Annotated in this window: 49 protein-coding genes, 1 pseudogene and 1 riboswitch (2 of these 51 only partly in view); of the genes and pseudogenes, 34 read left to right on the forward strand and 16 right to left on the reverse strand. The window is 68.4% G+C overall.

The window, feature by feature from the left end; genetic code table 11:
• Positions 1-45: the final stretch of an enoyl-CoA hydratase-related protein gene (locus tag QGN31_RS13115; protein ID WP_201358672.1), read on the forward strand. It extends 804 nt beyond the left edge of the window; 45 of the gene's 849 nt are visible here — the last part of the coding sequence; its start codon lies off the left edge, out of view; the stop codon is at positions 43-45.
• Between the two features lie 80 nt (positions 46-125).
• On the opposite strand, the gene QGN31_RS13120 is transcribed toward QGN31_RS13115, so the two are convergent.
• From QGN31_RS13120 to QGN31_RS13155, 8 genes are read right to left on the reverse strand one after another with little or no spacing between them, the layout of a single operon-like run.
• Positions 126-1,802: an FAD-binding protein gene (locus tag QGN31_RS13120; protein ID WP_201358671.1), complete on the reverse strand. Its 1,677-nt coding sequence runs from the start codon at positions 1,800-1,802 to the stop codon at positions 126-128.
• Positions 1,799-3,151 (reverse strand): aromatic ring-hydroxylating oxygenase subunit alpha, encoded by a 1,353-nt coding sequence (locus QGN31_RS13125; RefSeq protein WP_201358670.1) that lies wholly within the window; start codon positions 3,149-3,151, stop codon positions 1,799-1,801. The genes QGN31_RS13120 and QGN31_RS13125 overlap by 4 nt, the downstream gene beginning before the upstream one ends.
• Before the next feature lie 12 nt (positions 3,152-3,163).
• Positions 3,164-4,699, reverse strand: coding sequence for an acyl-CoA synthetase (locus QGN31_RS13130; RefSeq protein ID WP_201358669.1), 1,536 nt, complete (start codon positions 4,697-4,699; stop codon positions 3,164-3,166).
• A 9-nt stretch (positions 4,700-4,708) separates the two neighbouring features.
• Positions 4,709-5,581: an enoyl-CoA hydratase-related protein gene (locus QGN31_RS13135; RefSeq protein WP_008257091.1), complete on the reverse strand. Its 873-nt coding sequence runs from the start codon at positions 5,579-5,581 to the stop codon at positions 4,709-4,711.
• A gap of 16 nt (positions 5,582-5,597) precedes the next feature.
• Positions 5,598-5,834, reverse strand: a complete 237-nt coding sequence (locus QGN31_RS13140) for a biotin/lipoyl-containing protein (protein WP_008257090.1) — start codon at positions 5,832-5,834, stop codon at positions 5,598-5,600.
• Entirely contained in the window at positions 5,827-6,825 is a 999-nt protein-coding gene (locus tag QGN31_RS13145; protein ID WP_009952446.1) for an alpha-ketoacid dehydrogenase subunit beta, read from the reverse strand. The genes QGN31_RS13140 and QGN31_RS13145 overlap by 8 nt, the downstream gene beginning before the upstream one ends.
• A gap of 4 nt (positions 6,826-6,829) precedes the next feature.
• A complete protein-coding gene (locus QGN31_RS13150) occupies positions 6,830-7,834 on the reverse strand; it encodes a thiamine pyrophosphate-dependent dehydrogenase E1 component subunit alpha (RefSeq protein ID WP_201407085.1) in 1,005 nt (334 codons plus the stop codon).
• Positions 7,834-8,697 (reverse strand): mycofactocin-coupled SDR family oxidoreductase, encoded by an 864-nt coding sequence (locus tag QGN31_RS13155; protein ID WP_020188627.1) that lies wholly within the window; start codon positions 8,695-8,697, stop codon positions 7,834-7,836. The genes QGN31_RS13150 and QGN31_RS13155 overlap by 1 nt, the downstream gene beginning before the upstream one ends.
• A gap of 285 nt (positions 8,698-8,982) precedes the next feature.
• Here QGN31_RS13155 and QGN31_RS13160 point away from each other — a divergent pair, with 285 nt between their 5' ends.
• The 4 genes from QGN31_RS13160 to QGN31_RS13175 all read left to right on the forward strand — a co-directional run bounded on the left by QGN31_RS13160 (position 8,983) and on the right by QGN31_RS13175 (position 12,782).
• Positions 8,983-10,206, forward strand: coding sequence for a CaiB/BaiF CoA transferase family protein (locus QGN31_RS13160; protein WP_009952449.1), 1,224 nt, complete (start codon positions 8,983-8,985; stop codon positions 10,204-10,206).
• A 269-nt stretch (positions 10,207-10,475) separates the two neighbouring features.
• A complete protein-coding gene (locus QGN31_RS13165) occupies positions 10,476-10,763 on the forward strand; it encodes an ANTAR domain-containing protein (protein WP_008257079.1) in 288 nt (95 codons plus the stop codon).
• A 335-nt stretch (positions 10,764-11,098) separates the two neighbouring features.
• A complete protein-coding gene (locus QGN31_RS13170) occupies positions 11,099-11,950 on the forward strand; it encodes a helix-turn-helix domain-containing protein (protein ID WP_201358664.1) in 852 nt (283 codons plus the stop codon).
• Positions 11,951-11,957: 7 nt separating this feature from the next.
• On the forward strand, positions 11,958-12,782 hold the full coding sequence (locus tag QGN31_RS13175) for an SAM-dependent methyltransferase (RefSeq protein WP_201358663.1): 825 nt from the start codon (positions 11,958-11,960) through the stop codon (positions 12,780-12,782).
• A gap of 23 nt (positions 12,783-12,805) precedes the next feature.
• On the opposite strand, the gene QGN31_RS13180 is transcribed toward QGN31_RS13175, so the two are convergent.
• Positions 12,806-14,494 (reverse strand): DUF4407 domain-containing protein, encoded by a 1,689-nt coding sequence (locus QGN31_RS13180; protein ID WP_201407084.1) that lies wholly within the window; start codon positions 14,492-14,494, stop codon positions 12,806-12,808.
• 227 nt (positions 14,495-14,721) lie between these two features.
• Between QGN31_RS13180 and QGN31_RS13185 the strand changes: the two genes are divergently transcribed.
• Together QGN31_RS13185 and QGN31_RS13190 are read left to right on the forward strand one after the other, a co-directional pair.
• The gene (locus QGN31_RS13185) at positions 14,722-15,279 is read left to right on the forward strand and encodes a hypothetical protein (RefSeq protein WP_009954143.1); all 558 of its coding nucleotides are present in this window, start codon (positions 14,722-14,724) and stop codon (positions 15,277-15,279) included.
• Between the two features lie 106 nt (positions 15,280-15,385).
• A complete protein-coding gene (locus QGN31_RS13190; protein WP_014382645.1) occupies positions 15,386-15,814 on the forward strand; it encodes a type II toxin-antitoxin system Rv0910 family toxin in 429 nt (142 codons plus the stop codon).
• Positions 15,815-15,818: 4 nt separating this feature from the next.
• Here QGN31_RS13190 and QGN31_RS13195 read toward each other — a convergent pair whose 3' ends face one another.
• The 5 genes from QGN31_RS13195 to malQ form a co-directional block, all read right to left on the reverse strand.
• Entirely contained in the window at positions 15,819-16,100 is a 282-nt protein-coding gene (locus QGN31_RS13195) for a LapA family protein (protein ID WP_008257067.1), read from the reverse strand.
• A 93-nt stretch (positions 16,101-16,193) separates the two neighbouring features.
• Positions 16,194-17,969 (reverse strand): molybdopterin-dependent oxidoreductase, encoded by a 1,776-nt coding sequence (locus tag QGN31_RS13200; protein WP_008257065.1) that lies wholly within the window; start codon positions 17,967-17,969, stop codon positions 16,194-16,196.
• A gap of 266 nt (positions 17,970-18,235) precedes the next feature.
• On the reverse strand, positions 18,236-18,706 hold the full coding sequence (locus QGN31_RS13205; RefSeq protein ID WP_008257062.1) for a nuclear transport factor 2 family protein: 471 nt from the start codon (positions 18,704-18,706) through the stop codon (positions 18,236-18,238).
• A gap of 4 nt (positions 18,707-18,710) precedes the next feature.
• Complete coding sequence (locus QGN31_RS13210; RefSeq protein WP_201407083.1) at positions 18,711-19,592, reverse strand: LLM class F420-dependent oxidoreductase; 882 nt, start codon at positions 19,590-19,592, stop codon at positions 18,711-18,713.
• A 35-nt stretch (positions 19,593-19,627) separates the two neighbouring features.
• Positions 19,628-21,811 (reverse strand): 4-alpha-glucanotransferase, encoded by a 2,184-nt coding sequence (gene malQ / locus QGN31_RS13215; protein WP_201407082.1) that lies wholly within the window; start codon positions 21,809-21,811, stop codon positions 19,628-19,630.
• A gap of 414 nt (positions 21,812-22,225) precedes the next feature.
• Here malQ and eccB point away from each other — a divergent pair, with 414 nt between their 5' ends.
• Together eccB and QGN31_RS13225 are read left to right on the forward strand one after the other, a co-directional pair.
• Positions 22,226-23,743 (forward strand): type VII secretion protein EccB, encoded by a 1,518-nt coding sequence (gene eccB, locus QGN31_RS13220; protein ID WP_009954151.1) that lies wholly within the window; start codon positions 22,226-22,228, stop codon positions 23,741-23,743.
• The gene (locus tag QGN31_RS13225) at positions 23,740-27,903 is read left to right on the forward strand and encodes a type VII secretion protein EccC (RefSeq protein WP_009954152.1); all 4,164 of its coding nucleotides are present in this window, start codon (positions 23,740-23,742) and stop codon (positions 27,901-27,903) included. Before eccB ends, QGN31_RS13225 begins: the two co-directional genes overlap by 4 nt.
• 42 nt (positions 27,904-27,945) lie before the next feature.
• Here QGN31_RS13225 and QGN31_RS13230 read toward each other — a convergent pair whose 3' ends face one another.
• Entirely contained in the window at positions 27,946-29,109 is a 1,164-nt protein-coding gene (locus QGN31_RS13230; RefSeq protein WP_009954153.1) for a cytochrome P450, read from the reverse strand.
• A gap of 190 nt (positions 29,110-29,299) precedes the next feature.
• Between QGN31_RS13230 and QGN31_RS13235 the strand changes: the two genes are divergently transcribed.
• The 25 genes and pseudogenes from QGN31_RS13235 to QGN31_RS13355 all read left to right on the forward strand — a co-directional run bounded on the left by QGN31_RS13235 (position 29,300) and on the right by QGN31_RS13355 (position 57,265).
• Positions 29,300-29,494 carry a ferredoxin gene (locus tag QGN31_RS13235; RefSeq protein WP_009954154.1) on the forward strand — a complete coding sequence of 65 codons (195 nt, stop codon included), beginning with the start codon at positions 29,300-29,302 and terminating at the stop codon, positions 29,492-29,494.
• Positions 29,495-29,983: 489 nt separating this feature from the next.
• Complete coding sequence (locus QGN31_RS13240; RefSeq protein WP_014384782.1) at positions 29,984-31,195, forward strand: PPE family protein; 1,212 nt, start codon at positions 29,984-29,986, stop codon at positions 31,193-31,195.
• A 49-nt stretch (positions 31,196-31,244) separates the two neighbouring features.
• Positions 31,245-31,406 (forward strand): annotated as a pseudogene (locus QGN31_RS13245) (PE domain-containing protein); the annotation flags it as partial.
• A 7-nt stretch (positions 31,407-31,413) separates the two neighbouring features.
• Positions 31,414-32,607 carry a PPE family protein gene (locus QGN31_RS13250; protein WP_014384781.1) on the forward strand — a complete coding sequence of 398 codons (1,194 nt, stop codon included), beginning with the start codon at positions 31,414-31,416 and terminating at the stop codon, positions 32,605-32,607.
• 497 nt (positions 32,608-33,104) lie between these two features.
• Complete coding sequence (locus tag QGN31_RS13255; RefSeq protein WP_201407081.1) at positions 33,105-34,358, forward strand: PPE family protein; 1,254 nt, start codon at positions 33,105-33,107, stop codon at positions 34,356-34,358.
• A 331-nt stretch (positions 34,359-34,689) separates the two neighbouring features.
• Positions 34,690-35,901: a PPE family protein gene (locus QGN31_RS13260; protein WP_272930281.1), complete on the forward strand. Its 1,212-nt coding sequence runs from the start codon at positions 34,690-34,692 to the stop codon at positions 35,899-35,901.
• 332 nt (positions 35,902-36,233) lie between these two features.
• A complete protein-coding gene (locus tag QGN31_RS13265; protein WP_008257045.1) occupies positions 36,234-36,533 on the forward strand; it encodes a PE family protein in 300 nt (99 codons plus the stop codon).
• A gap of 318 nt (positions 36,534-36,851) precedes the next feature.
• On the forward strand, positions 36,852-37,148 hold the full coding sequence (locus QGN31_RS13270) for a WXG100 family type VII secretion target (RefSeq protein WP_003874404.1): 297 nt from the start codon (positions 36,852-36,854) through the stop codon (positions 37,146-37,148).
• Between the two features lie 41 nt (positions 37,149-37,189).
• A complete protein-coding gene (locus QGN31_RS13275) occupies positions 37,190-37,474 on the forward strand; it encodes a WXG100 family type VII secretion target (RefSeq protein WP_008254256.1) in 285 nt (94 codons plus the stop codon).
• Between the two features lie 107 nt (positions 37,475-37,581).
• Positions 37,582-38,484 (forward strand): ESX secretion-associated protein EspG, encoded by a 903-nt coding sequence (locus tag QGN31_RS13280; protein WP_008257042.1) that lies wholly within the window; start codon positions 37,582-37,584, stop codon positions 38,482-38,484.
• Between the two features lie 267 nt (positions 38,485-38,751).
• Positions 38,752-40,263, forward strand: coding sequence for a type VII secretion integral membrane protein EccD (gene eccD, locus QGN31_RS13285; protein ID WP_020822616.1), 1,512 nt, complete (start codon positions 38,752-38,754; stop codon positions 40,261-40,263).
• Positions 40,241-42,064 carry a type VII secretion-associated serine protease mycosin gene (locus QGN31_RS13290; RefSeq protein ID WP_201407369.1) on the forward strand — a complete coding sequence of 608 codons (1,824 nt, stop codon included), beginning with the start codon at positions 40,241-40,243 and terminating at the stop codon, positions 42,062-42,064. Before eccD ends, QGN31_RS13290 begins: the two co-directional genes overlap by 23 nt.
• Before the next feature lie 19 nt (positions 42,065-42,083).
• Positions 42,084-43,283: a type VII secretion protein EccE gene (gene eccE / locus QGN31_RS13295; protein ID WP_201407370.1), complete on the forward strand. Its 1,200-nt coding sequence runs from the start codon at positions 42,084-42,086 to the stop codon at positions 43,281-43,283.
• On the forward strand, positions 43,280-45,109 hold the full coding sequence (eccA5, locus tag QGN31_RS13300; RefSeq protein WP_008257033.1) for a type VII secretion system ESX-5 AAA family ATPase EccA5: 1,830 nt from the start codon (positions 43,280-43,282) through the stop codon (positions 45,107-45,109). The genes eccE and eccA5 overlap by 4 nt, the downstream gene beginning before the upstream one ends.
• 84 nt (positions 45,110-45,193) lie before the next feature.
• Positions 45,194-45,368, forward strand: a riboswitch (M-box (ykoK) riboswitch).
• A 438-nt stretch (positions 45,369-45,806) separates the two neighbouring features.
• Entirely contained in the window at positions 45,807-46,976 is a 1,170-nt protein-coding gene (locus QGN31_RS13305) for a PPE family protein (protein WP_136245311.1), read from the forward strand.
• Between the two features lie 798 nt (positions 46,977-47,774).
• The gene (locus QGN31_RS13310) at positions 47,775-49,031 is read left to right on the forward strand and encodes a PPE family protein (protein WP_407937427.1); all 1,257 of its coding nucleotides are present in this window, start codon (positions 47,775-47,777) and stop codon (positions 49,029-49,031) included.
• Positions 49,032-49,098: 67 nt separating this feature from the next.
• Complete coding sequence (locus QGN31_RS13315) at positions 49,099-50,502, forward strand: PPE family protein (protein ID WP_014380189.1); 1,404 nt, start codon at positions 49,099-49,101, stop codon at positions 50,500-50,502.
• Between the two features lie 56 nt (positions 50,503-50,558).
• Entirely contained in the window at positions 50,559-50,885 is a 327-nt protein-coding gene (locus QGN31_RS13320) for a DUF732 domain-containing protein (protein WP_014380188.1), read from the forward strand.
• Positions 50,886-50,946: 61 nt separating this feature from the next.
• Positions 50,947-51,270, forward strand: coding sequence for a DUF732 domain-containing protein (locus tag QGN31_RS13325; RefSeq protein WP_201359135.1), 324 nt, complete (start codon positions 50,947-50,949; stop codon positions 51,268-51,270).
• 288 nt (positions 51,271-51,558) lie between these two features.
• Entirely contained in the window at positions 51,559-52,803 is a 1,245-nt protein-coding gene (locus QGN31_RS13330; RefSeq protein WP_201409361.1) for a PPE family protein, read from the forward strand.
• A 165-nt stretch (positions 52,804-52,968) separates the two neighbouring features.
• Positions 52,969-54,372, forward strand: coding sequence for a PPE family protein (locus QGN31_RS13335; protein WP_201409372.1), 1,404 nt, complete (start codon positions 52,969-52,971; stop codon positions 54,370-54,372).
• Positions 54,369-54,686: a DUF732 domain-containing protein gene (locus QGN31_RS13340; RefSeq protein WP_201408288.1), complete on the forward strand. Its 318-nt coding sequence runs from the start codon at positions 54,369-54,371 to the stop codon at positions 54,684-54,686. Before QGN31_RS13335 ends, QGN31_RS13340 begins: the two co-directional genes overlap by 4 nt.
• A 123-nt stretch (positions 54,687-54,809) precedes the next feature.
• Positions 54,810-55,526 carry an MgtC/SapB family protein gene (locus tag QGN31_RS13345; protein ID WP_201408287.1) on the forward strand — a complete coding sequence of 239 codons (717 nt, stop codon included), beginning with the start codon at positions 54,810-54,812 and terminating at the stop codon, positions 55,524-55,526.
• Between the two features lie 31 nt (positions 55,527-55,557).
• Positions 55,558-56,493 (forward strand): sterol desaturase family protein, encoded by a 936-nt coding sequence (locus QGN31_RS13350; RefSeq protein WP_014384765.1) that lies wholly within the window; start codon positions 55,558-55,560, stop codon positions 56,491-56,493.
• 94 nt (positions 56,494-56,587) lie between these two features.
• Complete coding sequence (locus QGN31_RS13355; protein WP_014384764.1) at positions 56,588-57,265, forward strand: Rv1815 family serine proteinase; 678 nt, start codon at positions 56,588-56,590, stop codon at positions 57,263-57,265.
• A gap of 18 nt (positions 57,266-57,283) precedes the next feature.
• Here QGN31_RS13355 and QGN31_RS13360 read toward each other — a convergent pair whose 3' ends face one another.
• Positions 57,284-57,671, reverse strand: partial view of a nitroreductase/quinone reductase family protein gene (locus QGN31_RS13360; RefSeq protein ID WP_014384763.1) — the 3' portion only. The gene runs 59 nt beyond the window's last position; only the last 388 of its 447 coding nucleotides appear in the window; its start codon lies off the right edge, out of view — the gene reads right to left on this strand; the stop codon is at positions 57,284-57,286.

The following is a 57,671-nucleotide window of genomic DNA, read 5'->3' on the forward strand; positions in this document are numbered from 1 at the left end:
CGGGAATTCATCGACCGCGGCGAAAACGAGTCCCCGCCAACGTGACGGCAGCGTCACGTTCGGCGTCGAGCGTGGCAACAGTGTCACGTTCGGCGGGAATGCCCGCCTGACGGGTCCTTTCGCCGTTACTTGCCGGCGGCGTGGCGGGCGGCGACGTACCCGAACACCATCGAGCTGGCGATGCTCGCCCCGGCACCCGGATAGGTCCGCCCCATCACCGTGGCCGTGGTGTTGCCGGTGGCATACAAGCCCTCGATCACCCGATCCCGTTGGTCGAGGACCTGCGCGTGCTCGTTGGTGATCACGCCCCCGCACGTCCCGACGTCGGACGGGAGTACGCGGGTCGCGTAGTACGGCGCGGTGTCGAGCGGCCCGATCGCGGCGTTCGGCCGATACCCCGGATCGCCGAGGCAGTCGTTGTAGGCCGATTGGCCGCGGCCGAAGTCCGGGTCCAGCCCCTTGGTCGCGTACCGGTTGAACCGCTGGATCGTGCGGGCCAATTCGTCGGCGGGAAGGCCGATTTCGCCGGCCAGCTCCGCGATGGTCGGCGCGCGCTTCACGGCGCCGGACTCGATCAGTTCCGGCGGCAACGGCTGGTTGCGCTTGAGCGGGTTGGCGCTGGTGACGTATCTGCGGACGTATCCCTCGTCGAAGATCATCCAGCAGGGCACGGCCTTATTGGCGTACATCGCTTTGCCGACCTCGACGTAGGAGTTCGACTCGTTGCAGAACCTGCGGCCGCTCGGGTCGACGTAGATGGCGCCGGGTCGTTGGCGGCCCGAGCCCAGCGAGGCGGCGACCGCGCCGCCGTTGGCGATGAAAACCGAAGGCAGCCACCATGCTTCGTCGAGCAGATCGGTCTTGGCGCCCAAACGCATCGCCGCCTCGAGCGCCTCACCGGTGTCCCCGGCGTTGGCGATCGACCACTGCCCCTCGTTGGGCTGGTCGCCGCTGTAGCGGCGGCGCATCTCCTTGTTGTGGCCGAATCCGCCCGCGGCCAGCAGGACTCCTTTGCGCGCCTCGACGTGCAACGGCGTGCCGTCGCGCACGATGCGCGCGCCCACCACACGGCCGTCCTCGACGACGAGGTCGGCCATCGCGGCGTTGGTCCACAACGGGGGGTGCCCGTCGCTGAGATCCGTCAGCGCCTTGAGCATTTGACCGATCAGCGATGCGCCGTTGGTGAGGATCTGGCGCCGGCGGGCACGCGCGGCCGCGGTGCGCAGGAACACCTGGGCCGCCACGGCGAAGGCGCGCGGTGAGCGGTTGAAGTATTGAACCGACCGCAATTCGTTGGTCAGCACCACGTATCCGTAATTCTTCGCCAGCGGCGGCTGCACCTTGTCGCGCCAATCACCCAACTGCGCGGCGTCGAAAGGGATGCCCTCGACCGCGCGGCCGGACGCGTTGCCGCCCTTGTGATTCGGGTAGTAGTCGCTCCAGCCCGCACATCGGATCAGTCGCACACCCTTGCGGGTGAGGAAGTTGATCATCTCGTGGCCGGCCCGCAGGAACGTCTCGCGCCGCTCGGGCGAGGACGCCGCACCGATGTCGCCGACGACGTCGGCCAGGTAGGCCAGCCCGTCCTCGTGCGAGTCGGCGATGCCGTCGGCCCGCATCAACGGGTTGTTCGGCAGCCAGACGATGCCGCCGGACAGCCCCGTCGAACCGCCGACCAGTGACTGCTTTTCGATGATGAGGGGTTCGAGCCCGCAGTCCAGGGCGGCCAGGCCGGCGACCATGCCGCCCCCGCCGCTGCCCGCGATGAGCAGGTCCACGGAGCGGTCCCACTGCGGGCTCATCGCGCCTCCACGGGGCTCGTCGTGAAGCCGAGATCGGCGATCGGCACGTCGATGGTCGTGTTGGTCTTCTGGATCGCGGGCACCAGCGCGTCGTACGGCAGCCCGGCCAGGAAGCCGTCGATGACACGCTCGAAGTTGGAGATCAATCCTTCGATCTGGTTGGACAGCCGCATGAAGTCAAAGCCCTTGGAATGCAGCCCCTTTTGTTGCCTCGGCAGGTTGGAGAAGTCCTGGGCGGGAATCGGCGGCCAGCGCGGGTCGTCGGGCGCCATCGGTACCGGGGGCGTCGGTTTACCCGCCGATGCGTCGTTGGGAAACCGGGTGAGGGACCAGATCTCGAACAAGGTGTCCTCGGGTCCCAGCGGCCGGATCCGGTACGACGACGCGCTGCTGTAGGTCGGCAGGATGAAGTAGTGCGGGAAGGCGAACCCGATCGCGTCGGTGATGCCGCGGCGGACCAGCTCGTTGAGGTCGGGCATGCTGCTGCCGCGCGCGCGATGCCAGGCGACGACGGCGTCGTTGAGGGCGCTGCGCCACGCGGCCATTGCCGCCGCCGGGTCGGGCGGCAGCTCGATGTTCTGCAGGCCCTCGGCGATCCGGATGTCGTTTTCGTGCGTCATCCCGCCCATGCCGTCGCCGAGGGTGCGCATGAAATACAGGCTGCTCGCGACGACCGGGTGCACCGTCGCGGCGACTTCACCCGGCTGCGCGGACGGCAGCAACTGAGGGTGGGTTTGCGGGACGTGATAGCCCTCCATGAACGCCGCCGCGGCCAGCTTCCAGTTCACCGGCAGCCGGCACGACTGCCACCACTCGACGCGCAGCGAGTCGACCTGCCAGGCGTCGTAGACCGACGCGAACGGCTCCATCCAGTCCCGCAGCGCCGGCGCGTCGTCGTCGAGGTTGATCCACGCGCAACCGCCCCAGAGCTCGCATCGCACCGGCACGAGCCGAAGGTCGTCGGCGCTCAGGTTTTCCTCGGCGAACGCTTCGGGACGCAGCACGAACGTGTTGTGGCCGTCGAGGCCCCAGCACCAGCCGTGGAACGGGCACACGAAGGTGCGCCGATTCCCGTTGCCCTCCACCAGCTTCACGCCGCGATGCCGGCAGGCGTTGTGATACGCGCGCACGGTGTGGTTGTCCACCCTTGCCACGATGACGGACTGGTCGAGGATTTCGTATTCGACGAAGTCGCCGGGCTTGGGGATCTCCTCGAGCCGGCACGCCATTTGCCACATGCGGGGCCACAACATCTCGGCTTCCAGCGCGTAGAACTCGGGGTCGTAGTAGCGCTGTTTGGGGATCCGATCGGCGGTCCGAACCGCCCACGGTACGTTCCTAGCGTTCATAGCCATCCTCGTTCACACGATCCGCGATACCCGTCCCTGCCAGTACCGTTCGCGGATGCGCCTCTTGTAGAGCTTTCCGTTCGGGTCCCGCGGCAGCTCCGCGTCGAATTCCACGCTGCGCGGGCACTTGTAGCCGGCCAGGTGGGCCCGGCAGTAGTCGATGAGTTCGGCTTCGAGCTCCGACCCCGCGACCACGCCGTCGGCGGGCTGCACGACGGCCTTGACCTCTTCGCCGAATTCCTCGTTGGGGACCCCGAACACGGCCGCGTCGACCAGCTTCGGATGCATGACGAGCAGGTTCTCCGCCTCTTGCGGGTAGATGTTGACCCCGCCGGAGACGATCGTGAACGTCGACCGGTCGGTGAGGTACAGGTAGCCGTCTCGGTCGACGTATCCCATGTCGCCGAGCGAGCGCCAGCCGCGGTCGTTGCACACCGAGGCGGTCTTGGCGGGGTCCTTGAAGTACGCGAAGTCCGGTCCACCTTCGAAATACAGCTCGCCCGATTCGCCGACGGGGAGCTCCCGCCCGTCCTCGTCGAGCACGTGCACCGGGGCCATCGGGATGCCGACCGAGCCGGGGTGGGCGAGCCATTCCCGTGGTCCGATCGTCGTTCCGGCGAATCCTTCGGTCCCTCCGTAGTATTCGTGGATGATCGGTCCGAACCACTCCATCATGCGGCGTTTGACGTCGACGGGGCAGGGCGCGGCGGCGTGGATGACGCACCGCAGGCTCGAAACGTCGTACCTGTCCCGGACTTTCGCGGGCAGCTTGAGCATGCGCACGAACATCGTCGGCACGAACTGGGCGTGGGTCACCCGGTGCTCCTCGATCAGCCGCAGCACGGCCTCGGCGTCGAACCTGCGCAGCAGGATCGATGTGGCGCCGACGCGGTTGGCCGCCATGGTGTAGTTCACTCCGGCCGCGTGATACAGCGGCGCGGGGGACAGGTACACACTCGAGGGGCTCATCCCGTATTTGTGGATCAGCGCCAGCTCCAGCACCGCCTGCGCCCAGGACCCGTTGCCGTCCTCGGGCAGTGGCCGCCGCACCGCCTTGGGGCGCCCCGTGGTGCCCGACGAATACAGCATCTCCGAGCCGTCCGACACCGGCGGCGCTTCGCCAGCCGCGGCCAGCGCGTCCTCATAGGACTGCCAGCCGGCGATCGACCCCCCGACGGCGATGTGGGTGATCGGCGCGGCGTTGGCGGAACGGAGGTGCGCGGCCAGTTCGGGCATCGAGGCGTCGACAAAGACCGCTTTCGCGTCGGAGTCGTCGATGACGTAGGCGACCTCGTCGGGGATGAAATGGGTGTTGACGGGGGTGTAGTAGAGACCGGAAAGCTGAGCGCCCCAGGTGATTTCGAGGAATTCGGCGCTGTTCGGCAGAACCAGCGCGATGCCGTCGCCGCGACGCAGGCCGGCGTCGTGCAGCAGCGCGGCGACCCGCCGGCTGCGGGCATGCAGCTGGGCGTACGAGATCGCGTCACCGTCCGCGACGATGAGTGCCGGCGACTGAGCGGCACTGCGGGCGTGGTCGGCGATGTTCACCGGCAACCCTTAAGTGGTTGCGGCGCCGTCGGTCTGGGCGGCCGCGGCGGCCTGGCGGCGGGCGTGCTCGGAGGGCAACACCTTGTCCTTGAAGACGGTCTGAATCAGCTGCTGCACGTCCTTGCTGATCGAGGCGAGCGCGACGAGGTCATTGGAGCTCTGCCAGTGCACCCGCATGCCCATCAGCTCCCAGGCCCGTTTGAGGTTGGCCTTGGTGAGCATCAGCGTCGTCAGCGGCGCCTGGGCGATGTGGCGGGCGATCGCGTCGACCCGGTCGTCGAGGTCCTCACGCTTGACCACCTCGTTGACGAGGCCGACTTCCAGCGCCTTCCTGGCGTCGATCACCTCGGCGGTGAACAGGTAGTAGGCGGCGCGCCGCCAGTTCATGAAAACCCATGGCTCGATCGAACATTCGCCCGACGGCATGCCGAACCCCTGCAGCGGCGGGTAGGAGAAGTAGGCGTCCTCGGAGGCGATGACGATGTCGGTGGTCAGGCCCATGTGCGTGCCGCCGCCCACGCAGTAGCCGTGCACCTGGGCGATGGTGGGTTTGGAAAATTCCCACAGGTTCAATGTCGGCTTGACGAACAAGTCGCTCTGGGCTTTCCACGGATGGCCGGTGACCATGGCGTTCTCGACGAACGACGGGTAGTCGACGGCGTTGTTGCCGATCGCGTGGCCCGAGCAGAAGCCCTTGCCGTTGGCCTTGAGGATGAGCACCTTGATGTCGTAGTCGCGGTCGGCGTCGGCCAGCGCCGCGTCGACCTCCTCGGCCAGCTTCTGGTCCTGCGCGTTGGCCTTCTCCGGCCAGTTCAGGGTGACGCGGGCGATGGGGCCGTCCTTTTCGTAGATGATTCTCTCGCGGGTCTCGTTGAGATCCATGGGATACCTTTCTTCGTTATGACGAGATGACGCCGATTTCGGCGCCGATGTCGTAGGTGGTCCCGACCTGGCCCGTCCACCGCACGGTCCCCGTCGCCCCCGCTTCGATCTCCTGCTCGACCTTCTCGGTGGCGATGACGTAGATCGGCGTGCCCGCCTCGACGTGTTCGCCGGCGCCGACGAGCAGCCCGGTCAGTTCGGCCTCCGAGACCGCCACCGAGACCCGGGGGATGCGAATGATGAAGTCAGCCATGCACCTTCGCCCTCTCGCAGGTGCGCAGGGCCGCTTCGACGATCCGCGCCGGCGAGGGATACACCTGGGCCTCGAGCGCCGCCGCGGCCGGGTTGGGGACGAATCGCGCGGCGACCCGCTCGACCGGCGCGGCGAGCTCCCCGAAGAGTTGTGCGTGCAGGATCGCGGCGATCTCCGCCCCGGGGCCCGCGAATTGCACGGCGTCATGGACGATCACGGCTCGGCGCGTGCGGCGCACGGACCCCACGATGGTGTCGACGTCGAGCGGCACCAGGGTGCGCAGGTCGATCACCTCGGCGCTGACACCCCGCTCGCCCAGCGTGTCCGCGGCGCTCAGCGCGTCGTGCACGCAGCGGCCGTAGGCGATCACGCTGACGTCGGTGCCCGGCCGCTTGATGTCGGCCTGCCCGAGCGGGATGGAGAACCCGGGCTCGGTGGGGACGGGGCCCTTCTTGCTCTGCAACCGGATCGTTTCGACGAACAGGCACGGATCCGGGTCGAAGATCGCCGCGGTCAGCAGCCCCTTGCCGTCGCGTGGGGTGGAGGGCACGATCACCTTCATCCCGGGGATGTGCATGAACCACGCCTCGAGGCTCTGCGAATGCGTTGCGCCCGTGGCCAATCCGGCATATACCTGGGTGCGGACGGTGATGGGCGCCGACGTGCGCCCGGCGGTCATGAACCTCAGCTTGGCGGCGTTGTTGATCAGCTGATCGGCGGCGATCCCGATGAAATCCATGATCATGATCTCGGCGACGGGCAGCAGCCCGTCGATCGCCGCGCCGATGGCCGCGCCCACGATCGCGGCCTCCGAGATCGGCGTGTCGAGGACGCGGTCGTGGCCGTACTTCGTCGACAAGCCCGCCGTCGGCCCGGAGGCGCCGGGATCGGCGATGTCCTCCCCGAGCAGGAACACCCGTTCGTCGGCCGCGAGCGCCTGGTCCAGCGCGAGGTTGAGCGCCTCGCGCATGGTCATCTCCTTGTCGTCCATGCGCTTACACCGGGAACGCGATCGGGGCGACGTATACGTCGCGGTCGAGTTCGTCGATCGACGGGGAGTCCGCGCCCAGCACGGTCCGCAGGGCCGCCTCCACCGCGGCCGCCGCGTCGCTGTCGATGCGGACGAGATCGTCGTGATCGCAGACGCCGGTCCCTTCCAGGTGGCTGCGGAACCGGGGCACCGGGTCGGCGGCCAGCGCCGCCTCGAGTTGTTCGGCGGGGATGTAGGGCGTCCGGTCGCCGAAGTAATGGCCGCGGAAGCGGAACGTGACGCACTCGATGAAGGTGGGGCCGCCTCCGTCGCGCGCCCGCCGCAGCGCGTCGTCGAGCGCCGCTTTCACCGCGAGCGGGTCGTTGCCGTCGACGCGCACGCCCGGCATGCCGTAGCCGGCGGCCCGGTCGGCGACGTGTTCGAGCTTCATGGTGTCCGATGTCGGTGTCATCTCGGCGTAGAGGTTGTTCTGGCAGACGAAAACGAGCGGCAGGTCCCACAGCGCGGCCATGTTGGCGGCCTCGTGAAACGAGCCGGTGTTCGTGGCGCCGTCGCCGAAGCTGACCACCGTGACGCGGTCGATGCCCTTGCGTTTGGCGGCCATTGCCAGCCCGACGGCCACGGGTGGCCCGGCGCCGACGATGCCCGTCGAAAGCATCACGCCCTTGGCGGGATTGGCGATGTGCATGGTGCCGCCCTTGCCCCGGCCGGCGCCCACCGTGCGGCCCATCATCTCGCCGTAGATCTCCTCGAGCGGGACGCCCTTGCCGATCAGGTCGTGCAGGCCGCGGTAGGTCGTCACCAGCTGGTCGTCGGGCCGCAGCGCCACGCCCATCGCGGCGGCGATCGCCTCCTGGCCCCGCGAGGGCCAGTACACGCACATTAACTCGCCGGTGCCGATGCCCTTGGACAATCGATCGTCGGCCGCCTTCATCAGCACCATCAATTCGTACAGGCGACGCTCGACGCCCTGCGAGACCGATTGCGGTGCATCGTGTTCGGTGGTCATCACGCTCCCGACCAGGGTTTGACCTTGAGGAAGCCCCCGGCGTCGACGCGCAACTGCTGTCCGGTGATGTAGCGCGCCGCGTCCGAGGCGAGGAACAGCACCGCCTCGCTGATGTCTTCGGGCTCGACGTAGGGGACCGGCATCGCCTGCACGAGCGGGAACACCGGCTCGGCATCCTCGCGAGTCGGCTCCGCCAGATCGGGCCGGAAGGCGCGATACATCGGTGGGCTGTGCAGCATGTCGGTGTTGACGTTCGTCGGATGCACAGCGTTCATCCGGATGGAAAACCGGGCCAGCGCCAACGCGAAGTCGTTGACGTAGTGTGCGGCAGCCAGTTTCGCGAAGGCGTACCCGGCCCCGCCGGGGCCACCGTCGATCCCGCTGGTATTCATCGATGACATGAACGCCGCGTTGGAGCCGATGACGATGATCGACGCGCCGGGGCGCAGGTGTTTGAGGCTCGCGTGCACCAGATTCAGCACGCCGATGAGATCCACGTCCACCGCGTCGGCGAAGGCTTGCGGCGGCAGACCCGCGGTCAGGGGGCAGATGCCCGCGTTGGCGACCACGACGTCCAGATGCCCGAACTCGGCGACGCCGGCATCGATGGCGGCGGACAAGGCCACGCGGTCGCGAACGTCCGCGACCGCCGTGTACGCGCGTTGCCCTTCCTTTTCGACCAGCCGCGCCGTCTCGTCGAGGTCCTCCGGACGGGCCAGGGGGTATTCGTTGGTTTCGATGTCGGCACACAAATCCACCGCGATGATGTCCGCGCCCTCGGCGGCCAGCATCCGCGCGTGCGAGCGGCCCTGGCCGCGTGCGGCGCCGCTGATGACGGCCACCTTGCCCGCTACTCTGCCCATCGGCCGCCCTTCGTCCGTCCGGCTACGTCGCGATTCACATTGGGGCCCAACGGTATTCGGTGTGACGGCAGTAAGCCCGGGCGAGGATGAGGGGGCCGGTCACCCGTCTGGGCGGTGGCGGGGCGCGCGATCACCGCGGCGGTTGGCGAAACGAGACCTTCGGCCGGCTCCATCGCATCTCTTCCCGGAAAAACTGCGCTGACCTGCGGATGGGCTATCACTACGCCCAAGACTAGCTAGAATATCTAAAATAGCAAGGAATGGCGGCGAGCGAGGGGATTGGCGATGTCCGACGGGGTACTGCGCGGCGTGCGGGTGGTGGAATTGGCGTCGTGGACGTACGTGCCGTCGGCCGGTGCGGCCCTGTCGGACTGGGGCGCCGACGTCATCAAGGTGGAGGGTGTCACCTCGGGCGACCCGGGCCGCGCGCTGGTCGTCGGAGGTTTCACCCGGCAAGCCGCCCGCCCCGACGCCGACTTCATCCTCGAGTTGGGCAACCGCGGGAAGCGCAGCATCGGGATCGACATCAAATCGGCGACCGGCCGTGAGCTGTTCGGCCGGCTGCTGGCCAGCGCGGACGTCTTCTTGACCAATTGGCTTCCGGGCGCGCTCGAGCGGGCCCGCCTGACCGTCGACGACATCCGCTCGTTCAACCCGAAGATCATCATCGCGCGCGGCACCGGGCTGGGCGTGCGGGGACCGGACCGGGACAGGGGCGGATTCGACGCCGCGACGTACCTCGCGCGGGGCGGGGTCGCGTACACGCTCACACCGTTCGGCACCGAGACCCCGGCGGTTCAGGGGCCGGGTTTCGGTGACCTGCAGGGTGGGGCGACACTGGCCGGCGGTGTCTGCGCCGCCCTGTTCCACCGCGAACGCACCGGCGAGCCCACGATCGTCGACTCCTCGCTGCTGGCCCAGGCGATGTGGTCGATAGCGCCGTCCATTTCGGCCGCCGACTTCTTCGACATCGACGGGATTCCGGGCGCCCCGCCGGGGCTGGCCATCAACCCGCTCGTCAACCGCTACAAGACCAAGGACGGCAGGTGGATCCAACTGGTCTTCCTGCAGCCGGACAAGTTTTGGGTGGGCTTCTGCCGGCGTATGGGCCTGGCCGAGCTGGCCGACGACGAGCGATTTGTCCCGTCGAGCAACCTGATCGCCAACGCGGCCGCGGCGACCGAACTCTTCGCGGATGCGTTCGCCCGCCACGACCTCGCGCACTGGCAACGTGTGCTTGCGGACGAACCCGGCGTGTGGGGCGCCCTGGCGACGCCGCGGGAGACCCTCAACGACCCGCAGGTCGAGCCCAACGGATACGTGGTGACCAACGTGGACGACCACGGCGAGAAGTACCGGATCGTCGCCGCCCCGGTGCAATTCGACGAAACCCCGCCGGCGCCCGCGCGTGCACCCGAACACGGCCAGCACACCGAGGAGATCCTGCTGGAGCTCGACGTCGATTGGGACGACATCGCCAAGGCCAAGGAGCTCGGGGCGATTCTCTAAGGCCGCGGGCGGGGGAGCGACCTAATCGCGGGATTCGCAACCCGTTTCGATACCACGCGTCGCGGATTCCGTGGTTAGCAGCCGATTCCGAAAGGGTCACGGGCGGATATCAATGTCTCCCGCGGTCTGGCAGAACGCAGGCCATCGACAAATCATGGCACAGGGCGCTTTTGAGGTATGCGGCCGCGACGATGCGTAGCACACACGAATTCCTCGTCCGGTACGTGAGTGGCGGATTCATTGACGGCGCCGCAGGAGGTATCCACAGCATGACATCGAACTGGGTTCCCGCCCAGACTTCGTGCGGCCCGCACTCCGGTCGCATCCTCGACACCGCGCGGGGCATCCTCATCGGCCTGCGCCGGTGCCCCTCGGAGGCCGCCCTGGACGAATTGCACAGTGCGGCATTGCGGCACAAGGTTCCGGTGTTCGCGATGGCATGGGCGCTGGTGCACCTGGCCGGCGACGGTCAACAGACACCCAGTTTCGCCGACGCCCAGTCCGCGGCGCGGCACGAATGGGGTCGGTTGTTCGAGTCCGCCGCAGTGCCCTGTTGAGCGGGCACCAAGACGTTGGGACGGCCGAGCTTTCGAGGGGTAACCCGGCCGTCTCCAACTCTCTCGACAACTCTTTCGATAACTCTTTCGATGAAGCACCCGACCGTTCTGCGGGTCGCGCCTTCGGGCTCGAGCTCTATTGGCCGGCTCGCGGGCGCGGCAGCAGGCGCTGGCGGAAAAATCGGGCGGCCCGTCGACCGATGTTTGAAACCGACTACGGCATAAGCCTGTTCCGCTGACGGGCGCACACCGAATCCAAAAGATGTGGGCGTCGAGCGAAGTGCGAGAATGTCATCTGTGGCCGGTGTCCAACGCGATGTGAACCGGGTCCGCTGATGGGCTCGGGGCCCCGGCTGTACCGCCCGCGCTCTGAGCTGGCGGACCATATCGAATTCTTCGGGCATTGGCTCCATCGCGGGGCCACCTACCGAAGCCGGGCGCTGCCGCGCGGCGCGGTGACGATCGTCTTCGACGTCGGCCACCGCCAGCAACTGGACCTCTATGCCGCCGACGGCACCACCAAGATGAGCGTTCCGCCTGCCTTCATCACGGGATCACAGAACACGCCCTACGTCTCGGACATCGCTGCCGACGAGCCCGTCGTGGCCATCCATTTCCGGCCCGGGGGCGCATTTCCGTTTCTGGGCATACCGTTGGGCGACCTGGCGGATGGACCCGTGGGCGTCGGTGAGATCTGGGGACGGCAAGGACGCGACTTGCACGAGCGCCTGATCGAGGCACCGTCCGTCCCGGCCAGGTTTCGTCTGCTGGAGCAGTTCATGCTCGCGCAGGCGCGCTCGTCGGTGCCTCGGCATCCCGGCGTCGCCGCCGCGATGGCTGCGGTCGAGGCCGATCCCTCGATTCGACTGGCTGACGTCCGCCGCATGACCGGACTGTCCACCAAGCGGCTCATCGCCCTGTTCCGCGACGAAGTTGGCTTGCCCCCAAAGGAATTTGCCCGTGCCCGGCGCTTCCAAGCCGCGCTGAAGCGCCTTGGTGACGGCACGCCCGGCGCCCGCATCGCCGCCGACCTAGGGTATTTCGACCAGTCCCATTTCGTGCGGGAATTCCGGGCTTTCAGCGGGACGACGCCGACCTGCTACCGGCGGCAGCGCATCCTGTTGCCCAGCCACGTCCCGCTCGGGCGGCACAAATATCCAAGACCATTCGTTCGTGTGTGCTCATGATTGCGACATGGAAGACACCAGATTAGCCGTCGCCCACACGGGCCTGTTGGTTGCCGCGATGCGCGCCGAGGAATCCGCGCGCCGGGACCGACTGTTCACCGATCCGTTCGCAGAACGGCTCGCCGGCGACGAGGGGCGCGAATTGCTTGCCCAAGCCGTGGCGAAGACGGGCGCGACGTCACCGCAGATCGCCATCCGGACGCGCTTCTGGGATGAGCGCCTGCTGCGGGCTCAATCGGACGGCATTTCGCAGGTCGTGATCCTCGCCGCAGGCATGGACGCCCGCGCATACCGTCTGCCGTGGCAGCCGGGCACCACCGTTTACGAAGTCGACCAGCCCCGGGTGACCGCCATCAAGGACGAACGGCTCGCCGGCGAGCAACCCCGGTGCCAGCGGGTTGCGGTGGGCATCGATCTGGCCGACGATTGGCCGAAGGCGCTGCGTTCCCAGGGGTTTTCGTCGTCCGCACCGGCGGTGTGGCTAGTCGAGGGTCTGCTGCAGTACCTCGATGCATCGGATGTCGACGCCTTGTTCGCCAGAATCGACGCGTTGTCCGCGCCGGGTTCGCGGGTGCTCTATGACCTGGTCGGGGCGACGTTGCTGGAAGCCGAATTCCTGCAGCCCACCCTGGAATTCATGCGGCGCCTCGGTGCGCCATGGACGTTCGGTACCGACGCACCGGCGTCCCTCGTCGAGCGGCACGGCTGGACGGCCCACGTCACCGATGTCGCCGAGCCTGGAACGAAGTGGAATCGCTGGGACCACCCGGTGGTCCCGCTCGACGTGCCCGGAATACCGCGCGGCTACTTCGTCGAGGCGGTCAAGGCCTAGCTTCGGTCCGCAATAGCGCCAGGCTATTTCGGCGGCGGCAGTTGGCGCGGGCCTTCCGACGCACCCAAATCCCGCGGCGCTCCGCGCGTCGCCAACTCCGGTGCGTGTCCGGCGGCCGGCAGACGACCCTCGCCGGGTGTGTAGCGCGATGAGGTGACGAATTCCGGCTGGCCGGAAGGGGTTTCGGCGCCACCACCGGAGTGCGACAGCGCTGCGCTCGAGGCCTCGGAATTGACCGTCACCGTGCGGGTTCGCTTGAGCGCGAACGTGATCTCTTCGGTCTCTTCGAGCACCCCTTCGAACACGTGGCGCGCGGTGCGTAGCGGCTGGGTCGTGGTGTCGATCACCCGCGCCACGAACGGCGGTACCAGCGGCCTGATCCAGCGGGCGGCCGCCCTGGTCGCCTCGGGGAGCGACGGGATCAACGGCGCGTTTCGCTCATCGGGGCGCGCGATCTCGTCGCCCGCCTCCGGCGCGGGCCGCTGGGCGATCGCCCGGCTGGCCGCCTCCGCTTCGGCGGCGATCGGCAGATACCCGCCGTCCTCGACCGGTTCGACGGCCCGCCGCGACGGCGCGTGCACCGGGCTCTCGAGGGCCTGCAGGACACGGCGACGCTGATGCTCGCGGTCGATCTCGGTCTGCGCCTCGATGGCGAGCCGGGCCTGGGTCAATTGGTGCTCGGCCCACATGATCTCGGCGTCGCGGCGGACCTCGGCCCGCTTGATCGCGATGGCGGTCTCCGCGTCGAGTTCGGCGCGGTCGCGCTCCGCGCGCGCGGCGGCGTGGCGATCATAAGTTGTCTGCCCGCGCCACAACCCCAGGATCAGTGGCGCCAGGTACAGCAGCACGCACGCCCCGACGGTCAGCACACGCAGGGCTTGGGCCCCCGCGGTGTTCCACGCGAGGTCATTCATCGCGACCCACCGTGCGCCCAGGCCCCGGCCGGCGTCGGCGATGACGCCGCGCCGCGCATCCTGCAGGTCTTGCTCCTGTCGCGAGATCGTGGCATCCAACGCCGGCGCGCGGCTGTCCCGCGCGGACAGCGCGGCGTCGAGTTCATGCTGGGCGTCGTTGAGAAGCTCGTTGCCAGTGCGGGTTTCGGGTCCGGGGCCCGGAACGCCGGTGATCCGGGTCTGCGGGCAACCGGGAGTGGGGTGATATTCACAGCGGGCGACGACCAGGGCCCTGTCCTGCCGATCGCGGGCCTGCGTGACGGCGCGCTCGAGCGCGGCGCGCGCCTCCTCGGTGCGCTGTAGCGATGCCGATGCCTGCGCGACCGCGGGCGCCGATTCCGCGGCGCGCGCAGCGCGTTCGTCGAGGCGCCGGTCGATTGAACCGGACAGGATCACCAACGTGGCTAGTTCGCCGACGATGACGCCGACCGCGGCCGCCATCGCGGCGCGTCCCACGAGGCCCGGGCGGCTCCGGTGGGGGCCCGGCACGGTGGCGCGGGTTACCGCGCCGGCCAGCAGGCCGAAGGCGACGGTCAGCGGCACGACGGCAACGCTCGTCGCGCGGGCCGACCCGCCCACTGCCAGCGCCGCGACCAGCCAGGCCAGCGCGGCTCCCAGCATCACGACGGCGCCGGCCACGCCGTGGGCGGACCGCTCGTGGCGTTCGCCGGCCTCGCGGCCGTGTCCGCCGCCGAGCCAGATGAGCGCTTCCGCGACCCTGGCCAGGCCCGGGCGGCGGTCGATTACTTCCTGGGGCATGAGACTGAAAACACCTCCGCGATCAAGCCTCCCAGGCCCGGGGCCGACGCATCGAATCGAAGCCGCCACGTGTGACGGGCCTCACAGGCCGGCGGGATGGACGCAGATCACCAGCCGGGCGTCGGCCGGGCGGGCCCGGTGCGACGGGACGGGAACGGGCGCGTAATTCCTGCGACGCGAGCGGATCAGCGGCCGTTCGGGCAGGTGACGTGAGACGGTATAAGCCTATGTCGAATCACGATTTTGTCACCTACGAGGAATTCGGTCGCAGGTTCTTCGAGGTCGCCGTCACCCCCGAGCGTGTCGCCGCCGCGTTCGCCGACATCGCCGGCAGCGAGTTCGCCATGGAGCCGATCGCGCAGGGACCGGGCAAGATCGCCAAAGTCAGTGCGAATGTCTCCATCCAGGAGCCCCGCGTCACCCGCCGGCTGGGCGACAGCATCACCTTCGTCATCCACATACCGCTGTCGATCGACCTGCTCGTGGACCTGTGGCTCGACAAGCAGCGCTTCGTGGTCTCGGGTGACATCGCCCTGCGAGCGACCGCGCGCGCGGCCGAGCCGCTGCTGCTGATCGTCGACGTCGCCAAGCCGAGGCCTTCCGACATCACCGTCAACGTCTCGTCGAATTCCATCCGCGGCGAGGTGCTGCGGATCCTGGCGGGAGTGGACGGCGAGATCCGGCGATTCATCGCGCAGTACGTCGCGGCCGAGATCGACGCGCCGGCGTCGCAGGCGGCACAGATCATCGACGTCGCTCAGCAACTCGAACAGGCGTGGCCCTGAGGCTGCCCCACGAATAGCGCCGGCGGTGTTGGGGTACCCACCCACGGTTGTGCGTTTGACCACGTGGGTGGCGGCGCTTGGGATCGGGGAGGAGCGGAGGAACGCCTTGGCTCGAGTAGATGTTTCGGTGTCCTCGAAGGTGGAGCCGGAAGCGGCCTGGAAGCTGGCGTCGGACCTGGACCGGTTCGACGAGTGGATGACGATCTTCGCCGGGTGGCGAAGCCCCGTTCCCGACACGATCGAGGAAGGCACCTGTGTCTCGTCGTGCGTGAAGGTCAAGGGTTTCCGCAACGTCATCCATTGGACCGTCACCCGGTACGACGAGCCGAAATCGATTGAGCTGCAAGGCCGTGGCCGTGGTGGAATCCGGCTCAATGTGGAGATGACCGTGTCGGCGAACGACCCGGGATCGACCTTTCACCTCACCGCCGACCTCAAAGGCGGCCTGCTCAGCGGGCCGATCGGGGGACTGGTCGCCAGGGTGCTGCGATCGGACGTGCAAAAGTCCGTGAACAACCTCGCGTCGTTGCGGTAGGGACCTATCGGCCCGGGTGACCGATCACCCATTCGCGCTGCGCCTGGCGAATCCGCCTGCGGTCCATCGCAAGCCACGCCAGGCCCGCCCCGAACGCGAGCATCGCGACGATCGCCGCGACGACGCCCGCGTGAGCCTGTCCCAGGGCAAAGTTCGCCACGCACACCACGAACGCCAGCGCGGCCGCACAGACCACGACCAATCCGGGCGTCTGCGCCGCATCATGCATCGAGTCGTCGCCGCGGCGGGCAACGGTCCGATCATCATCGACAGGGCTGTGCCTCATGGGCGTCTCCTCTGCTGTCGCTTCCGTCCGGCCGATGCAGTGGAGCTACCCAAAACACCGGCTGGACAAACGACTTGGCGGAGTCGACGGCCGCTACAGGGTCTGGTGCCGCCCGAAGTACTTGTGGTCCTCGCTGTAGCCGCCATAGCCGCTTCCGATGTCGCGGTAGTCGGCGACGAATTCGATTCCCTTGATCCACTTCACCAATTTGAATCCGTGCTGCAGCTCGTTGCGCAGCCGCAGCGGCCTGCCGTGCATGTACGGCAGCTGCTGGTCGTTCATGTTGTAGGCCAGCATCGTCATGTGGTGGTCCATCTGACCGATGTGATGGGCGTTGTAGTAGATGCCCCCCGTGGCGCCCAGACCCATCGAATAGAACACCGCCCACTTCGCCTCGGGCAGCGGCTTGACGATGTCCATGATCGTCTTCATTTGCACGCCACCCCATTTGGCGACGCCCGACCACGCCTGGATGCAGAAGTGCTGGCTGATCTGCTCGTGGTAGGGCAGCGCCATCAAGTCCTCGAGCGAGAACTCCATCGGGTGCTCGACCAGGCCGTAGACCTTGAGCCGCCAGTTCTTGAAGTCGTCGCGCTCGAGCTCTTTGTATTCGACGGTCTCGGGGAGGCGGCCGTTGCGCCAGTGGTGCGGCGAGATGTCCTTTTCGGTGAAGGCGCCCGGCTTGGGGTCCAGCCGTTCGAGCGCTCGCTGGAACGGCCCGACCAGGGCGTACCCGACCCGCTGAACGACCCGCGGGTGCTTGATGGTGAACGGGGTGGCCCACACCCACGCGACGGCCGTCAGCACCATGGCCGCGGCGAAGATCCAGAAACCCATCCAGCTGTTGTCGTCGCGGGAGGCGAACATGTGGTTGAGGTTCCGCAGTGCCTCGGTGGTCAACACCATCGTCACGTGCACCAGGATGAAGAACAGGAAGTACACCAGCACCAGGAAATGCAGCGACCGCGCGTGCTGAATGCTCAGGCGCTTGCTCAGCCAGTGCACGCGCTGCGACAGCGCCGGCGACATCCCCAGGCCGGTGATCAACGCGGCTGGCGCGGCGATGAAGACGGTGGTGAAGTACGACAGCAGCTGCAGGCCGTTGTAGGCGACCCAGCCGTTGTCGGTCGGCCAGTCCAGCGACATGTACTGAATCGCGACCGACGCGGCGTTGGGAAAGACGTCCCAGCTGGTCGGCACGATGTGGCGCCACTGCCCGGTGGTGAACAGCAACACGTAGAAGACCGCCCCGTTGAGGAGCCACAACACGTCGACGCCGAGATGCCACCATCGCGCCAGCCCGATGGAGTGCCGGAATCCGGGCAGGCCGAATTGCGGCGGCAGGGCGACGGTGTCGGCGTTGGCGGTCCACAGCTCGTCGTCCGGCACCGGCGGGCCGACCCGCAGCCACTCGTCCTTGCCCGGGGTGGCGTTGCGGCTGAAATAGAGCCGGGGATGGTCACAGAGAATCTGAATCCCCGTCCTGATGATGAACATCATCATGAACAGGTTGAAAAAGTGCGTCCAACCGATCCATGCGGGCAGCCCGTCGGGAGCACCGCTGTGCGGATCGGTCCCGGGGTAGCGCGCGATGAACGACTGAATGGCCGGCATGTTGTGCAGGCCCTTGCCGATCGCCACCGACGCGATCAGCAGTCCAAAGCCGATCGGGATCAACCACAGAAGGTTGAACCACCGGTCACGGCCGACGCGCAACTTCGGGGCGGTCGCCCGCCTGGTCAGATCGAACCCGCCGCCGTACTCCTCGACATCGATGGTGTCGTGGGCGGTATGGATCTCGTGCCGATAACCAGGATCGGATGTCAGCGGCGTGCCTACCGCCAACGTCGAGACTGAGCCGTTCCCCACCGGGTCAATACGTTTGCTTTCGGCATGCGTCACGGGGTTGAAAATACACCAAAACACCTGGATAAATCCAAGTTTGATTGGAAAAAATCCGTCCGTGGCGCGTCGTGTCCCGTCGTGTGATCGTCGGCAACAGTTGCCAGGGGGCGGAATCCGCTCCGGCTCGGACGCCGGTTGCCGCAACTGCCTACGGAATGCTCAATTCTTTCCGCAAACACGGCTCCTTGGCGATTGCTGTGAATTCTCTCCCAACCTCCTAGCAGACGAGGCTAGGCGGTGTCGCGCGGTAACAGCCGGCGCACCGGGCGCGTCTCGAGGGCGTTGATCGTCAGCGCGCGGCGGGCGATCCGCCAGCCGGCGGCCGTCAGCTCGTATGCGTCGTCGTAGCGCAGGTGCCACACCACATCCACCACCTCGTCGCCCCGCGGGTTCCAGTGGTGGGCGACGCACGCGACGCGCCCGCGCGCGGCCCCCCGCCGCCCGGCCGCCTCGTACACCTCGCCGACGATCGCGTGCTCGGTGCGCGCGACCGCGGCCACGGCCCCGACGGCCCTCGCGATGGCGGCGCGGCCGCGATGCGCATGTGTCGGCAACAGATCGGCCGGTGGCGAGGGCACGACCAACTCGGCCTCGGTGGTGAAAAGCTCTGCGACGGCGCCGAATTCACGGTCATCGACGTGGGCGGCGTACCGGTGAACCACATCGCTGAGCGCCATTCGCTCGTCGGCGGAAAGCGTCATCGGTTCACGAAACCAGCGACAGCCGCTGCGCGCACGCCGACAGGGCGTCCTTGGCCGCCTCGAGGTCGGCGGTCGGCGGCATGGCCAGCACCAGCCGGTCGGCGCCCTGGTCGACCAGGCCCGCCGCGCGCTCGGCGTCGATCTTGGTGACACTGTGGCCCAGCGACACCTCCAGTGCCGCGAGGTCGCGGCCTGCCGCCGATGCCTCCTCGCGCATGAGCCCGATCAGCGACGCCAGCGCCGGACCGGTGACGCCAAGGGGCTGGAAGCCGTCGCCGAAGCGCCCCGCACGGCGTGCGGCCGCTCGGCTGTGGCCGCCGATGTGCACCGGAAACCGTTCCCCGGCAACGGGTTTGGGATAGCTCATCACATTGTCGAAGCTGAAGAATTCACCGTGGAAGGACGCCCCCTGGGGTCGGTCGGCCCACAGCGCGCGCAGCACCGCCAGCTGCTCGTCGGCCCGCCTGCCCCGATTGTCGAAGTCCGCGCCGCACGCCTGCAGCTCCTCTTTGAGCCAGCCCACACCCACACACAGCCGCAGCCTTCCACCGGAGAGGGCGTCGACGGTGGCGACCCGCTTGGCGAGCACCACCGGGTGGTGGTTGGGCAGCACCAGCACCCCGGTGGCCAGCCCGAGGCTGGTGGTGTGGCCGGCCAGAAAGGCCAGCAGATCCAGCGGGTCCGGGATGGGGCAGTCGGGGGCCAGCCCGACCCGCCCGGAACGGTCGTAGGGATAGACGCTGTCGTAGCGCGTGAGCAGGACCGTGTGCTCGACGGCGACGATCGATTCGAATCCGCAGGCTTCGAGGTGGCGCGCGAAGGCCACCATCCACTCGGGGTCCGCGGTGACACCGTCGGCGACCGGGGCCACCACTGAGACCTTCATGGTTGGTGAAGCTAACAAGCCGACCGGTCGCGCGGTCAGCGGGCCGCGCTTTGAACGCTCTCCGAGCTTTCCGAGGCGGCCGGGGCGATCGCGGCGCGCACGGCCTCGGCCAGCGTGGCGGCCCGGGGGTCGGTGAACACGTCTTCGAGCAGCACGTCGCGCCCGTCCGGACCGGTCAGCGGGACCCGCCAGTTGGGGTATTCGTCTGTCGTGCCGGGCTGGTTCTGGGTGCGACGGTCACCGACGGCGTCGGTGAGCGCCAGCCCCAGCAGCCGCGACGGCGTCCGGCCCAGGTACTTGTACAGCGCCAGGACGACCTGCTGCGGGTCGTCTTCGCCTTCATCGAGCAGCCCCACCCGGCGCAACTCGGCCAGCCACGCCGCCAACTCGGCACGGTCGGACTCGAGCTCCTCGGCGACGGGCCGGGTCAGCAATCCCAGCGAGTCACGCAGCCGCACATGGTCGCCCGCCAGGTAGCCGGCCGTCGGCGGCAGGTCGTGGGTGGTGACCGAGGACAGGCAGTACTCCCGCCAGCGCTCCGCCGGCAGTGGTCCGCCGTTCCCGTCGCGGTCCAGCTCGAACCAGAGGATCGACGTGCCCAGCAGCCCCCGCAACAACAGGTAGTCGCGCACCCACGGCTCGACCGTGCCGAGGTCCTCGCCCACCACCACCGCGCCGGCCCGGTGTGCCTCCAGGGCGACGATGCCGACCATGGCTTCGTGGTCGTAGCGGACGTAGGTGCCCTCGGTGGGTGGTGCACCCCGCGGGATCCACCAGAGCCGGAACAACCCGATGATGTGGTCGATGCGCACCCCGCCGGCGTGCCGCAGCACCGCGCGGATCAACGCGCGAAACGGCCGGTACTCGTGCTCGTCCAGTCGGTCCGGCCGCCACGGCGGCTGCGACCAGTCCTGGCCGAGCTGATTGAACTCGTCCGGTGGCGCCCCGGCGGTCACGCCCAGCGCCATCACATCCTGCAGCGCCCAGGTGTCGGCGCCGTTGGGGTGCACGCCGACGGCCAGGTCGCCCATGATGCCCAACGACATTCCGGCCCGGATCGCCTGGGACTGGGCCGCGGCGAGCTGCTCGTCGATTTGCCATTGCAACCAGCGGTGGAAATCGACTGTGTCGGAATGTTTTTCGACAAAGTCTGCGACCCCGGACGCGTCGGGATGTTGCAGCGCTTCGGGCCAACGATGCCAGTCATCGCCGTATTGTTCGGCCAGCGCGCACCAGGTCGCGAAGTCGTCGAGTGCGCGGCCCTCCCGGTCGCGGAACGCCGCGTAGGACAGCTCCCGGCCCGCCGACCGCGGTTCCTCGTGCAGCAGCTTGAGGGCGGCCCGTTTGGCCGCCCACGAGCTGTCGCGGTCGATGGTGTCGACGCGGCCGGCGCGCTCCTGGACGTCCGCGCGCAGCCGGCGGACCCGGCTGCGCTTGCCCAGGTCGGCGAATTCGGGGATCGCCTCGACGCGAAGATAAATCGGATTGACGAAGCGCCGCGACGTCGGCAGGTACGGCGACGGCTCCATCCGGCCCTTCGGACCCGCAGGCGCCGCCGCATGCAGCGGATTGACCAGAAGGTAATCGGCGCCGTGGCGCGACGCCGACCACACCGCGAGGTCGGTCAGATCGGTGAGATCCCCGACGCCCCAGGACCGCCGGGACCGCACGCTGTAGAGCTGAACGGCCAGGCCCCAGGCGCGACGGTTGCCGAGCCGCTCCGGCAGCCCGAGCCAATCCGGCGTCACGATCAGCGCGGTGCTGGTCTCGGAGTCCCCGGACCGCAGGTGCACCCGGTGATACCCCAGCGGCAGGTCGGTGGGCAGCAGGAAGCTGGCCTCGCCGACCCAGCGTCCGTCCAGGTCGAACGGCGGGGTGAAGTTGTCGACCTGCGCGACGTCGCCGCGCACCGTGCCGTCCTCGAGCGCCAACCACACCTCGGCGGGAGCACCGTGGGTGACGTGGGCCCAAAACCGGATCTGCTCACCGGTGCGGCCGACGATGGTCGCAGGCAGCCGCCGCGCCCAGTGCGACCGCAGCTTGGCGGTGAGCGCGAGGTTGCGTTCCTGTTCGTCGCCGGCCGCGACGCCGAGCGCGGCCAGCACGGCCTTGAGCGTCGCCTCCGACACCCGCACCCGCCTGCCGCTCCAGTCCTCGTACTCCGTCGCGATGCCGTACCTCCGGGCGAGTTCGATCAGCGACGGTGCGAGTTCGGTCATAGGGCCATCTTGCTGCCAGGATTCGCCGACCGGCGACCCGGACCCGACGCGAGTTGGCGTTTTCTTTGCTGGACGGCCGCCTTCCGTTCATCTGCCCCGCCCGTCGGTGACCCGCCTCGCGCGCTCGACAGGACGCCGGCGCGATGGGCCACTACGATGCCGTGAGGGGATTCGGTGGCTGATCTTGGGGGAACAGAAACTGCCAGCTCAACGGCGCCGGTCGGGGCCGTCCGCGCGGGGGGCCGGCGCGGTGAACGGGCCGGATCCGGGCGCGGTGAGCAGAGGCAGAAGTGAATGCGCTTCGGCGCCGCATGGCGAGGTCCGTGCAGGTGCCTTACCGTTGTCATGTAATTCGCGCTGGATCGGTTCGCAGGGGCCGAATCCAGGCGTTCGAGCAACCCGGATGGTGAATTAGTGGCGGAAGAGAGTCGCGGGCAGCGCGGGTCGGGGTACGGCCTTGGGCTGTCGACGCGGACCCAGGTCACCGGCTATCAGTTCCTTGCCCGCCGGACCGCGATAGCGCTGACCCGGTGGCGCGTGCGCATGGAGGTCGAGCCCGGCCGGCGACAGAACCTCGCCGTGGTGGCATCGATTTCGGCCGCGCTGGTGATCTGCCTGGGCGCGCTGCTCTATTCGTTCATCAGCCCGGCCGGCCAGATCAACGAGTCGCCGATCATCGCCGACCGCGACTCGGGCGCGCTCTACGTCCGGGTGGGGGACCGGCTGTATCCCGCGCTGAACCTGGCGTCGGCGCGGCTGATCACCGGCCGCCCGGACAATCCGCACCTGGTTCGGTCGAGCCAGATCGCCAGCCTGCCGCGCGGCCCGATGGTGGGCATCCCGGGTGCGCCGTCGAGCTTCCACCCCACCAGCCCGGGCGCCTCGTCGTGGTTGGTCTGCGACACCGTGGCGAACTCGACCGGCGCGGGCGCCCCGTCCGGCGTGACGGTCACGGTCATCGATGGCAATCCCGATCTGAGCCACCACCGGCGGGTGCTGACCGGGACGGACGCGGTGGTGCTGAACTACGGCGGCGACGCCTGGGTGATCCGCGACGGACGCCGCTCGCGCATCGACGCCGCGAACCGGTCGGTGCTGCTGCCGCTGGGCCTGACCCCCGAGCAGGTCAGCATGGCCAAGCCGATGAGCCGCGCCCTCTACGACGCGTTGCCGGTGGGTCCGGAACTGACGGTGCCCCAGATTCAGAACGCGGGCGCCGGCGCGTCCTTCCCGGGGGCGCCCGGACCGATCGGCACGGTGATCGTCACCCCGCAAATCAGTGGGCCGCAACAGTATTCGCTGGTGTTGGCCGACGGTGTGCAGACGCTGCCGCCGTTGGTGGCCCAGATCCTGCAGAACGCCGGACCGGGCAACACCAAACCCGTGACGGTGGAACCGTCCGCGTTGGCGAAGATGCCGGTGGTCAACAAGCTGGACCTGTCGTCCTACCCGGATGCGCCCCTGAACGTGATGGACATCCGCGAGAACCCGGCGACCTGCTGGTGGTGGCAGAAGACCTCCGGTGAAAACCGGGCCCGCGTGCAGGTCATCTCCGGCGCGACCATCCCGGTCGAGACGAAGGACGTCAACCGGGTGGTGTCGCTGGTCAAGGCCGACACCACCGGCCGCGAAGCCGACCAGGTGTTCTTCGGGCCCGACTACGCGAACTTCGTCGCCGTCACCGGAAACGATCCCGGTGCCAAGACCACCGAATCGCTGTGGTGGCTCACGGACGCGGGCGCCCGGTTCGGGGTCGACGACACCCGTGAAGTCCGAGAAGCGTTGGGCCTGAAGACGAAACCGGCTCTGGCGCCGTGGGTGGCGCTGCGGCTGCTGCCGCAGGGGCCGACGTTGTCGCGCTCGGATGCGCTGGTGCAGCACGACACGCTGCCGATGGATATGTCCCCAGGAGAGTTGACGGTACCGAAGTGAAACGTGGATTTGCCCGGCCGACACCGGAGAAGCCCCCGGTCATCAAGCCGGAGAACATCGTCCTTCCGACCCCGCTGAGCATTCCGCCGCCGGAGGGCAAGCCCTGGTGGCTGGTGGTGGTCGGTGTGCTGGTGGTCGGCCTGCTGATCGGCATGGTCGGCATGACGTTCGCCAGCGGCTCGCACGTGTTCGGTGGCGCGGGCGCCATCTTCCCGATCTTCATGATCGGCGGCGTCGCGATGATGATGTTCGGCGGCCGGTTCGGCGGTCAGCAGCAGATGAGCCGGCCGAAGCTGGACTCGATGCGCGCCCAGTTCATGTTGATGCTCGACATGCTGCGCGAGACCGCCCACGAGTCGGCCGACAGCATGGACGCCAACTACCGGTGGTTCCACCCCGCGCCCACCACGCTGGCCGCGGCGGTCGGATCGTCGCGCATGTGGGAACGCAAGCCCGACGGCAAGGACCTGAACTTCGGCGTGGTCCGTGTCGGCGTCGGCATGACGCGTCCCGAGGTGACCTGGGGTGAGCCCCAGAACATGCCGACCGACATCGAGCTCGAGCCGGTGACCGGTAAGGCGCTTCAGGAGTTCGGGCGCTATCAGAGCGTCGTTTACAACCTGCCCAAGATGATCTCGGTGCTGGTCGAACCCTGGTACTCGCTGGCCGGGGACCGCGAGCAGGTCCTGGGTTTGATGCGGGCGATCGTCTGCCAGCTGGCGTTCTCCCACGGCCCCGACCATGTACGGATGATCGTGGTCAGTTCGGATGTGGACGAATGGGACTGGGTGAAATGGCTGCCCCACTTCGGTGATCCACGCCGCCAGGACGCGGCGGGCAACGCGCGCATGGTGTACAGCTCGGTGCGCGAGTTCGCCGCCGAGCAGGCCGAATTGTTCGCCGGCCGTGGGTCTTTCACCCCCCGCCACGCCAGCTCGGCCGCCCAGACCCCGACGCCGCACACGGTGATCATCGCCGATGCCGTTGACCCCCAATGGGAGTACGTGATCAGCGGCGAGGGCGTCGACGGGGTGACGTTCTTCGATCTCACCGGCTCGCCGATGTGGAGCGCGGTGCCGGAGCGGACCCTGCGGTTCGACAAGATGGGTGTGATCGAGGCGCTGCCCCGCGACCGCGACACCTGGATGGTGATCGACGAGAAGCCGTGGTTCTTCGCCCTCACCGACCACATCAGCGTCGCCGAGGCGGAGGAGTTCGCGCAGAAGCTGGCGCGCTGGCGGCTCGCCGAGGCGTACGAGGAGATCGGCCAGCGGGTGGCGCACATCGGCGCCCGAGACATCATGTCCTACTACGGAATTGACGATCCCGGCCACATCGATTTCGAGGCGTTGTGGGGCAGCCGCAACGACTCGATGGGCCGGTCGCGGTTGCGGGCCCCGTTCGGTGTGCGTTCCGACAACGGCGAGCTGTTGTTCCTGGACATGAAGTCGCTCGACGAAGGCGGCGACGGCCCACACGGGGTTATGTCCGGGACGACGGGTTCGGGGAAGTCGACCCTGGTGCGGACGGTGATCGAATCGCTGATGCTCAGCCACCCGCCGGAGGAGCTGCAGTTCGTGCTGGCCGACCTCAAGGGTGGGTCGGCGGTCAAGCCGTTCGCCGGGGTGCCGCACGTGTCCCGGATCATCACCGACCTGGAAGAGGACCAGGCGTTGATGGAGCGCTTCCTCGACGCGCTGTGGGGGGAGATCGCGCGTCGTAAGGCGATCTGCGACAGCGCGGGTGTCGACGACGCCAAGGAATACAACTCGGTGCGCAGCCGGATGCGGGCGCGCGGCCAGGACATGGCGCCGCTGCCGATGCTCGTGGTCGTCATCGACGAGTTCTACGAATGGTTCCGCATCATGCCGACGGCGGTCGACGTCCTCGACTCGATCGGCCGTCAGGGCCGCGCCTACTGGATCCACCTGATGATGGCGTCGCAGACCATCGAGAGCCGCGCCGAAAAGCTCATGGAGAACATGGGTTACCGGCTGGTGCTCAAGGCGCGTACCGCCGGTGCGGCGCAGGCGGCCGGCGTGCCGAACGCGGTCAACCTGCCTGCCCAGGCGGGCCTGGGGTACTTCCGCCGCAGCTTGGAGGACATCGTCCGGTTCCAGGCCGAATTCCTTTGGCGGGACTACTTTCCGCGCGGCCTCACCGACGACGGGGACGAGGCGCCGGCGTTGGTGCACAGCATCGACTACGTGCGCCCGCAGCTGTTCACCAACTCGTTCACCCCGCTGGAGGTCAGCGTCGGGGGACCCGAGGTCAACACCCCGGCCATCCCCACCGACGGCGACCTGCCCGAGGTGGAGGGACCGGACGACGACGTCGAAGGGATCCGGACGCCGAAGGTCGGCACGGTCATCATCGATCAGCTGCGCAAGATCGACTTCCAGCCCTACCGGCTGTGGCAGCCGCCGCTGAACCAGCCCGTCGCCATCGACGAGTTAGTGAACCGGTTCCTCGGCCGCCCGTGGCAGCAGGATTACGGCACCGCGCGGGATCTGGTCTTCCCGATCGGGATCATCGACCGCCCGTTCAAGCACGACCAGCCGCCGTGGACCGTCGACACGTCCGGTCCCGGTGCCAACGTCCTGATCCTGGGGGCCGGTGGCTCGGGCAAAACGACCGCGCTGCAGACCCTGATCTGCGCGGCGGCGCTGACCCACACACCCGAGCAGATCCAGTTCTACTGCTTGGCCTACAGCAGCACCGCCCTGACCACGGTCGCCGGGCTGCCCCACGTCGGCGAGGTGGCCGGTCCGACCGACCCGTACGGCGTGCGCCGCACGGTGGCCGAGCTGCTGGCCCTGGTGCGGGAGCGCAAGCGCACCTTCCTCGAGTACGGGATCGCCTCGATGGAGGTGTTCCGGCGGCGGAGGTTCGGCGGCGAGCCCGGGCCGGTCCCCAATGACGGGTTCGGCGACGTCTACTTGGTGGTGGACAACTACCGCGCGCTGGCCGAAGAGAACGAGGTGCTGATCGAGCAGGTGAACGTGATCATCAACCAGGGCCCCTCGTTCGGGGTGCACGTGGTGGTCACCGCCGATCGCGAATCCGAGCTGCGGCCGCCGGTGCGCAGCGGCTTCGGCTCCCGGGTCGAGTTGCGGCTGGCCGCCGTCGAAGACGCCAAGCTGGTGCGGTCCCGGTTCGCCAAGGATGTTCCGGTCAAGCCGGGTCGCGGCATGGTCGCGGTCAACTACGTCCGCCTCGACGCCGACCCGCAGTCCGGTCTGCACACGCTCGTGGCCCGGCCCGCGTTGGCGAGCACGCCGGACAACCGGTTCGAGTCCGACAGCATCGTCGAAGCCGTCAGCCGCGTCGCGAGCGGCCAGGCCCCGCCGGTGCGCCGGCTGCCGGCGACGTTCGGCATCGATCAGCTTCGCGAGATTGCCGCCCAGGACACCCGCCAGGGCGTCGGTGCGGGCGGAATCGCTTGGGCCATCTCCGAATTGGACCTGTCGCCGGTCTACCTCAACTTCGCCGAGAACGCGCACCTGATGGTCACCGGCCGCCGCGAATGTGGGCGCACCACGACGCTGGCCACCATCATGTCCGAGATCGGGCGGCTGTACGCGCCGGGAGCCACCAGCGCCCCGCAGCCGCCGGCGGGGCAACCCTCGGCGCAGGTGTGGCTGGTGGACCCGCGGCGTCAGCTGCTGACGACGCTGGGTTCGGACTACGTGGAGAAGTTCGCCTACAACCTCGACGGCGTGCAGGCGATGATGGGCGAACTGGCCGCGGTCCTGGCCGGCCGCGAGCCACCGCCGGGCCTGTCGGCCGAAGAGTTGCTGTCGCGGTCGTGGTGGAGCGGACCGGAGATCTTCTTGATCGTCGACGACATCCAGCAGCTACCAGCCGGTTTCGATTCGCCGCTGCACAAGGCCGCACCGTGGGTGACCCGGGCCGCCGACGTCGGCCTGCACGTGATCGTCACCCGGACGTTCGGTGGTTGGTCGTCGGCGGGCAGCGACCCGATGTTGCGGGCGCTGGCCCAGGCGAACGCGCCCCTGCTGGTGATGGACGCCGACCCCGACGAGGGATTCATCCGCGGCAAGATGAAGGGTGGTCCGCTGCCCCGCGGCCGCGGCCTGCTGATGGCCGAGGACACCGGCGTGTTCGTTCAGGTCGCCGCGACGGAGATACGCAAGTAGGGCCGGCCGCCGCGCCGGGGCGGCCCGGGAAATACCCCGGGCTCAGCCCCAGCGCAGCGGCAGCTCCTTGAGCGCGAAACTCTTTGACGGGTAATTGATCACGGGGGAGTAGTCCGCGGGCAGCTCGAAATCCGGGATCTGGTTGAGCCACTCCGCGACGATCACCGTCAGCTCGATGCGCGCCAGGTGCGAGCCCAGGCACCGGTGCGGACCGCCGCCAAAACCCCAGTGCCGGTGGACTTTCCCGTCCATGTTGAGCTCGTTGGTGGACATCGGGTCGCTGTCGTCGCGGTTGACGGCCGCCATGCAGAGCCGCACCGAGGTGCCCGGCGGCAACGTCATGCCGCCGACTTCGACGAACTCGGTGGTGATCCGGGGCGCCACCGGCGCCGACGGTTCCAGCCGGACGATCTCTTCGATGAAAACCCTGATCTGCTTGGGGTTGTCGCGAAGCTCCGCGCGCAGCTGCGGCCGTCGCGCCAGTTCGAAGAGCGAGAATCCGATCGCCGCGGTGACGGTGTCCAGGCCGGCGAGGATCAACAGGTGGCTCATGCCGAGCAGCTCGATGTCACTGAAGTCGCCGCCGCCGGTCATCACCTGCGACAACATGTCCGAGCCGGGGTTTTGCCGGCGCTGCGCGATGGCGTCGACCAGGTATTGCAGCAGCTGCTGGCCCTTCGCCATATCGGCCTGGGTGAGGAACGGCTTGTCGGCGATGACGGAATCTTTCCAATCGATCAGGCGATCGCGATCCTCGAGGGGCAGGCCGTAGAGGTCCAGGAACACCTGAAACGGGTACAGGCTCGCGAGATCCGCCATCACCTCGCACTCGCCGCGACCGGCCAGCGCGCCGATCATGTCGCGGGCGTGGCGCTCCAGCGCGGGACGGGACTTGCTCAGCGCGTGCGGGCTGAAATACGGCTGCAGGATCTTGCGGTAGCGGGTGTGTTGCGGTGGGTCAAAAGCCAGTGGCAGCACCGGCAGCGGGTGGCCGGGGGGCTGCAGCACCGTCGAGGAGAAGACCTTGGGGTTGCGCAGCGCGGCCAGCACGTCTTCGCGGCGGGTGAGGTAGTAGTGGCCGTTCATGAACACCACGGGCCCCGCGTCGCGCAGCGTCTTCCACCCCAGCGCGCGGTCGGCGCTCATCGGCAACTTGTCGACATCCAGCCGGGGTAAGTGGAACGAGCCGTATTGGCCGTCGCTCATGCCGGCACCAACATCCGGGGGCGCATCAATATTGCATGGGGGGCAAAGGAACACGGATCCGAACACCCGCGCCCATTCGAGCCATTCGGCGCCCGTCCTTGATGGCGAACATCCTCGATACTTTACCGACCGACTAATCTGGGTATCGGACCGTGAAGCGCCGTATCGGGCCGCCTAGGGAGGAAACTTCGTGAGGGTTCGCCTGGAGCAGTCGAAATGCGTGGGCCACGCCCAGTGTTACGCCGTCGACCCCGACCTTTTTCCCATTGACGAGTCCGGCTATTCAATTCTTCAGGAGCGTGACGTCCGGCCCGAAGACGAGCAGGTGACTCGCGATGGCGTCGCATCCTGCCCCGAGATGGCGCTGATCCTCGACGAGGACTGACGGCGCAACGACGCCGCCGGACGGCCGCAGTACCGCGCCGTGCAAGCAAACGGTGAATGAACAAACCGTTGCCCTATATGAACTGCTGCCGACCGGGAATGAACAGTGGTTGGCCATTGATAAACAGCGGCCTTTGCGTGTCGGCGTTTGCCCCATAACGAACTAATCTCAGTGCCGGGCGGCAGTTCGGAGACATGGAGCTGTCGCCCGGTTGCTGAAAACGGGATTGGCCGAGGCAGAAGGTGCATGTCGTTTTTGACCAGAAGTCCGAGAAGCGTGGTGGCAGATCACCTTTCCGGACGCAGCCCCTTGGTCAGCATGCACCGGCCCGCCCGGCCGGCCGAGTCGCGGACCGAACGGCCGCTGACGGGCTCCCGCGGACGCAGCCATCGACCGGTGGGGTCGTTTACAGAGCCGTGATTACCGCCACCACTGATTCCCATGTGACAGCCGAAATCGCCTGCGGGCTCGGCCGACTGAGGAGGATAGGTGCTTGACTTCGGTGCGTTACCGCCCGAAATCAATTCAGGTCGCATGTATGCGGGTCCGGGCTCGGGGCCGATGATGGCCGCGGCCGCCGCGTGGGACGAGATCGCGGCGGAGGTGGGCGTGGCGGCCAACGGGTACAACTCGGTGGTCACGGAGCTCATCAGTGGGCCATGGGTGGGGCCGGCGTCGATCTCGATGATCTCGGCGATCACCCCGTTCATCAGCTGGCTCAGCGCGGTGGCCGCGCAGGCCGAAGAAGCCGCCAGTCAGGGCCGGGTGGCCGCGGCGGCGTTCGAGGCGGCGTTTGCGATGACGGTGCCGCCGCCGGTGATCGCGGCCAATCGGGTGTTGCTGGCGAATCTGATCGCGACGAACTTCTTCGGGCAGAACACCCCGGCGATCGCGGCCACCGAGGCGCAGTACATGGAGATGTGGGCCCAGGACGCCGTGGCGATGTACGGCTACGCCGCATCGTCGGCGATGGCCTCGGAGTTGGCCCCGTTCGCGCCGCCGCCGAAAACCTCAACGCCGGACGCGGCAAGCAACCAGGCCGCCGCGGTGGCGAAGGCCGTGGCCGAACCGGCGGGCAACACGGCGCAAAGCACGTCACAGGTGGCCTCGCCACAAGCGTTGTCGCTGAATGCATCTCAAGCCATGCAGGCGCCGACGACCGCAACGAATGCGGCGTCTACCGGGACCACGACCTCACTCAAGAACATCTTTGGCGACCCGACCTTCAACGACACGATCTTCAAACGCACCACGGGTCTGGCGTACTTCTCTAACGGTATGGGGCAGTTCGCGTCGTCGATCGCCCAGCAGCTGACCTTTGGTCCCGGTGGTAGCACGGCGGGTGCCGGCGGTGCGTGGTTCCCCACGCCCCAGTTCGCAAACTTGGGATTGGGCAACCTAGGTGGCGGAGCGGGCCACCTGAGCGGGGTTACCGCGAGCGCCGGGCAGGCCGCCCGGATCGGGACGTTGTCGGTGCCCCAGCATTGGGCGACGCTCACCTCGGCGGTCAACCCGGCGACGGTGCCCGACCTGGAGGCCACCCCCGTGCAGGCCGCGGCGACGGGAACCACCGGACCGGCCAACGGGCTGTTGCGTGGCATGCCCGCCGGGGCACTGGGACGCCGGGGCGCCGCCGGCGGCTACGTCAATAAATACGGATTCCGCTACAGCGTGCTGACACGCCCACCCTCGGCCGGATGACACCCATGGATACCTCGACAGACGGAGGCGATGCCCCATGACCCACCTCATCCCGGAGGTGACTGCGGCGCAGGCCGCTGCGCACGCACAGATTTATCAGGCCGTCAGCGCACCCGCGGCGGCGATCCACGAAACGTTCGTCAACACCCTGAGCACCGGCTCCGGGTCGTACGCGGTGACTGAGACGGCCAACGCGGCCGCGACGGGTTAAGGAGTCAATGATGTTGGATTACGGGGCTTTTCCGCCGGAGTTCAATTCGGCGCGGATTTATTCGGGTCCGGGGTCGGGTTCGTTGGTGTCTGCGGCGTCGGCGTGGAGTGCGTTGGCGGCGGAGTTGAATTCTGCCGCGCTCAGTTATGAGCAGGTGGTGACCTCGCTGAGCAGTGAGGAGTGGTTGGGTACGGCCTCGGCGATGATGGCCCAGGCGGTGGAGCCTTATATCGCGTGGATGACGTCGGCGGCTGCGCAGGCTGAGGAGGCGGCTACGCAGGCGCGGGCGGCGGCGGCGGCTTATGAGGCGGCGTTGTCGTCGTCGGTGCCGCCACCGCTGGTTGCGTCTAACCGCATGCAATCCAAGCTGTTACAGGCAACCAACGTGTTGGGACAAAACACCCCGCTGATCGCCCAACTGGAGGCCCAGTACGGCGAGTACTGGGCCCAGGATGCCGGAGCAATGTACAGCTATGCGGGCCAGTCATCCTCGGCGACCAAGCAGACGCCCTTTAAGGAGCCACCAAAGATCACCAACGAGTCCGGGACGGCCAACCAGACTGCTGCGGTCACCAACGCGACGAGCAACTCGACTGCGACCGACACGTCAAAAATCTTGCAGACGATGGCGGCACCCGGGTCGAGCGGGACCAACCAGCCCACAGCCGGGACGACCCCGACCGCGACCGCTCCCAGCTCGGGCGGAAGCGGGAGCGGGAGCGTGAGTGACCTCGTCAGCGCCTACAACCCCTTCGCCAGCCTCTTCTATAACACTGAGGGTTTGCCGTATTTCAGCATTGGTATGGGGAACAACTTTGTGCAGATTTCCAAGTCGTTGGGGTTGATCGGTAGTGCGGCCCCGGCGGCGGCCAAGGCCTTGCCCGCGTTGGGGGGTTTGGGCGGGATGCTTGGTGGTGGTGCGGCCGCGGCGCATCCGGTGGCGGCGTTGGGCAGTGCGGCCTCGATCGGGGGCAAGTTGTCGGTGCCGGTGGCCTGGTCGGGGGCGCCGGCGGCGGCGCCGGCGCTCGGGCATGCGATCCCGGTCAGCACCATCAGCGCGGCTCCCGAGGCCGCCGGCGGGCCCGGAAACCTGCTCGGGGGCATGCCGTTGGCCGGTGCCGGCGCCGGCGGGCACGGCGTGGCCGGCCCCAAATACGGCTTCCGACCCACCGTCATGGCCCGACCACCCTTCGCCGGATAGCCTCCCAAGCCCAGCGACACCGGCGCGATCGAAAACACGCTCTGCCCCGAAAGCACCTGCGGCAGGGCGTGTTTCGCCGCGTCCGCACCAATCCCACCGTCCATCGCTAGGGAGTTGTCGGCCCGCTGGTGGGCGTCGCGACCGTCGTCGCGGCGACGAACCTCGCATCCGCTTTATCTGCGGCCGGATTTTTTGTCCCGCGGCGGGGGTTTCAGCGCCGCGGCGACACCTCGAATCGTCCCGCCCTGGCGAGTGCTGACGCGATATTCCCGCAGGTAACCGCCAGCCGCGGCGGCGCGCGCCCCGGGACGGCCGGGCGTCGGCGCGCGCACGCAGAACCGCTGGGGCTGGTTGTCGCCGCAGCTGCGGCCGGGCGAGGAACCGGCGAGGGGGCGGTGCGCCCATTTAGCCTTCCCAAGCAAGCAACTGCCCAATGTCATCGACTCGAGACCAGGTACGAGGGGATACATGTCGTTCGAGCCCGGCGCCTCATAGCCATGGACTTCGGGGCGTTTCCGCCGGAGATCAATTCCGGTCTCATGTACGCGGGCCCGGGCTCGGGGCCGATGATGGCCGCGGCCGCGGCCTGGGATGGGCTCGGCGCCGAGTTGGGCACAGCCGCAAGCGGTTACGCCTCGGTGATCTCGGAACTGACCCACGCCCCGTGGGTGGGTCCGGCATCGGCGTCGATGTTGTCGGCGGTTATGCCGTACGTGAACTGGCTGGGTGTCCTGGCCGCGCAGGCCGAGGAGACGGCCGGCCAGGCTCGCGCCGCCGCGGCGGCGTTCGAGGCGGCGTTTGCGATGACGGTGCCGCCGCCGGTGATCGCGGCCAACCGGGTGTTGCTGGCGAACCTGGTGGCGACGAACTTCCTCGGGCAGAACACGCCCGCGATCGCGGCCACCGAGGCGCAGTACATGGAGATGTGGGCCCAGGACGTCGGGGCGATGTACGGCTACGCCGGTTCGTCGCTGGCCGCCTCGGAGTTGGTCCCGTTCACGGCGCCGCCCAACACCACGGCCCCGGACGCGACCGGCGACCAGGCCGCCGCGGTGGCGAAGGCCGTCGCCGAACCGGCGGGCAACACCGCACAAACCACCTCGCAGCTGGCATCGCCACACGCGTTGTCGCTCAGCGCAACTCAGGCCGCGCAGGCGCCGACGACGGCGACCAACGCAACGCAGTCAGGGTTGCTCACCAGCACACTGCAGAACTTGCTGCAGTCCGGGCTGCCGACCCCGACCAACAACTGGCTGGGCCTGACCCCCACGATCTACGACACGATCCTGAAGCGGACGACGGGTCTGGCGTACTTCTCGAACGGTATTGCGAGCTTCTGCACGTCGATCGCGCAGCAATTGACGTTTGGTCCCGGTGGTAGCACGGCGGGTGCCGGTGGTGCGTGGTTCCCCACACCGCAGTTCGCGAGCCTGGGCCTGGGCAACCTCGGTGGCGGGCTGGGCCATGTGAGCGGTGGGGTGGCCGCGGGTGCCGGGCAGGCCGCGCGGGTCGGGGCGTTGTCGGTGCCCCAGCATTGGGCGACGCTGACCTCGGCGGTCAGCCCGGCGACGGTGTCGGAGATGGAGGCCACGCCGGTGCAGGCGGCCGCGACGGGCACTTCCGGGCCGGCCAACGGTCTGATGCGGGGGATGCCCGCGGGGGCGCTGGGTCGCCGGGGCACGGCCGCGGGCTATGTCAACAAATACGGCTTCCGCTACAGCGTGCTGACACGCCCACCCTCGGCCGGATAAGCGGCGGAATTCGGCATGCACACCCTCACCTTTAGCCGCGCCCGGATTTTATCCCCGGCCCCGATACCGGCGCCCCGGGCCACCACGGCATCGCGCCGCCGCGACCCGCGCGGGCGACCCCTCGGCTCCGGCCGTTTGCGCAGTTCCGGATCGTTATCCGGGCCGACGCCCGCGCGGTCCGTCGGCGCGACGCGGCCGCTGGCGCCGCCCACCCGGGCGGCCGACCGTGACGCCGCCCGCCGGGCGAACGCGGCGAGGCCGGTCACCAGCGCATTAACGTCGTTCGCAACTCGACGCATCGATCCGCAGATCACAGGTTAAGGGGCTATTCGTGCTGGACTATGGGGCTTTTCCGCCGGAGTTCAATTCGGCGCGGATTTATTCGGGTCCGGGGTCGGGTTCGTTGGTGTCTGCGGCGTCGGCGTGGAGTGCGTTGGCGGCGGAGTTGAATTCGGCGGCGCTTTCTTACGAGAAGGTGGTGACCGCGTTGAGTAGTGAGGAGTGGTTGGGGGCGGCCTCGGCGACGATGGCGCAGGCGGTGCAGCCGTATATCGCGTGGATGACGTCGGCGGCGGCGCAGGCTGAGGAGGCGGCCACGCAGGCGCGGGCGGCGGCGGCGGCTTATGAGGCGGCGTTGTCGGCGTCGGTGCCCCCGCCGTTGGTAGCGTCGAATCGGATGCAGGTCAGCCAGTTGCAGGCGACGAATGTGTTGGGGCAGAACACGCCGTTGATCGCGCAGTTGGAGGCTCAGTATGGGGAGTATTGGGCGCAAGATGCCGGGGCGATGTATGGGTATGCGGGTCAGTCGTCGGCGGCGACCAAGCAGACGCCGTTTCAGAAGGCGCCCGAGATCACCAATGCGTCGGGGCAGGCCAGCCAGAGCGCGGCGGTGACCAAGGCGACCACGGATTCCACGGCGACCAACACCTCCAAGGTGTTGCAGTCGATGGCCCAACCCGCCAGCAAGGCCACGGCCAACGCGACCTCGCAGGCGACGACCGCCACCGACCCGTTGACCGAGCTCTGGTTCCTGTTGACCGGGCAGACCACCTTCCCCACCAACCTCGGCACGCTGGTCAACGGCTACACCCCGTTCGCGGGCCTCTTCTATAACACTGAGGGTTTGCCGTATTTCAGCATTGGTATGGGGAACAACTTTGTGCAGATTTCCAAGTCGTTGGGGTTGATCGGTAGTGCGGCCCCGGCGGCGGCCAAGGCCTTGCCCGCGTTGGGGGGTTTGGGCGGGATGCTCGGTGGTGGTGCGGCCGCGGCGCATCCGGTGGCGGCGTTGGGCAGTGCGGCCTCGATCGGGGGCAAGTTGTCGGTGCCGGTGGCCTGGTCGGGGGCGCCGGCGGCGGCGCCGGCGCTCGGGCATGCGATCCCGGTCAGCACCATCAGCGCGGCTCCCGAGGCCGCCGGCGGGCCCGGAAACCTGCTCGGGGGCATGCCGTTGGCCGGTGCCGGCGCCGGCGGGCACGGCGTGGCCGGCCCCAAATACGGCTTCCGACCCACCGTCATGGCCCGACCACCCTTCGCGGGCTGAGCCGCGGCCATAGGTGATCGACCAGCTGAAACGGACGAAAGGAGGTTCGAGGGACGCGCTATCGGCAAAGACCATCGCGCCCGCCGGTGCGACGAGTTCGTCGCCGTCGGGGGCCACCAGCAACTTTTTCGACCCGGGACAGATGCCGTTTGTTCCGGCTGTCGAGCGAAGGGCTGCGGTCGAGGTCAGACGCTGTTACTGTGTCGTTAACGAAAGTGAATTCGCAGTACCACCACGTGAACAATTGCAAACACGCTGCGTCCACCCCGGCCTCAGGGGTCGCAGTCATCTACTCTCGCAGAGTCGGGGAATGAACTAGGAGGGAAACAAATATGTCGTTCGTGACCACACAGCCGGAGGCTTTGGCCGCGGCGGCCGGGAATCTGCAGGCTATCGGGTCGACCTTGAGCGCCCAGAACGCAGCCGCTGCAGCCCCAACGACGGGGGTGGTACCCGCCGCTGCCGACGAGGTGTCGGCCCTGACCGCGGCTCAGTTCGCCGCGCACGCGCAGATGTACCAGGCGGTGAGCGCCCAGGCCCAGGCCATTCACGAGGCGTTCGTCAACACCCTGTCCACCAGCTCCGGTTCGTACGCTGCGACCGAGGCAGCCAACGCGGCCGCCGCCGGCTGATTCGTATCGGCGGTTCGGGCTTGGGGCAGATTGTCACCGACGTGGGTTCCAACGTAGCCGCCCATCGGGGGCCGAGCGCGGGGCCGCAGGAATGGTCCCGCGCAGCATCCCCCACAGCAACACGCACTCCGTCAACTCAAACGCCGCGGTTCGGGTCTGACGTCCGTCTCACCGTGACAACGCCCGGTGGCCGCCGGCTGACGGAAAGGGGGGGTTATTTCTATCTGTTCGGCACGGCGGTTGCGTAATCCGTAAACGATCCGGCCACCGTCTTAGAGCACATCACCCATTCATTAGCTAAATAAGGAGACAGCCGACATGGCAACACGTTTCATGACCGACCCGCACGAGATGCGGGCGATGGCGGGCCGTTTCGAGGTCCACGCCCAGACCGTCGAGGACGAGGCTCGCAAGATGTGGGCGTCGTCGATGAACATCGCGGGCGCGGGCTGGAGCGGCCAGGCGCAGGCGACGTCGTATGACACCATGGGCCAGGTCAACCAGGCCTTCCGCAACATCGTCAACATGCTCCACGGGGTGCGCGACGGGCTGATCCGCGACGCGAACAACTACGAGCAGCAAGAGCAGGCCTCGCAGCAGATCCTCAGCAGCTAGCCCAGAACTGCTGCTGCCCAACACTTTTAAGGAGCCATGTAATGAGCATTAACTACCAGTTCGGCGACGTAGACGCCCACGGCGCCCTGATCCGCGCCCAGGCCGCGTCCTTGGAGGCCGAGCACCAGGCCATCATTCGCGATGTGCTTGCTGCCGGCGACTTTTGGGGCGGTGCCGGTTCGGTCGCGTGCCAGGAGTTCATCACCCAGTTGGGTCGCAACTTCCAGGTGATCTACGAGCAGGCCAACTCCCACGGACAAAAGGTTCAGTCCGCGGGCAACAACATGGCCAGCACCGACAGCGCCGTCGGGTCCAGCTGGGCCTGACGCCTCGACCACAGGCGCGGCAGCACACCACCCGTCGGTGTGCTGCCGCGTCCTGCGGTTACCGTGCAGTGTGAGCTTGACCTACCCAGGGACCAGTTGAGGATTTGATGGACCAACAGAGCACCCGCACCGACATCACCGTCAACGTCGACGGCTTCTGGATGCTCCAGGCGCTGCTGGACATTCGCCACGTCGCCCCGGAGTTGCGGTGCCGGCCCTACGTTTCCACCGACTCGAACGACTGGCTCAACGAGCATCCCGGAATGGCGGTGATGCGCGAGCAGGGCATCGTCGAGAACGACGAGGTCAACGAGCACGTGGCCGCCCGGATGAAGGTGCTCGCCGCGCCCGACCTCGAGGTCGTCGCGCTGCTGTCGCGGGGCAAGCTGGCTTACGGCGTCCTCGACGACGAGAACCAGCCCCCGGGCTCGCGCGACATCCCCGACAACGAGTTTCGGGTGGTCCTGGCGCGTCGCGGCCAGCACTGGGTGTCGGCGGTTCGGGTCGGCGGCGAGATCACCGTCGACGACGTCGCCGTCGCGGACAGCGCCTCGATCGCGTCGCTGGTGATCGACGCGCTGGAGTCCATCCACCACGCCGAGCCCGCCGCGATCAACGCGGTCAACGTGCCGCTGGAGGAGATGCTGGAAGCGACGAAGTCCTGGCAGGAGTCGGGTTTCAACGTGTTCTCCGGCGGAGACCTGCGCCGGATGGGCATCAGCGCCGCCACCGTCGCCGCGCTGGGCCAGGCGTTGTCGGACCCCGCCGCCGAGGTCGCGGTGTACGCCCGCCAGTACCAGGACGACGCCAAGGGGCCCAGCGCGTCCGTGCTGTCGCTGAAAGACGGCTCCGGCGGCCGCATCGCGCTCTACCAGCAAGCCCGGACCGCGGGTTCGGGAGAGGCGTGGCTCGCCATCTGCCCGGCAACCCCGCAGTTGGTGCAGGTCGGCGTCAAAACCGTGCTCGACACCCTTCCCTACGGCGAGTGGAAAACTCACAGCAGGGTGTGACCTTCGCGCGAAACACAGATTTCATCAATGTGGTCGCACTCAACATGCGGTTGAGCTGCGAACACGGCATACTTCTGTCAAGGCATCAGCAAACTGAAAACCGGTGTCAACCACAACTCTTAATCGCAAGGCGAGGCAGATGGAATTCCAATTAGTAGGAATGCGCTGCGCGGGGGATCGCAGCACCTCGGCGAGAACACCGGCGCCGGCCGGCACGCGAACGGCGGCACGGGCTCACACATTCATCACGGTAGGGAGTGCAAGGCGATGACTGCGGTCGTTGAAGTACCACAGCCTGATGTAGAGGGCATCTCACAGCCCCAGGCGGTCGTCGTCGGCGTGATGGCCGGCACGGGCGTCCAGATCGGCGTCCTGCTGGACGCGAACGCCCCCGTCTCGGTGATGACCGACCCGTTGCTGAAGGTCGTCAACAGCCGGCTCCGCGAGCTCGGCGAGGCCCCTCTGGAGGCCACCGGCCGCGGCCGGTGGGCCTTGTGCCTGGTGGACGGCTCGCCGCTGCGGGCGACCCAATCGCTGAGCGAGCAGGACGTCTACGACGGCGACCGGTTGTGGATCCGGTTCATCCCGGACACCGAGCACCGCTCGCAGGTCATCGAGCACATCTCCACCGCGGTCGCGGCGAACCTCAGCAAGCGCTTCGCCGCCATCGACCCGGTGGTTGCCGTGCAGGTCGGTGCGTCGATGGTGGCCATCGGGGTGACGGCCGCGACCGGTTTGCTGGGCTGGTGGCGCTGGCACCACAACTCGTGGCTGCCGACCGTCTACGCGGGCGTGATCGGCGCGCTGATGCTGGGCGTTTCGCTGTTGCTGTTGATGCGGGCCAGCACCCTGCAGGAGCGGCGCGTCGCCGACACCATGCTGTTGAGCAGCCTCGCGCCGGTGTCGGTGGCAGCGGCGGCCGCGCCGCCCGGCGGTGTGGGGTCGCCCCACGCGGTGTTGGGCTTCGGCGTGCTCACCATCGCCGCGATCCTCGCGCTGCGTTTCACCGGGCGTCGGCTGTCGATCTACACCGCGATCGTCACCGTCAGCTCGATCGCGGCGGTGGCCGCGTTGGCGCGGATGGTGGCCATGACCAGCGCCGTGACGCTGCTGACCTGCGTCGTGCTGGTGTCGGTTCTGATCTACCAGAGCGCACCGGCGATCTCACGACGGCTGGCCGGCATCCGCCTGCCCGTCTTCCCGTCGGCCACCAGCCGATGGGTGTTCGAGGCCCGGCCCGACCTGCCCACCACCGTGGTGCGCAACGACGGAGGCCCCCCCGTTCTGGAGGGACCCGCCTCGGTCCGCGACGTCCTGACGCAGGCCGAACGCGCCCGCTCCTTCCTGTCGGGTTTGCTGATCGGGCTCGGCGTGCTGATGGTCGTCTCGCTGACCGCCCTGTCGGACCCGCACACCGGGCAGCGCTGGTTGCCGGTCCTGCTGGCGGGCTTCAGCGCGGGATTCCTGTTGCTGCGCGGCCGCTCGTACGTCGACCGCTGGCAGGCGATCACCCTGGCCGGAACCGGCGTGCTGATCGTCGGTGCCGTCGTGGTGCGGTACGCGCTCGTGTTGCAGTCTTCGCTTGCGGTCTCGATCTGCGCGGCGATTCTGGTTCTGGTGCCGGCGGCGGGGCTGACGTCCGCGGCCGTGGTGCCGAACACGGTCTACAGCCCGCTATTCCGCAAATTCGTGGAATGGATTGAATACCTCTGCCTGATGCCGATTTTCCCGCTGGCATTGTGGTTGATGAATGTCTATGCAGCAATCCGCTATCGCTGACCGCCAAGTGTGGCGTGGCCGCGCGACCGCCGCGACCGTCGCCGCTGCCCTGCTCGCCTCGGGCGCGTTGGCGAATCTGCCGCCCGCCTATGCGATTTCGCCTCCGACGATCGACGCGGCGGCGGTGCCGCCGGACGGCCCACCCGGGCCGGGCGCGCCCATGAAGCAGAACTCGTACTGCACCGAGGTGGGCGTGCTGCCCGGGACCGACTTTCGGCTGCAGCCCAAATACATGGACATGCTGAACCTGCAGGAGGCGTGGCAGTTCGGTCGCGGCGCCGGCCAGAAGGTGGCCGTCATCGACACCGGCGTCACGCCGCATCCGCGGTTTCCGCACCTGATCCCGGGTGGCGACTACATCATGTCCGGCGACGGGCTGTCCGACTGCGACGCGCACGGCACCCTCGTGGCGTCGATGATCGGCGCGGCGCCGGCCAACGGCGCCGGGGTACCGCCGGCGGCACCGCGCAAGCCGGTCACCATTCCGACCACGGAGCCGCCGCCGAAAGCGCCGCCGCCGCAGACGGTGACCCTGTCGCCGCTGCCCCAGACCGTGACGATGGTGCCCCCGCCGCCCCAGGAGCAGCCTGCTCCAGGCCCCTTCGGGGCGCCCCCGCCGCCACCGGCGCCGCCGCAGCCCGGCGGACCGCCCCCCGGGCCGTCGCAAGGCGGGCAGGCCCCGGCGGGCAACCACGGAACCGGCACGGTGACCATCCCCGGCTACTCCGGTGGCGGGCACGTGGTCACGGTCGACAATCCGCGCCCGCTCGACCCGCCGCCGCCGGCACCGCCGCCACCCGCACCCACCAAGGGCGGACCGGACGCATTCAGCGGGATCGCGCCGGACGTCGACATCATCGCGATCCGGCAGTCCAGCCAGGCCTTCGGCCTCAAGGACGCCTACACCGGCGATGAGGATCCGCAGACGTCGGCGAAGATCGACAACGTCCAGACGATGGCGCGGGCGATCGTGCACGCCGCCAACATGGGTGCGTCGGTCATCAACATCTCCGACGTGACATGCATGAGCGCGCGCAACGTCATCGACCAGCGCTCGCTGGGCGCCGCGGTCCGCTACGCGGCGGTCGACAAGAACGTCGTCATCGTGGCCGCGGCCGGCGACACCAGCAAAAAGGACTGCAAGCAGAACCCGCCTCATGATCCGTTGCAGCCCAACGATCCTCGCAACTGGAATGCCGTCACCACCGTCGTGACGCCGTCCTGGTTCAGCGACTACGTCCTGACCGTCGGCGCCGTCGACGAAGAAGGGCGCCCGCTGAGCCAGGGCAATCAGGGCCAGGCGTCGACGAGCGTGGCCGGGCCGTGGGTGGGCATCGCCGCGCCCGGGACGGACGTCGTCGGGCTGTCGCCGCGGGACGACGGGCTCATCAACGCGATCGACGGACCGGACAACACGCTGCTGGTTCCGTCCGGCACCAGCTTCTCCGCGGCGATCGTGTCGGGGGTGGCGGCGCTGGTGCGCGCCAAATTCCCGCAGCTGTCGGCGTATCAGGTCATCAACCGGCTGACGCGCACCGCCCGCGCGCCCGCGCGCGGGGTGGACAACCAGGTCGGGCACGGGGTCGTCGACCCGGTCGCGGCGCTGACCTGGGACGTGCCCGACGGTCCGGTGAAGCCGCCGCAGCAGCTGTCGGCGCCGCTGACCGTTCCGAAACCCGCCCCGCCGCGGGATATGGTGCCAGTATGGGTTGCCGCCGGAGGATTGTTCGTGGCGCTGCTCATCGGCGGCGGGGTGTTCGGCACGGCGATGCTGATGAAGCGATCACGGAAACAGCAATAGGGGCGGAGCAGCAGCACTCATGAAGGCACAGCGCAGGTTCGGGTTGTCTTTGTCGTGGTCGCGGCTGACCACGGTGTTCCTGGTCGACGTCGTGATCATGGCGGTGGCCAGCCACTGCCCGGAGTCCTGGCAGGGCACCTACCGCATCGCGTTCTGGGTGGGGGTGGGTCTGGCCGTGCTGGTCGCGCTGCTGTCGCTGGTCACCTACCACGGCCTGACGGTGACGTCGGGGATTGCGACCTGGCTGTGGGATTGGTCCGCCGACCCGGGCTCCGCGCTGGCCGCCGGCTGCACCCCGGCCATCGATCACCAACGCAGATTCGGCCGCGACAAGGTCGGCGTGCGCGAGTACCAGGGCCAGCTCGTCACGGTGATCGCCGTCAACGGCGGCGAGGACGACCCGGCGTCGCGCCACCGCCACCGGTCGTCCCGGCCCACCTTGCTGGTGCAGGCCGTCGCCTCGGGGCTGCGCCAGTTCGACATCCACCTCGACGACATCGACATCGTGTCGGTGAAGGTGCGCCGCGGCGGGAATGCCGCCGAGTTGTCCAAGCTCGACGACTGGGGCCCCAAGGAATGGGAGGTGGCGAACGATAAGCCCACCTCCTACGTGCGCAGGACCTGGCTGGTGCTGCGGATGAACCCGCAGCGCAACGTGGCCGCCGTGGCGGCCCGCGATTCGCTGGCGTCGACCCTGGTGGCGGCCACCGAACGGCTCGCCCAAGATCTCGACGGCCTGACCTGTGCGGCAAGGCCGTTGACCGCCGAGGAACTCGCCGAAGTCGACCGCGCGGTGCTCGCCGACCTGGAGCCGACGTGGAGCCGTCCGGGATGGCGCCGCCTCAAGCACTTCAACGGGTTCGTGACGAGCCTGTGGCTGACGCCGTCGGACATCACCACCGACAAGCTCGAGGAGCTTTGGGAGGACGACACTTTCGCCACCGTGCTGACCATCCGGCTCACGTCTCGCGGCGGCCGTCCGCAGGTGTCGGCGTGGGTGCGTTATCACACCGAGAAGCGGCTGCGCCGAAACGTGTCGTCGGGGCTGAACCGCCTCACCGGTCGTCAGCTGGCCGCGGTGCGGGCCAGCCTGCCCGCCCCGACGGCCCGCCCGCTGCTATCCGTGCCGAGCCGTCCGTTGCGCGCCGACGACGATGAGCTCTCGCTGTCCGTCGACCAGCTGCGAGGGAGCTCGGCGGGCGTACCTGTAGCGCAATGACGAGGCCCCAATCAACCGCCGAAGGCGCCCGTAACGCGATGGTCGCCGGCCTGTTGGCGTCGGGCGTGTCGGTCAACGGGCTGCAACCCAGCCACAACCCGCAGGTCGCGTCGCAGATGTTCACCACGGCGACCAACCTGGACCCGTCGATGTGCGACGCCTGGCTGGCGCGGATGCTGGCGGGGGAGCAGAGCCTCGACGTGCTCGCCGGTGCCTGGTCGTCGATCCGGACGTTCGGGTGGGAGACCCGCCGCCTCGGGGTCACCGAGTTGCAGTTCCGCCCGGAGGTCTCCGACGGGCTGTTCCTGCGGCTGGCGGTGACCAGCGTGGAGTCGCTGGCGTGCGCTTACGCGGCCGTGCTTGCCGAGGCCAAACACTATGCGGAAGCGGCGAAGCTGCTCGACGGCGTCGAACCCCGCCAGGCCTTCGACGAGGAGCTGGTCAGCTACGTGCGCGGCGTGCTGTACTTCCGCACCGGGCGGTGGCCGGACGTGCTCAACCAATTCTCCGAGGGCAAGGGGTGGCGTCAGCCCGAGCTGAAGGCCGCGGGGGCGGCGATGGCCACCACCGCCCTGGCCTCGCTCGGCGTGTTCGAAGAGGCGTTGCGCCGCGGCCAGGACGCCATCGAAGGCGACCGGGTACCGGGCGCGGCCAACATCGCGCTGTACACGCAGGGCATGTGCCTGCGCCACCTGGGCCGCGAGGACGAGGCCGTCGAGCTGCTGCGGCGCGTCTATTCGCGTGATCCCAAGTTCACCCCCGCGCGCGAAGCGCTGGACAACCCGAACTATCGCCTGATCCTGACCGACCCCGAGACGATCGAGGCCCGCACCGACCCGTGGGACCCCGACAGCGCGCCCACCCGCGCTGAGGCGGAGGCCGCCCGTCACGCCGAGGAGGCCGCGAAGTACCTGGCCGAGGGCGATGCCGAGCTCAACGCCATGCTGGGCATGGAGCGGGCCAAGCGGGAGATCAAGCTGATCAAGTCGACGACGAAGGTGAACCTGGCGCGCGCCAAGATGGGCCTGCCGGTGCCGGTGACGTCGCGCCACACCTTGCTGCTCGGTCCACCGGGAACCGGAAAGACCTCGGTGGCAAGGGCTTTCAGCAAGCAGCTGTGTGGGTTGACGGTGCTGCGCAAACCGGTGGTGGTCGAGACCAGCCGCACCAAGCTGCTGGGTCGGTACATGGCCGACGCGGAGAAGAACACCGAGGAGATGCTCGAGGGCGCCCTGGGCGGCGCGGTGTTCTTCGACGAGATGCACACCCTGCACGAAAAGGGCTACCAGCAGGGCGACCCCTACGGCAACGCGATCATCAACACGTTGCTGCTGTACATGGAGAACCACCGCGACGAGCTGGTCGTCTTCGGGGCCGGCTACGCCAAGGCCATGGACAAGATGCTCGAAGTGAATCAGGGTCTGCGGCGGCGCTTTTCGACGGTGATCGAGTTCTTCAGCTACACCCCGGACGAACTGGTCGCGCTGACCCGGTTGATGGGCCAGGAAAACGAAGACGTCATCACCGATGAATCGGCGCAGGCCCTCCTGCCGTCCTACACCAAGTTCTATCTCGACGAAACGTATTCGGAAGACGGCGATCTCATCCGCGGCATCGACACGCTGGGCAATGCCGGTTTCGTGCGCAACGTGGTGGAAAAGGCCCGCGATCACCGCAGTTTCCGCCTGGACGACGAGGACCTGGATGCGGTCCTGGCCAGCGACGTGACCGAATTCAGCGAGCGCCAACTGCTGCGGTTCAAGGAGCTGACCCGCGAGGATCTCGCCGAGGGCCTGAACGCGGCGGTCGCCGAGAAGGCGAACTAACCGGCCAGGCAGCTACGCGCTGGTAGGCGGTTGTGTTGCACGTCAATTTGACTCGGCGTAGCCCGAGTGCCACCATGGCCTGTGCAAGCACCTCGCTAGGTGAGGCGTCTGCACGGACATAGGCCACTGACCTCGAACGTCGAGAGACGCCCAGGGTCAGGACAGCTCCTCCCGGATTAAGGGTTGAGCCCAAGTGGCTTCCGGCTCTGGTGACCGGATACGCCGTGTGGTGCCGAAGCTCTGACGAGAGGGGTGCGCGCCCAACGATTCTCGCGTTGGGTGCCTATCCCCGCGTGCAACGTATGGCATCCCCGTATGCCCTGGCCGCGAGGAGGTGAGAGCGGAATGAGTCCCGGTGATAGTCCGTATCCCAGATCGATGACCATTTCGTTGCGATCCGACCCCGGCCACGTTTCGTAGCCTGAATCGGCTCCTTCCACATATTCTCGCGCACGCCAACGCATTACGCGTGCGTGCGCGAGTGTGCGCGGAATTAGCCTGATTCGGGCGAACCACGGCTGAGTTCGGTCTCTGCTGTGAGGAGAACTCCGATGTCGTTTCCCATGTCGTGTTGCCACGCGGTGACTGAGTTATCAGCGCTGGCCTCAACACAATTCAGCGTCGACGCCGCGCGCCGCACGTCGGAGGCGCGGGCGCTGGCCGACACGATCGCGGCCGGCTAGGGGAGGGGCCCGAAATGTTCGTGGACTTCGCAACGCTCCCACCCGAAATCAACTCCGCGCGTATGTATGCCGGGCCTGGGTCGGGCCCGATGCTGGTTGCCGCGTCGGCGTGGAACGGGTTGGCCGCGGAATTGCGTTCGGCCGCACTGTCGTACGGGTCGGCGCTCTCTTCGCTGACCAGCGAGGAATGGCACGGCCCGGCATCGGCGGCGATGGTCGCGGCCGCGACGCCGTACGTGGCGTGGATGAGCACGACCGCCACCCAAGCCGAGCAGGCCGCGACCCAGGCCGAGGCCGCCGCCGCGGCCTACGAGGCCGCGTTCGCGGCCACCGTGCCACCGCCGGCGATCGCCGCCAACCGCGCACAGCTCGCGACGCTGATCGCCACCAACGTGCTGGGCCAGAACACGCCCGCCATCGCGGCTACCGAGGCGCAGTACGGCGAGATGTGGGCCCAGGACGCGGCAACCATGTACGGCTACGCCGGCTCCTCGGCCGCCGCCACTCGCCTGCCCATGTTCACCGATCCCACGCAAACCACCAGCCAGGACGGCCAAGCCCGCCAGGCCGCCGCGGTCGCCCAGGCGACCGGCACCTCCGCGGGAAACCAGCAGGCGACCGTGTCGCAGCTGAACACCGCCGTGCCCAACGCGCTGCAGACCCTGTCGTCGCCGACGGAATCGTCGACCGGATCGACGTCCGGCCTGTCGTCGATCCTGGACCCGAACAGCAATTTCTGGAACACGATCACGTCGACCGGCGCGCTCGACCCGGCGCAGGTGGTGCAGACCGTGACGAGTTCGACGCTGATCGGCGCCAGCACCAGCGCCCTCAACGACCTGGCGAGCGGCGCGCCGGTGGCGACCGGCATCGGAACAAGCGCCCAGGGACTATCGGGGTTGGCGGGCGTGGGCAATGCCGGCGCGTCGGTCTCGGCGGGACTGGGCCGCGCGTCCCTGGTCGGCCCGCTGTCGGTGCCGCCGAGCTGGGCCCCGCCCGCGCCGGTCGCCAGCCCGTTGCCGTCGGCGCTGGGCGGCACCCCGATGGTGGCCCCGCCCCCGGCGATGGCGGCCGGCATGCCCGGAATGCCGTTCAGCCCCATGGGCAACCACGGACTCGGACGCGCCGTCCCGCAGTACGGATTCCGGCCGAACTTCGTGGTGCGCCCGCCCGCCGCCGGGTAGGTCTCCGGCACGAGCGCCCTTGGCTTTGGCCGAAAACCGTTACCGCCCGGATCTTTACAACGGCACATGGAAAAATTCGCGGTGCCGACCGCAGCGCCGCGGTGCGTCGAGAGGTCTGTGTCACACCCGAAAGCCGCTGCGCCCTACGGGAATTCGTCCCACAGGAAATTGTCAGTGGCCCACCAGCGGCACGGCAGGCTGGCCGCGTCTAGTGGTATGAACAGACCGTACGACACAGCGTGACCACACCCGCCAGTTCGGCGATGACGACGCCGTCGGCTCGAACTGGGGCTTAATCGCATTTCGCGAAAATGGCGCGGAATCGCGCCTTTGGCTATTCCGAAAGCGAAAACTCATCGTCGATAAAGAAAGTTTTTTGGCGGTCGCGTCGCGTCTCAATGCGGACACCTTCGAAGCAATACGTCAGCACGCCCAACCTGCCCGACGGGCGCATACCGGGTGATTTGCGCCACTAATCGAAAGGATCTCATGCGCCGTTCTCACACCGGTCCCGAAGGCCGCGACATCGATGTTTTACACGGCTTTACCTGGCGGGAACGCCGCCTGAATACCAACGGTGCAACATCTTCATTGCGATAGCAGCGTGGCTTGACTACTCATTCGTCCGCCTTTTATGGCGCCGGTTTGCAGCTAGGAGAGTAGGGCTTGCTGTCTTCCAACCCACGGAATGTGCGCCCGCATTCGAAGGCTTGTTTCGTGAATTCCCTTCCAGGCGCGAATTTGTCGAGCCCGCGATGCCGCGCTCGGCGTGGCCGAGACTCGAGGAGGTCCTGAATGCTGGACTTCGGCGCGTACCCGCCGGAATACAACTCGGGCCGAATGTATGTCGGCGCGGGATCGGGCCCGCTGCTGGCCGCCGCCGCGGCCTGGGACGAGCTGGCCGCGGAATTGCAGACGACGGGGGCGTCGTACAGCTCGACCATCGAGACGCTCGCGACGGGCCCCTGGACGGGCCCCTCGTCGCTGGCGATGGCGGCCGCGGCCGCCCCGTACGTCGCCTGGATGCACGCCACCGGGGCGCAGGCCGAGGAGGCCGGCGCGCGGGCCAAGCTCGCCGCCGGCGCCTACGAGGCGGCGTTCGCGGCCACCGTGCCGCCGCCGGTGATCGCGGCCAACCGCGCCCTGCTCGCCACGCTGGTCGCCACCAACATCCTGGGCCAGAACACCCCGGCGATCGCCGCCACCGAGGCCCACTACATGGAGATGTGGGCGCAGGACGCCGCCGCCATGTACGGCTATGCGGCGTCCTCGGCGAGCGCGTCGGCGCTGACCCCGTTCGCACCGCCCCCGCGCACCACCAACGATTCGGCCGGGCCCGCCCAAGCCGCCGCGGTCGCCCAGAGTGGCGGGCAGTCCGGCTCCGACACCGTCACCCAGCTGTCGCAGCTGAGCGGCACGCTGCAGCCTGCGGCGCAATCCGTGGCGAACGCCGGCTCGTCGGGAACGTCGTCCGCCGAACTGACGACGCCCAGTTTCATCACCAACTGGAACGAGTTCTGGTCGGTGGTGACCGGGGTGTACTCGCCGCAGTCGTGGACCACCATCCCCGGCGGCCCGTTCCTGTCGTTCGGCCAGGCGTACGCCTGGGGACAGAACGGGCAGGGTGCGGCCGCCTATCTGGCTGGGCCGAAAGCCATCTCGGGCGCGTTGGCCCCGCTCACCAGTGGCGCCAACGCCGTCAAGCCCATGCTCAGCTCCGCGATCGGGGCGGGGCAGGTCTCGGGGTCGATGGGCAAAGCCGCTCTGGTCGGCGGCATGTCGGTCCCGCAGGGCTGGACGGAAGCCGCCCCGGCGATACGGACGCTCGCCCAGGGGTTGCCGACGAACTTGGCGGCGGCGCCGGCCGCGTTGGCCGGCGAGGAGGGCGTGTTCAGCCAGATGGCCCTGTCGAGCTTGGCCGGACGCGCCGTGGCGGCCGCCGCAACCCGTCCGGTCGGCGGCGCCGCGACGGCGATGGGAGCGCTGGGCGGTGTTGCCGCGGAAGCCGATCCGGCCGCAGCCACCATCATCGTGATCCCCTGCATCGAGGAATGACCGCGATGACCAAACCGCATGGCCGCCAGTCGCTTTCGCTCGAATGTCGAGGCAGGGGGTAGCAGGGTTGTTTTACGGAGCCTTTCCGCCGGAGTTCAATTCGGGCCGGATGTACAGCGGTCCGGGCGCCGGATCGCTGGTGGCAGCGGCGACGGCCTGGCAGAGCCTGGCCACCGAATTGCAGTCCACCGCGACGTCCTATGCGGCGACGATCTCGAGCCTGACCGCCGGGCCCTGGGCGGGTCCGTCATCGTTGGCCATGGCGTCCGCGGCGGCCCCGTACGTGGCCTGGATGCAGCAAACCGCCGCCGCCGCCGCACAATCCGCGACCCAGGCCACCGAGGCGGCGGCCGCCTACGAGACGGCCTTCGCCGCCCATGTGCCGCCGGCGGTGATCGCCGAAAACCGGGCGCTGCTGGCGCAATTGGTGGCGACGAACCTCTTCGGGCAGAACACTTCCGCGATCGCGGTGAACGAGGCCCAATACGGCGAGTTCTGGGCGCAGGACGCCACGGCGATGGACACCTATTTCGCCTCCTCGGCGACCGCTTCCAACAAATTGACGGAGTTCGGCCCGGCGCCCCAGACCACCAACGCGGCGGCCGAACCGATGCAAGCGGCCGCGGTGACGTCGGCCGCCAGCACCCCCGCCGCCAACGTGGCGAATGCCGCGGCGACGGCGGCGACCACCACGCTGCCCTACAGCGGGCCCTTCTCCGGCGCGGCGAACCTGGCGTACCTCTACCAGACGTTCATGACCAATCTCTTCAACACCGTCCCGGGCGGGGCGAGCTTCTACACCGCGATGTACAACGCCGTGAAGGTGCCGCTGGGCCTGACCACCCAGTTCAACGACGTCGGCCTGTTGGTCAACTTTCCGTTGTCGCAGTGGCTCAAATTCGCCCCTCCCATCGCGTACGGTGCGTTGCCCAAGGACGCGCTCGGCGCGGGGCTCGGCGCGTTGGGCTTCGGTCGGGGCACGCTGTACAGCGCGATCAACCCCATCGCCGGCATGGGCAATGCCGGCACCCTGGTGGGCAAGCTCTCGATCCCGCCCAGCTGGGCCACGGCCACGCCGTCGGTCAGGACCGTCGCCGCCGCCCTGTCGGCCGCCGGGACCGAGGCCGTACCGGCGGCGGCACTGGGCGAGGGAAGCCTGTTCAGTTCGATGGGCCTGGCCGGGATGCTGGGCAGCGGGCTGGGCTCCGGGGCGCCCACCGTGGTCCGCGGCGGGGTGCGCAACCGGATGGCCGCGATCAAGGACCTCAAGGACAAGCAATCGCCCGAACAGCTGAAACGCCTTGTCGCGCAGATCTCGGAGAAGCCCGAAAGCGTGCAGCACCACAACGTCGATCAGGAAAACCTCGACGCGCTGCTCGAGCAGCTGGCCAAGAAGCCCGGCATCCACGCGGTGCATCTGAAGAAGGGGGACAAGTCCAAGGTCCTACCGACGGACGCCCAGTTGGGTTAGGGGACAAGGCAATCGGTGTTCACGGCGCGACCGCGCGTGATGACGGAAGGTGATGAGTGATGACACGACTACTGGCGCTCCTGAGTGCCTTCGCGACGATCGGCCTTGCCGCACCGGCTCACGCCGATCCCGGGCCGGAACCGGGCGCTGACGACGGAGGCTTCATCGCGGCGCTGCGGCAAGCCGGGTTCAGCTTCGCCACGCCGGGCTCGGCCGTCGCCGCCGGACGGGCCGTGTGCTCGTGTCTGGACAACGGCGAACCCGGTTTGGAGGTCGTCCACGACGTCAAGACCCGCAACCCCGGGATGGACATGGAGATGGCGTCCAATTTCGCTGTCCTCTCGGCGAAGTTCTACTGCCCCAACCAACTCTCCAAGGCCTGACGCGTCGGCCGTCCGCCGGGGCGGCCGAATGCCTCGTCGCCGCATGGGAGAATCGCGAGTCATGAGACTGCTGGCGGCGCTGGGCGTCGGCGTTTCGGTCGTCCTCGGTCCGACCCCGCTCGCGCACAGTGACCCGGGGACGACCGGGGGCGACGAGGCCGCTTTTCTTGTGTCGCTGCGCGGCGCCGGCATCACGTACTCGACCCCGGATGGGGCGATAAAGTTCGCCAAAGCCGTATGCGTGTCGATGGCAAACGGCGAGTTGGGTCCCCAAATGGTGGACGAATTGAAGAGCCAAAACCCCGGACTCACCGACGACCACGCGACGTCGTTCCTGGCGATCGCGGCGAAATTCTATTGCCCGCAGCAGCTTAACAAAAGATAGCTCCGTAGCCCACGGCGGCCGTGCGCATCTGCCGCACCGAAATCCCGTGCGCCTAGCGAATATTCACCGCACGGGCATCCGCGACGGGTGGCGCCGGCTCCGGTGCCGAACGCCGATCCTGAGAATTTCTCGGTCGAAGGACGCGTGGGAGCGGCGCCGGTGCAACACATGGAATACACATATGCCGCCCCGGCGAATCTCATGAATTCCATTTGAGCCGTGGCTTGTTTGCGGGAAGGCCGCATATTCGCTCCTACCCTGGCGCCAGAGGAGGACGGGAGGCAACGGGTGGACTTCGGGGCGCTGCCACCAGAGGTCAATTCAGGACGGATGTACGTGGGTGCCGGATCGGGGCCCCTGCTGGCCGCCGCCGCGGCATGGGATGCGCTGGGAGCCGAACTGTATTCCTACGCGGCGGCCTACAGCTCGACGATCGCCGGCATGACCGTCGGGTCCTGGCTGGGACCGGCGGCGGCGTCGATGAGCGCCGCGGCCGCGCGCTACGTGGCGTGGGCCACGGCGACGGCCGCCCAGGCAGAGCAGGTGGCGACCCAGGCCAGGCTCGCCGCCGCGGCCTACGAGACCGCGTTCGCGGCGACGGTGCCCCCACCGGTGATCGCCGCCAACCGCAGTCTCTTGATGACGCTGATCGCCACGAACATCCTCGGCCAGAACACCGCGGCCATCGCGGCGGCCGAAGCGGAGTACGCCGAGATGTGGGCCCAGGATGCCGTGGCGATGTATGCCTACGCCGCCTCGTCGGCGGCGGCCACGCGGCTGACGCCCTTCACCGAACCGCCGCGGACCACCGATTCGTCCGCGGTGGCACGACAATCCGCGGCGATCGCGCAAAGTGCCGCCTCGGACATCCCGTCCGAGCTGTCGGCCTTGATCAACGTGACGCCGACGATGCTGCAAGGACTGGCGGCGACCCCGTCGGCCGCGGCGGCGACGCCGGCGGCATCGATCATCGAAGCCATTTACCCCATCACGGCCGCCCTGCGGCCCTTCTTCGCGGCCGTCACCGGCGCGTACAGCCCCATTGGCGCGATCATCGTGCCCGGCGGATGGTGGCTGCTGTCGCTGCAGGCCCTGGGTCTGTCCCAAAACGCACCGGGTGTCGCCGAACTGCTGGGCGGCGGAAGGGCCATCGCCGGGGGGCTGTCGCCGCTTGCGCCGCTGCGGGGCGGTTACGTCTCCGCGGTGACACCGGAGATCGGGGGCGTGGCCGGGTCGATGGGCCGCGCGACCCTGGTCGGATCCCTGTCGGTTCCGCAGGGCTGGGCCACCGCCGCGCCCGTCATGAAGACGGTCGCGTCGGTACTGCCGGGCGCGAGTTTAGGAGCCGTCCCGGCGATGACCGCCACGTCGCAGGGGGCGATGTTCGGCGAGATGGCCATGGCGAGCGTGGCCGGACGCGCGCTGGCGGGCGCGGGTGTGCGCACCGTCAGCAACGGCACGACCGGCGTCGCCGCGGCGGCCGCCGACGGCGTCGCGACCACCGCCACGATCATCGTGGTGCCGGCGGATTGATGGGCCTTGACATGACACCAATGGCATTGATCCAGCGGACCGCGGGGGATGACCGATGTCTTCGGTGACCTCACCGCCGCGAACGTCGGCGATTCACGGCATGTTTGCCGGCACTCCCGGTTCGTCGGCGGCCAGCGGCCCGGCTGGCGCGGGAAGGGCACGCCGATGAATTTCGCAGTGCAGCCACCCGAAATCACCTCCGGCCAGATGTACACCGGCCCTGGGGCGGGACCGATGCTGGCGGCCGCCGCCGCCTGGGACGCGTTGGCCGCCGAGCTGCAGTCCACGGCGTCGTCCTACGGTGCGATCGTCGAGGGCCTGGCCAACGAGGCGTGGGCCGGCCCGTCGGCGGTCGCGATGGCCGCCGCGGCCGCGTCCTACGTGGCATGGATGTCGGAGACCTCGGCGCAGGCGAAGACGGCGGCCGTGCAGGCCACGGCGGCCGCGGGCGCCTACGAGAGCGCCTTCGCGGCGGTGGTACCGCCGACCGAGATCGCGGCCAACCGCGTCCGGCTGGCAACGCTGTTGGCAAGCAACGCCTTCGGGCAGAACACCGCCGCGATCGCCGCCACCGAGGCCGAATACGCGGAAATGTGGGCCCAGGACGCCGCCGCGATGTACGCCTACGCCGGCGCGTCGGCGGCCGCCACGCGACTGGCACCGTTCACCGAGCCGCCCCAGACCACCAACGAAACCGGGATCGCCGCGCAGGCGGCCGCGCTGGGCGAGGCCACCGGCGTGGCAAGCGGCACCGCCGCGGCCACGGACGCGGTGGCCCCGCCGTCGGGTATCTTCAGTGACCTGCTCGAGGCCATCGGCAACGCGTCCCGCGGCTACATGGAGTTCTGGGACCAGGTGCTCAACACCCTGACCGGGTCGCCGTTGGCCGGGACGACGTGGCAGAACACCTTCGGGATCCTCGCCGACATCGGCCGGTTCAGCACCGTCGCCAACGACAGCATGAGCCCGATCAACCTCGCCATGACCGAGTTCAAGATGTTCTACAACCTGCCGGTCGAGGGCCTGGACATCCCGAAGTCCGCGCTGGGGGCCGGGCTCGGGATGCGGTCGGCCGGCGCGGGCCTGACCAGCGCGGTATCGGCGGGCATGGGCGAGGCGAACGTGGTGGGCAAGCTGTCGGTGCCACCGGCCTGGGCGTCGGCCACCCCGGCGATCCGGCTGGCCAGCGGCCTGGCGCCCAGCGCCGGCATCGCCGCGGCGCCCGCGGCCGGAATCCCGGGCAGCCTGCTCGGTCAGATGGCGCTGGGCAGCCTGACCGGAGGCGCCCTTGGCGCCGTCACGCCGCAGGTCGTGAGCGGCGGGGGCGTGCGGGCCCGCGCCGCGGGAGCGACGAAGGCCGCCGAGCCCGTCAAACTCGACGACGTCATCGCCAAGCTGCAAAAACAACCGGAAGCCGTGCAGCACTGGAACGTCGACAAGTCCGGACTCGACGATCTGCTCGACCAATTGTCGAAAAAGCCGGGCATCCACGCCGTGCACGTGTCCAGCGGAGACAAGCCGAAGGTGACGTTGCCCGACGCCCGGCTCGGAAAGGCGGGATCGGCATGAAACGTTTCGCTGCGCTGCTCGGCGCCGCCGGCGTGATCGGTTTCGCGGCGCCCGCGCACGCCGAGCCGGAGGGTGACGATGCCGCGTTTTTGGCCAACCTCGAGAGTTCCGGCATCACCTATAGCAGCCCCAGCCAAGTCATCACCTCCGCCAAGGCCGTGTGCGGGTTGATGGGCCGGGGCGAAACCGGTTTGCAGGTCGTCAGCGACATCAAGGATCAAAACCCCGGGATGACGATGGACGCCGCCGCCAAGTTCGCGGCCCTCGCCTCGAGCGCCTACTGCCCCCACCACATCACGCCCAAAGCCGGTTAGCCTGAGACTCGCCGCCCGCGGGGGGATACCTCCCGACGTCGGCGGTTCGGTTGGGCTCCACTTGCGGTTAACCCGGATTTGGTTAGCTCCCTTCGCCGTCGAGCCACCGGGAAGGAGCGTGTCGTGGAAACGCTGAGCGCCGTCGATTTCGCGCTCCGCCTGGGCGTCGGCGTGGGTTGCGGCGCCCTCATCGGCCTGGAACGGCAGTGGCGGGCCCGTCGGGCCGGCCTGCGCACCAACGCGCTGGTTGCCGGCGGCGCAACCCTGTTCGTCCTGTACGCCGCGGCCACGTCGGATTCCAGCCCGACCCGGGTCGCGTCCTATGTGGTGTCGGGCATCGGCTTCCTCGGCGGTGGCGTGATCCTGCGGGAGGGCGTCAACGTTCGCGGCCTCAACACCGCCGCCACCCTGTGGTGTTCGGCGGCCATCGGCGTGCTGGCCGCTTCCGGGCACCTGGTCTTCGCGTTGATCGGCACCGGCACGGTCATCGGCATTCACGTGCTGGGGCGCCCTCTCGGCCGGTTGATCGACCGCGACAACAGTGCCGACGAAGACGAAAGCCTGGTGCCCTATCTGGTGCAGGTGGTCTGCCGCCCCAAGCACGAGAAATACGCGCGCGCCCAGATCGTTCAGCACGCCGGTGGCAACGACATCACGCTTCGCGGGATCCACACCGGGCATCCGGCCGACGACGAGATCACCTTGACCGCCCACCTGCTGATGGACGGCGACGCCCCCGCCCGGCTGGAGCGGCTGGTGGCCGAGCTATCCCTGCTGCCGGGCGTTCGCGCGGTCCAGTGGTACGCCGGCGACGACGTGCAGACCGACGATCGTCGCTGAGCGGCGCGGCGGCCGTCGTAGTCTTACCTGTGTGAGCGCCCTCTCCGGCTTCCTGTCCGCCTTGCCCCCGCAGATGCGGGACCCGGTGCTGCTCGCCATCCCGTTCTTCTTGCTGCTGCTGACCCTCGAATGGACCGCGGCCCGCAAGCTGGAACACCTCGCGGCCGACGCCGCGCGGCCCCCGTCGGGGGCGCACCGCACCCGCGACTCGCTGACCAGCATCTCGATGGGGCTGGTTTCGGTGGCCACCACCGCCGGCTGGAAGACCCTGGCCCTGCTCGGCTACGCCGCGATCTATGCCTACGTGGCGCCGTGGCACCTGTCGGTGGCCCGCTGGTACACGTGGGTGATCGCGATTCTCGGGGTCGACCTGCTGTATTACGCCTACCACCGGATCGCCCACCGGGTGCGGTTGATCTGGGCGACCCACCAGGCCCACCACTCCAGCGAGTACTACAACTTCGCCACCGCGCTGCGCCAGAAGTGGAACAACAGCGGCGAGATCTTGATGTGGATCCCGTTGCCGCTGTTGGGAATCCCGCCGTGGATGGTGTTCTTCAGCTTCTCCGTGAACTTGATCTATCAGTTCTGGATCCACACCGAGCGCATCGACAAGCTGCCGCGGCCGTTCGAGTTCGTCTTCAACACGCCGTCGCACCACCGGGTGCACCACGGAATGGACAAGGTGTACCTCGACAAGAACTACGGCGGCATCTTCATCATCTGGGACCGGCTCTTCGGCACCTTCCAGCCCGAGCTGTTCCGCCCGCACTACGGCCTGACGAAGCAGGTGGACACCTTCAACATCTGGAAGCTGCAGACGCGCGAATACGTCGCGATCGCCCGCGACTGGCGAACCGCGACCCGGCTGCGGGACCGGCTGGGCTACGTGTTCGGCCCGCCCGGCTGGGCCCCGCGCACCGCCGGCCAGACCGATGCCGCCGCCGCGCTCGTGACCTCTCTGTAACATCGGCGCTGCGCGGCGCGAAAAGCTGAACGTGGAGGACGGTTACGCCGTAACCTCGACCTCCCGTCGGTGTCCGCCCGATGGATCGGAGTTCATGGTGCATCGCCTGGCAACGCGCGCCTTCGCCGCGTCGGTTACTGTCGCCGCGCTCGCCTCCTTGCTGCCGGCCGCGCCGGCAAAGGCCGATGTCCTGGTGTATCCGGGCATGGAGATACGCCAGGACAACCGCGTCTGCACGTTGGGATACGTCGACCCGGCCCTGAAGGTCGCGTTCACCGCGGGGCACTGCCGCGGCGGGGGCGGAGTGGTCACGGATCGGGGCGGCACCGTCATCGGCCGCCTGGCGGCCTTCCGGGACAACACCCCCAGCGGGACGACGGTGTCCACGAGCCAGGTGATCAACGATTACGAGGCGATCGTGCTGGACAACGACGTCACGGCGAACAACATCCTGCCGAGCGGGCGTCCGCTGGTCTCCGACCCCGGACTGGCGCTGGCGCCCGGGCAGCCGATCTGTCACTACGGCGTGATCACCGGGGAGACCTGCGGGACGGTGCAGAGCGTGAACAACGGCTGGTTCACCATGTCCAACGGCGTGCAGAGCCACAACGGCGACTCCGGCGGGCCGGTGTATCTGGCGCCCGGTGGCGGCCCGGGACAGCTCGTCGGGATCTTCAACAGCGTGTGGGGGGACTTCCCGGCGGCGGTGTCGTGGGGGGCCACCTCGCAGCAGGTTCGCGAGGATCTCGGGGCGCGGGACAACGCCCGTTAGGGCCCCGATCGGACGCCGTCAGCCCGCCTTGGTCAGCGCGAACACCGGAATCGTGGGCGCCGCGGCGCGGAACTCCTCGTCGCTGCTGTCCGGCGTCAGCCCCGCGACGTAGTCCTTGACCTGCCAGTACCACCGGGACAGGTAGCGCCGCAGCAGCTCGGGCTTGGCCGCGTCGTCGACCTCGGTGGCGCGAACGCGGTGCCGGCGCCACCGGGGACCCACCTCGACGACGGCCGCGGCCCGGACGTTGCGCGCCCACTGGGTGTCGCCGCGGGGCGAGACCAGGTAGTCCACCCCGTCGACGGTCAGCAGGTTGACCACGACCGCGCGCTGCTTGCCCGACTTGCGCCCACGAACGCGCAGCGCACGGGTGCCGGCGATGCTGATGCCCGCGTCGGCAAGCCAG

This window comes from Mycobacterium sp. 2-64 (assembly GCF_035918375.1).
GTDB lineage: Bacteria > Actinomycetota > Actinomycetes > Mycobacteriales > Mycobacteriaceae > Mycobacterium > Mycobacterium intracellulare.

Excerpts from the sequence above, each read along its gene's own strand:
- QGN31_RS13120 (WP_201358671.1), bottom strand. The coding sequence starts at position 1,802 with ATGAGCCCGCAGTGGGACCGCTCCGTGGACCTGCTCATCGCGGGCAGC.
- QGN31_RS13125 (WP_201358670.1), bottom strand. The coding sequence starts at position 3,151 with ATGAACGCTAGGAACGTACCGTGGGCGGTTCGGACCGCCGATCGGATC.
- QGN31_RS13135 (WP_008257091.1), bottom strand. The coding sequence starts at position 5,581 with ATGGATCTCAACGAGACCCGCGAGAGAATCATCTACGAAAAGGACGGC.
- QGN31_RS13140 (WP_008257090.1), bottom strand. The coding sequence starts at position 5,834 with ATGGCTGACTTCATCATTCGCATCCCCCGGGTCTCGGTGGCGGTCTCG.
- QGN31_RS13145 (WP_009952446.1), bottom strand. The coding sequence starts at position 6,825 with ATGGACGACAAGGAGATGACCATGCGCGAGGCGCTCAACCTCGCGCTG.
- QGN31_RS13150 (WP_201407085.1), bottom strand. The coding sequence starts at position 7,834 with ATGACCACCGAACACGATGCACCGCAATCGGTCTCGCAGGGCGTCGAG.
- QGN31_RS13155 (WP_020188627.1), bottom strand. The coding sequence starts at position 8,697 with ATGGGCAGAGTAGCGGGCAAGGTGGCCGTCATCAGCGGCGCCGCACGC.
- QGN31_RS13160 (WP_009952449.1), top strand. The coding sequence starts at position 8,983 with ATGTCCGACGGGGTACTGCGCGGCGTGCGGGTGGTGGAATTGGCGTCG.
- QGN31_RS13165 (WP_008257079.1), top strand. The coding sequence starts at position 10,476 with ATGACATCGAACTGGGTTCCCGCCCAGACTTCGTGCGGCCCGCACTCC.
- QGN31_RS13170 (WP_201358664.1), top strand. The coding sequence starts at position 11,099 with ATGGGCTCGGGGCCCCGGCTGTACCGCCCGCGCTCTGAGCTGGCGGAC.
- QGN31_RS13175 (WP_201358663.1), top strand. The coding sequence starts at position 11,958 with ATGGAAGACACCAGATTAGCCGTCGCCCACACGGGCCTGTTGGTTGCC.
- QGN31_RS13180 (WP_201407084.1), bottom strand. The coding sequence starts at position 14,494 with ATGCCCCAGGAAGTAATCGACCGCCGCCCGGGCCTGGCCAGGGTCGCG.
- QGN31_RS13185 (WP_009954143.1), top strand. The coding sequence starts at position 14,722 with ATGTCGAATCACGATTTTGTCACCTACGAGGAATTCGGTCGCAGGTTC.
- QGN31_RS13195 (WP_008257067.1), bottom strand. The coding sequence starts at position 16,100 with ATGAGGCACAGCCCTGTCGATGATGATCGGACCGTTGCCCGCCGCGGC.
- QGN31_RS13205 (WP_008257062.1), bottom strand. The coding sequence starts at position 18,706 with ATGACGCTTTCCGCCGACGAGCGAATGGCGCTCAGCGATGTGGTTCAC.
- QGN31_RS13210 (WP_201407083.1), bottom strand. The coding sequence starts at position 19,592 with ATGAAGGTCTCAGTGGTGGCCCCGGTCGCCGACGGTGTCACCGCGGAC.
- malQ (WP_201407082.1), bottom strand. The coding sequence starts at position 21,811 with ATGACCGAACTCGCACCGTCGCTGATCGAACTCGCCCGGAGGTACGGC.
- QGN31_RS13230 (WP_009954153.1), bottom strand. The coding sequence starts at position 29,109 with ATGAGCGACGGCCAATACGGCTCGTTCCACTTACCCCGGCTGGATGTC.
- QGN31_RS13250 (WP_014384781.1), top strand. The coding sequence starts at position 31,414 with ATGATGTTGGATTACGGGGCTTTTCCGCCGGAGTTCAATTCGGCGCGG.
- QGN31_RS13255 (WP_201407081.1), top strand. The coding sequence starts at position 33,105 with ATGGACTTCGGGGCGTTTCCGCCGGAGATCAATTCCGGTCTCATGTAC.
- QGN31_RS13265 (WP_008257045.1), top strand. The coding sequence starts at position 36,234 with ATGTCGTTCGTGACCACACAGCCGGAGGCTTTGGCCGCGGCGGCCGGG.
- QGN31_RS13270 (WP_003874404.1), top strand. The coding sequence starts at position 36,852 with ATGGCAACACGTTTCATGACCGACCCGCACGAGATGCGGGCGATGGCG.
- QGN31_RS13275 (WP_008254256.1), top strand. The coding sequence starts at position 37,190 with ATGAGCATTAACTACCAGTTCGGCGACGTAGACGCCCACGGCGCCCTG.
- QGN31_RS13280 (WP_008257042.1), top strand. The coding sequence starts at position 37,582 with ATGGACCAACAGAGCACCCGCACCGACATCACCGTCAACGTCGACGGC.
- eccD (WP_020822616.1), top strand. The coding sequence starts at position 38,752 with ATGACTGCGGTCGTTGAAGTACCACAGCCTGATGTAGAGGGCATCTCA.
- QGN31_RS13290 (WP_201407369.1), top strand. The coding sequence starts at position 40,241 with ATGCAGCAATCCGCTATCGCTGACCGCCAAGTGTGGCGTGGCCGCGCG.
- eccE (WP_201407370.1), top strand. The coding sequence starts at position 42,084 with ATGAAGGCACAGCGCAGGTTCGGGTTGTCTTTGTCGTGGTCGCGGCTG.
- eccA5 (WP_008257033.1), top strand. The coding sequence starts at position 43,280 with ATGACGAGGCCCCAATCAACCGCCGAAGGCGCCCGTAACGCGATGGTC.
- QGN31_RS13305 (WP_136245311.1), top strand. The coding sequence starts at position 45,807 with ATGTTCGTGGACTTCGCAACGCTCCCACCCGAAATCAACTCCGCGCGT.
- QGN31_RS13325 (WP_201359135.1), top strand. The coding sequence starts at position 50,947 with ATGAGACTGCTGGCGGCGCTGGGCGTCGGCGTTTCGGTCGTCCTCGGT.
- QGN31_RS13335 (WP_201409372.1), top strand. The coding sequence starts at position 52,969 with ATGAATTTCGCAGTGCAGCCACCCGAAATCACCTCCGGCCAGATGTAC.
- QGN31_RS13340 (WP_201408288.1), top strand. The coding sequence starts at position 54,369 with ATGAAACGTTTCGCTGCGCTGCTCGGCGCCGCCGGCGTGATCGGTTTC.
- QGN31_RS13355 (WP_014384764.1), top strand. The coding sequence starts at position 56,588 with ATGGTGCATCGCCTGGCAACGCGCGCCTTCGCCGCGTCGGTTACTGTC.